The following is a 56,072-nucleotide window of genomic DNA, read 5'->3' on the forward strand; positions in this document are numbered from 1 at the left end:
CGCCGCGGCCCGGTTTGGTCCGCGGAGGGCCGCCGCCCCCGCGGGGCCCCCCGGGATACCCCACCCGCGCGATGCGGGGGGGTGTATCAATCGACGCGCTCGAATCGCCTGCCTATTCGTGCGCTTCGGTCTCCCGTACGAGCCGAAAGCCGTACGGGTGGCCGAACCGCCACCTGCGGGTGACGAGGGCCGCCCGGAACCGGCGGGCCACCCTAGGCTCGCCGCCGTGCATATGACGATCCTTCACATTTCACAGCCGGTGGACGGCGGGGTCGCCCGCGTCGTCGCCGATCTGGTCAGGGGCCAGCGGGAGGCCGGTCACCGGGTCATGGTCGCCTGCCCGCGCGGCGGGCGGCTGGCCGGGGAGGCCGCCGCGGTGGGCGCGCTGGTCCAGGACTGGCCCGCGCGGCGCTCGCCCGGCCCGGGCACCCCCGCCGAGGCCTGGCGGCTGCGCCGGATCGTCCGGGCGGCGGCGCCCGACGTGGTCCACCTGCACAGCGCCAAGGCCGGGCTGGCGGGCCGGCTCGCGGTGCGCGGCGCGGTGCCGACCGTCTTCCAGCCGCACGCCTGGTCGTTCGCCGCCGTCGACGGCGCGCTGGGCGCCGCCACCCTGCGCTGGGAGCGGTTCGCGACCCGCTGGGCGCACCGGGTGCTGTGCGTCAGCGTCCAGGAGCGGGCCGACGGTGTGGCGGCGGGGGTGCACGCCGACTGGGCGGTGGTGCCCAACGGCGTGGACGTGCGCCACTACGCGCCCGCCGACCGCCGCGCCGCCCGGATCGCGCTCGGTCTGGACCTGGACGCCCCGCTCGCGGTGTGCGTCGGGCGGCTGTGCCGGCAGAAGGGCCAGGACGTGCTGCTGGCCGCCTGGCCGGAGGTGCTGCGCCGGGTGCCGCGGGCCCGGCTGGCGCTGGTCGGCGGCGGGCCGGAGGAGCAGCGGGTGGCGGAGCTGGTCCGGCAGACCGCCGAGCCCGCCCGGATCCGGCTGGTCGGGGACGTGCCGGATCCGCGTCCGTGGCTGGCGGCGGCCGACCTGGTGGTGCTGCCCTCGCGCTGGGAGGGGATGGCGCTGGCCCCGCTGGAGGCGATGGCGGCCGCCCGTCCGGTGCTGCTGACCGATGTGCCCGGTGCCCGGGAGTGCCTGCCGCCGTCCGAGCTCGCGCGGGCGGTGGTCCCGCCCGAGGACGCGCGGGCCCTCGCCGCCCGAATGGGGGACGCGCTGTCCGATTCGATCGAATGCGAGCGACGCGGTGCCCGGTTGCGCGATCACGTGATCGGTCGGCACGACGTGCGCACCGTGGTCGAACAGGTGGACGTTCTCTACCGTCACCTGCTGGGTGCGGGACCGGCGTCGGGGCGGCGCCGGGCCCGTGTCCCGGAGCGGATCTGATCGTTTCACATGCCGTGAATGCCCGCCGTTTCCGGTGTTGTCGTATTCGCACCCTCGATTGGATGCGGAGGCGAGGCATTAAATCCGAAATACCTATTAATGGGCGGCTGGAATGAATCGGCAAGTCAACTTCCGCTCCGTACCGCCCGGTTCTGTATTGTCGGATTTTGCCTGCTTCGTTCAGATTTCATGCCGGGAATTCACGGCTGAGCTCCGTGCGACCGACTCCTTCGTGACCGGTTCCTTCGCAATCGGCCCCGCCACCGGACATCCGGAAGCCGCCAGCGGCAGCAGGCGCTGTCAGGACCGCGCCCACCGGGCCGGGACGGCAGCCCCGCGCCAGCCGGTGCCGGGGCACCGTCACCCCGGGCACACAGCAGGGGAGATCGTGCGCTGATGACCATTGACCACGACAGTGTGCCGCGCTCGGGAGGGCCCCTCTCCGGTCCCCGCCGGCCCGGTACCGGGCTGCTCGACCGGCCGGCGGGAGCGGCGCGCCCTGGGGTGGTCACGTCGCCGCGCCGGCCCCGCGGGGCGGTCCGCTCCCGGCTGGCCCTGTCGCTCGCCCTGGTCCAGGCCGACATCATCGCGCTGTGCTCCGCCGGCGGCATCGCCAACCACGCCGTCGACCCCGCCGCCCCGCTCGACCCCCTGCTCGGCGTCCCCGCCGTCCTGCCCCTGCTGCTCCTGCTCAACCTGGCCGGCGGCCTCTACCGCTCCCGGCTCACCCTCTCCGTCCTGGACGAACTGCCCGCCCTCACCGCCCGGGCCGTGGTCGCCACCGCCTTCGCCGTCACCCTGTCCGGCTGCCTCGACGGCCGCTGGCCCGACTGCGGCCCGGCCAGCCCCGCCCGGCTCACCGTCCTGCTCGGCGCCCAGCTGCTGATCGCCGCGCTCGGCCGCGCCGTCCTCTACCACCTGGTCCGGCGGATCCGCCGCAGCCGCCCCAGCCCCGTCCTGGTGCTCGGCGCCGGCCGGCTCGGCCGCCGGGTCGCCACCGCCCTGCGCGAGCACGGCGAGTACGGGATGCGCCCGGTCGGCTTCCTCGACGCCGACCCGCCGCTGCTGCCCGGCGGCACCGACCTGCCCGTCCTCGGCGGCCGCGAGGCACTGGAACGCGAAGTGCGCCGGCACGGCGTCCAGCAGGTGGTCGCCACCGCCGGCGCCGCCGACGAGGCCGAGACCGCCGCCACCCTGCGCGACGCCGCCCGGCTCGGCTGCCAGGTCTGGCTGGTGCCCGCGCTGCGCGAGTACGGCTCGCTGCCCGCCACCCCGGTCACCGGCGGCGACCACCTGTGGGGCTTCCCCTGTCTGCGGGTCGGCCGCCCCGCGCGCCGCCGCCCCGGCTGGGCCGTCAAGCGCGCCCTGGACGTCACCGCCGCCACCGTCGGCCTGCTGCTGCTCGCCCCCGTCCTGGTGCTCTGCGCGCTCGCCGTCCGCTTCGACACCGGCCCCGGCGTGCTCTTCCGCCAGCAGCGCACCGGCCTGGACGGCAGGGTCTTCACCGTCCTCAAGTTCCGCACCCTGCGCCCGAGCAACGAGCACGAGTCCGCCACCCGCTGGAACATCTCCCAGGACCACCGGATGGGCACCGTCGGCCGGCTGCTGCGCAAGAGCTCGCTGGACGAGCTGCCCCAGCTGTGGAACGTCCTGCGCGGCGACATGAGCCTGGTCGGCCCGCGTCCCGAACGGCCGTACTTCGTCATGAGGTTCGGCCAGGCCTACCCCGAGTACGCCGACCGCCACCGGGTCCCGGTCGGCCTCACCGGCCTGGCCCAGGTCAACGGTCTGCGCGGGGACACCTCCATCGAGGACCGGGCCCGCTTCGACAACCGCTACATCGAGAGCTGGAGCCTCTGGCAGGACGTCAAGATCCTGTGCCGCACGGCGGTCCTGATGCTCCACCCGGACGGGAGCTGACCCCGCGTGGCCCTGACCCTCCCCGCCCTCCACCGCCCGGTCTTACGCGGGGCCCTGCCCGCGCTCGCGCAGCGCACCAGCCCGCTGGCCGCCGCCACCGTCCTGCTGGTCTGCGTGCCCACCGGGCAGAAGGACGTCGCCGCCGCCTTCCACATCACCGCCGCCGACCTCGCCTCGCTGGCCCTGGTCGCCCTCACCGCGCTCGACCTGCTGCGCGGACGCCTGCCCGCGATCAGCCGCACCGCCTGCGCCCTGTTCGGCGCGGTCGTGGTCGCCGCCGCCGTCGCCACCGTCGGCTCGATCGACCCCGCCGCGAGCGCCACCGGCTTCGTCCGCCTCACCCAGGTGTTCGTCCTGGTCCCCGCCGCCGTCCTCTGCTCCCTGCGCGACCGCACCGACCAGCGCCTGGTCCTCGGCTCCTTCGTGCTCGCCGCACTGATCCAGGGCGCGGTCGGCGCCAAGCAGTACCTCACCCACACCGGCGCCTCCTACACCGGCCAGCCGATCCGGGCCGTCGGCACCTTCGGCGCCCTCGACATCATGGCGATGTCCAGCGTGGTCAGCTACGGGCTGCTCGCCGCCCTCGCGCTCGGCCTCGCCGAGCGCGGCCCCGACGGCAACGCCCGGCTGCGCCGCGCCATGTTCGCCGCCGCCGCATTCCTCGCCCTCCCGCTGGCCGTCTCCTTCAGCCGCGGCAGCTGGATCGCCACCGGCCTCGCCGCCACCGTGCTGCTGCTGCGCGTCGACGCCCGGCTGCTGGTGCGCGGCGCGGTCCTCGGCCTGGCCGCCGCGGTCGTCCTGGTCGGCGGCCTCGGCCTCGGCGGCTCCGGCGTCACCAAGCGGCTCAGCTCGATCGGCTCCGTCTCCGCCGCCCCCGACCAGTCCGTCTCCGACCGGTACGACCTGTGGTCCACCGCCGGACGGATCTGGCAGGACCACCCCGTGCACGGCGCCGGACCCAAGGCCTTCCAGCAACTGCGCGACAGCCACGCCCCGCTGCGGCTGTCCTCCGGCAGCGACGCCGCCGACGCCACCATCGGCTTCCAGCGCGAACCGCTGCTCTCCCCGCACAACATGTACCTCCTGGTGCTGAGCGAGCAGGGCCTGATCGGCATCACCGCCTACGCCGCGCTCTTCCTCGCCCTGCTGACCGGCTGCCTGCGCCACCGCCACGGCCCCGGGCTCGCCGCACTCGCCCTGCTCACCTGGGTGCTGGTCGACTTCCTGTACGCGGACATCGGCGGCGCCACCACCGTGCTGACCTCCGTCGTCCTCGGCCTCGCCGCCCGCGCGGCCGCCCACCGACCCGAGCGTCCCGCCACCGGCCCGGTGGCCACCGGAGCGGCCCGGTGACCACCGACCCGCCCGCCGCCGTCGTCCCCTCCCTCCCGGCCCCCCGCGGCGCCACCGGCGAGGACCCGCCCGCCGAGCCCCACCCGGCCCCCCGGCGCGGCTTCCTCGCCAAGGCCTTCGGCATCACCGCCGTCCTCAGCGCCGCCGGCTCCGGCCTCGGCCTGCTGCGTGACCTCCTGCTGGCCCGCTACTTCGGCGCCAACCAGGGCACCGACGCCTTCCTGGTCGCCTGGACCGTCCCCGAGACCGCCGCACCGCTGCTGATCGAGGACGCCATGTCCTTCCTCATGGTGCCGGCCTTCGCCCTCGCCCTGGTGCTGCGCGAGGAGGACCCGGACGCCCCCGACCCGGTCCGCCAACTGGTCCGCGCCACCCTGCCCTGGCTGCTGATCGCGCTCGGCGGCCTCGCCCTGGCCGTCGTCCTGGGCGCCCCGGAACTGGTCGACCTGCTCGCCCCCGGCCTCACCGACCCCGCCCTGGCCGTCACCTGCACCCGGATCACCGCGATCACCGTGCTGCCCTTCGGCGTGGCCGGCTACCTGGCCGCCGCGCTGCGCGCCCACCACCGCTTCCCCGCCCCGGCCGGCATCTACGTCGCCTACAACCTCGGCATCCTCGCCGTCCTGCTCTGCCTCCACGCCTACCTCGGGGTGCGCTCCGCCGCCCTCGGCGTCGCGGCCGGCAGCCTGCTGATGGCCGGTCTGCTGGTCGGCCCCTTCCTGCGCCGGCTGCGCCAGGGCCCGCCCGACACCGGCCGCGGCCGCCGCTCGCGCCGGGCCCTGGTGCTGATGCCGCTGGCCCTGCTGCCGGTGGCCGCCTTCACCCTCACCCGCCAGTCGCAGGTCTTCGTCGAGCGCTACCTCGGCTCGGCGCTGCCGCCCGGCACCATCTCGCACCTCAACTACGCCGCCAAGGTCTCCCAGCTCGCCATGACGGCGGGTCTCCTGATCTGCACCGTCACCTTCCCGCTGGTCGCCCGGGCGCTCGCCGCCGGGGACCTCACCGCCGCCCGCGACCGGGTGGAGAAGGACCTCGGCCAGGCGGCGGCCGTCGTCCTGCTCGGCACCGCCTTCCTGATGGCCTGCGCCCCCTCGGCGGTCTCGCTGCTGTTCGAACGCGGCGCCTTCGGCCCGCACGACACCGCCGCCACCGCCGACGTGATCCGGGTGTACAGCTTCGGCCTGCCCGCCCAGGCACTGACCGGCGTGATGATCCGCCCCTACTTCTCGCTGCGCCCGGTGGTCCGCCGGGCCGACGACCCGGGCAGCGAGGACGGCCGCCGCCGGCTGCTGGACTGGTACCCGGCCGCCGCGATGGTGCTCGGCCTCGGCGTCACCGTCGCCACCGGCCTGCTCGCCACACCCCGCTTCGGCGCCCTGGGGCTGGCCGCCGGCAACGCGGCCGGCATCACCGCCGCCGCCGCCCTGCTGCTGCACGGCCTGGTGCTGCGGGGCATCCCGCTGCGGCTGCGCCGGGTGCTCGGCGGCCACGGCCGGCTGGTGGCCGCCGCCGCCGGGGCCGCCGTGCTCGGCGCCGCCGTCGCCGGACCGACCGCCGACCCCCTGCTCTCGACCCTCCTCGGGGGCCTCACCGTCGTGCTGGCCTTCGCGGCCCTCGGCACCGGGCTCGGCGCCCGCGAGGTGCGCGGCCCGGTCCTCGCCGTCGCCCGGGCGCTGGGGCCCGTCCGGAACCCGCCAACCGCCGCCGAAGAAGGGAAGCGTCCCGATGGACAATGAACGGGGCACCGTCCGTTCCGCCCGGGCGGGCGTCAGCAGCGCACCGCCGCACCGGGCACGACTGCCCAGGAGCCGCCACCCGGTCGGCGAACCGCCGATCCCCGGCTCCGCCTCCCCGTGGATCCTGATGTACCACTCGGTGGCGGTCGAGACGGAGGACCCCTACCGGCTCACCGTCAGCCCCGAGCGGTTCGCCGAACAGATCGCCTGGCTGCACCGGTGCGGCCGGCGCGGCGTCTCCGTCCGCGAGCTGCTGCGGGCCCGCGCCCTCGGCCGGGACGACAGGCTGGTCGGCCTCACCTTCGACGACGGCTACGCCGACTTCGCCCGGTACGCGGTGCCGATCCTCCGGGCGTACGGCTTCACCGCCACCGCGTACGTGGTCGCCGACCTGCTCGGCCGGGACAACGACTGGGACACCGAGGGCCCGCGCAAGAAGCTGCTCACCGTCCAGGAGGTCACCGAACTCGCCGCCGCGGGCTGGGAGATCGGCTCGCACGGCCTCGGCCACCGGGCGCTGCCCGGCCTGCCCGCCGAGGCCCTCGCCGTCCAGGCCCGGGAGAGCCGACGCCTGCTGGAGGAGGCCGTCGGCGGCCCGGTCACCGGGTTCTGCTACCCGTACGGCGCCGTCGACCTGCCCGCCGCCCTGGCGGTGCGCGACGCCGGGTACGACCACGCCTGCGCCATCGCGCACTCCCCGCTCACCGGCCGCTTCGCCCTGCCCCGCTGCTACGTCGGCGACCGCGACGGCGCCTGGCGGCTGCGGGCCAAGCAGGGCCGGCACCGGCTGCGCGACGCCGTCACCGAACTGCGCCAGGCCCGCCGGGAGCCGCGGCCATGAGGGTGCTGCACATCGTCACCGGACTGGCCGCCGGCGGCGCCGAGCGCCAGCTCCACCTGCTGCTGCGACACCTGCCGGCGCACCAGCAGTGCGAGGTGCTCGCCCTGACCAACCCGGGCGCGGTCGCCGCCGCGCTGCGCTCCGACGGCGTCACCGTCCACCACCTCGGCATGCGCGGCAACCGGGACCTCGGCGCGCTGCCCCGGCTGGTCCGGCTGGTCCGGGCCGGCCACTACGACCTGGTGCACACCCACCTCTACCGGGCGCAGCTGTACGGCCGGCTGGCCGCCCGGCTGGCCGGGGTGCGCGCGGTGGTCTCCACCGAGCACTCGCTGCACGCCGGGGTGATCGAGGGCCGCCCGGTCACCCGGGGCGTCAAGGGCCTCTACCTGGCGGCCGAACGGCTCGGCAGCACCACCGTCGCGGTCTCCCGGCAGGTCGCCCAGACACTGCGTTCCTGGGGCGTCCCGCCGGCCCGGATCGAGCTGATCCCGAACGGCATCGACACCTCCCGCTACCGCCTCCCGCCCGCCGAACGGGCCGCCGCCCGCCGTCGGGTGCGGGCCGAAATCGGTCTGCCGCAGGGGAGTTGGGCGGTCGGCGGGGTGGGCCGGCTGGTGCCCGGCAAGCGCTTCGAGGTGCTGGTCGAGGCGCTTGCCGGGCTCGACCCGGCCACCCGGCTGGTGCTGGTCGGCGAGGGCCCGGAACGCGCCGCGCTGGAGCGCCGGGCCGAGGAACTCGGCGTGCGGGAGCGACTGGTGCTCACCGGCGAGCGCGACGACGTGCCCGAACTGCTGGCCGCCCTGGACGTGCTGGCCGCCCCCTCCACCGCGGAGACCTTCGGCCTCGGCGTCCTGGAGGGCCTCGCGGCCGGGCTGCCGGTGCGCCACAGCGCCTGCCCGGCGCTCGACGAACTGCCGCCCAGCGCCGCCCCGCAGGCCCGCCGCATCCCCTCCGAGCCCGCCGCCTACACCGCCGCGCTGCGCGACCTGCGGCCGCTCAGCGGGCACATCGCCGACCCGCTGCCGCACCCCCCGGCCGTCGGCCACTACGACATCGCCCGGGTCGCCGCCGACCTGGGCGCCCTCTACGACCGGCTGGCCCGCGTCTGACCGCCCGCCACCGCCGGAACCGCCGTACCAGACCCAAGGAGCAAGACCCATGACCACACCGCGCCGAAGCGCCCGTCGCCTGGTCCGCCGCTGGTGGCCGGTGGTGCTGGCGGTACCGCTGGGCGCCGCGGCCGGCGCCGGGTACGCCGTCGTCTCGCCGCCGTCGTACGCCGCCAACGCCTACGTCCTCGTGGTCGCGCAGAACCCCGGGGAAGCCGCGATCGCCACCAACTTCGCCCAGGCGTACGGCCGGCTGGCCGGTCAGCCGCAGGTGCTCGCGGTCGCGGCCGCGGAGACCGGCCACACCCGGTCCGAGCTGGAGTCCCTGGTGCACGGGACGACCTCGCCGGACGCCCCGATGATCGAGCTCACCGGTACCGGGCGGCGCCCCCAGGAGGCCGCCCGGACCGCCGACGCGGTGGCCCGCTCGCTGGTCGCCTTCGCCAACACCAGCAGCAAGGACACCAACGTCCGGCTGGTGACGCTGTCCCCGGCCGCCGCGCCGGACAGGCCGACCACGCCCTCCGGGAAGCTGGACGTCGCGGTCGGCGGCGCGGCCGGGCTGCTGCTGGGCGCCCTGGTGATGATGAACCGCCGCCGGGGCGGCGCGGGGACGCCGGAGGCCGGCGGGAGTCCCGAGATGCCGCGGGTGCTGCGGGCCGCGCGGGCATCGCAGGCGGCGCAGGCCGTGCAGGCCGCGCAGGGATCGGAGGCCCCCGCCGCCTCCGCGCCGGTGGCGGTCCCGACGACGCCGCGCCCGCGCCGAGAGGAGCCGGCCAAGGCCAGGACCGCGTCCGGTGGCGACTCCGCGCCCGGTGCCGACGCCGGTGCCGAGGCCGAAGGGGTGAAGGCCGGGAGCGTGAAGGCCGAGAGCGTGGCGGCCGGGAACGTGAAGGCCGGGAACGTGAAGGCCGGGAACGTGACGGCCGGGAGCGTGACGGCCGGGAACGTGACGGCCGGGAGCGTGACGGCCGAGAGCGTGAAGAAGGGGAGCACGAAGGCCGAGAAGAAGACCGTCGGGAAGCCCGGCAGGAAGCCCGGCGCCGGGGCCGCGGCGGCGGAGCAGCCCCCGGCCGAGGACCGGACGCCCGCGGTGGAGGAACAGCCCTCCGCCGTCGAGCAGCAGGCCCCCGCCGTCGAGGACCGGCCCGCCACCCGGGCCAAGGCGCCGGCCGGGAGCGGACGATGAGCACCGAGACCCGCAGGAGCAGCCTGCCCGCCCGGGCGACGGCGCCGGCCTGGACCACCGAGCTCCTCGGCGAGGACGACGCCCTGGACCTCCTCGCCGAGGAGTGGGACGACCTGGCCGGCCGCTGCCGGACCGCCACCTTCTTCCAGGCCGCCGACTGGCAGCGCTCCTGGTGGCGCCACTACGGCCGCCCGGGCAGCCTGCTCGTGGTGCTGGTCCGCCGGGACGGCCGGCTGGTCGGCGCGGGCGCCTTCGTGCGCCGCGGCGGACCGTTCGGCGGCCTGACCGGCCTCGGCGGCGGACTGGTCGACTACACCGACGTCCTGCTCGACGACGAGTGCGCGGACCGGGCGGCCGCCGAGTTCGCCGCCGCGCTCCCGCTCACCCGCCCCTGGCACTGGCTGGAACTGCGCGAGGTGCACCCCGAGGCGGCGGTGCAGCGGGTGTACGCGCACTGGAGCGGCAGCCGCCGCCGCTACCGGGACTCGCTCTGCCAGTACCTGCCGGCCGTCCCGATGGACCGGCTGCTCAAGCGGGTGCCCGGCAAGACCGCCCAGCGCAGCCGGGTGAAGCTCCGCAAGATCGCCGAGGCCGGGGTGACGGTCCGCTCCACCCCGGCGGCCGAGGTGCCGCAGGCGCTGGACGGGCTGCTGCGGCTGCACTTCATGCAGTGGCAGGCGCGCGGCGTCACGCCCGAGCACCGCACCGAGCGGTTCGCGAGCCACCTGACCGAGTCCACCACCGGACTGGTCGCCTCCGGCAGGGCCACCGTCCACCAGTTCCACCTGGACGGCCAGCTGGTCGCGGTGAACCTGCTGCTGCTCTGTCCGTCCTTCGGCGGCCTGTACATGTACGGGGCGCACCCGGTGCTGCGCGAGCGGCTGGACATCGCCGGGCTGCTGTTCAGCGCGGCGTTGGACGAGACGGTCGGCGCGGGCGTCCCGGTGCTCGGCCTGCTGCGCGGCCAGGAGCCGTACAAGCAGCGCTGGCGGCCGGACCAGCTGTCCAACCACCGGCTGCTGCTCGGTCCGGCGGGGGCGGCGCCGGCAGCGGCCGTCCGCGCCGGGGCGGTGCGGGCCCGGCAGGCGGCGGCGCACCAGCTGCGCACCCGCTTCCCCCGGCTCAAGGAAGCGCTGCTGGCCCGCCGCCGCAGCTGAGCGCTCAGTGCCGGGCGTGCGGCGCGCCCGTCGGCCGTCCCGTCGACTTGCCCTTCGCCGGACGGGCCGACGGGCTCGCCGTCCTGCTCGGCGCGGTGCTGCCCCCGGGCACGGCGGGCGCGGCCGGCACGGCGGGCGGGCCCGGCGCCGCGGGCACGTCCTCCGCCGGGGTGGCCGTCGGCGCCGGTGCCTCCGCCGGTGCCGGCGTCGGCGCCCCCTTCGAACCGGACATCAGCTGTTTGAACGTGGCCGCCGAGCGAGGATTGCGCTCGCACTGGAAGAAGCCGTGCGGACAGTAGTCGGTGACGGTCTGGTAGGCGGTGTCGTGGGTGCGGATCCAGTCGACCATCCGCTGCACGAACTCGGGGTTGTCGCCGTTGCGGAACAGCCCCCACTCCGGGTACGAGACCGGCTTGCCGCGCTTGGCGGCGAACTCCACCTGGTCCTGGAGGCCGTACGGCTCGCGCACGTAGTCGTCGAAGGTGCCGCCCGCCGGCTGGTCGTAGTTGTCCATGCCGATGATGTCGACCACGTCGTCACCGGGGTAGCACTTGGTCCACGGGACGGCGTCCAGGCCCCGGCTGGGGGCGAAGTCGAAGCGGAACCGCTGCCCGGGCACCGAGCGCATCACCCCGACGATCCGCCGCCAGTACGTCTTCCACGCGGCCGGGTCGGGCTTGCAGCGGTGGGTGTAGGTGGTGCCGTTCATCTCCCAGCCGAGCGTGAGCACGGTGTCCGCGCCGCCCAGCGCGACCAGCCGGCGCGCGAGCTTGAGGAAGTGCCCGTCGAAGTCCCCACGCGCCCCCTGGGCCAGCAGGTCCGCGACCTCGCCGTCCGGCACCTTCGCCTCGCTGGGCACCAGCATCGGCACCCCGAGCACCAGCAGCCGGGACGGATCGGCCTGCCGCCACTGCGACCACAGCCCGAGCACCATCGGCTCGCCCTCGATGTCGCTCCAGCCGTTGCCCGCCAGATAGGTGTGGCCGACCTGCATGTTCGCGTCGCCCAGCCACTGCGCGTACCGGCCGATCTGCGGGATGTAGTCGTCCCAGGAACCGACGAAGGCACCGAACGGCGGCTCGTGGTTCGGCCGCTGGACCGGCGGGCGGGGGGCCGCGCCGCGGGGCTCGATGGCGTCCGAGGAGAGGGTGTGCCGTTCGGTCTGGCTGAACGGCGTCCCGGCCGGGACGCTGGCCGTGGCCATCAGCAGCAGGGTGGCGGCGGCCAGCGTCAGGCGGCCGATTCGCATGGTGCTCTCCTCCGGACGTCGCGTGGGCGGGGCGCACGGTCTCGGCGTGGACGGACCGTGGCGCCCCGCTCGCCGACAGTAGGCCCGAAGGGGGACGAAAAAGCCGAATGTCACCCTAAAGTGGGCGCCGATCGAACGCCGTCTGCCGCAAAGACCGGCGACCCGCGGTCATGTATCAGCTTGGTAACGGTCCTGTCGGGCCCCCGCGGCCCGCTCCGCAACGCCCGGCGCGGCGGCCGGAACGCCGACGGCGCAGGTGGGCGGGTGGACGTGCGGGAAGGGCGCGCGGGGCCGGGCGGGCGCCCGGCGGGACACGGCGACGGCGGAACCGGGCTGACTCGCGTGCCCGGTGAAAGGTACGCTCCGGCCGTGTCCTGGAAGCCGCTGCGTGTACTGACCCCCCGCTCGATCCTGCCTGCCTCGGCGGTGGTGCTGGTCCTTGCGGCCGGAGCGGCGGCGCACGCGAACAAGCCGGTGCCGTTCGGCGACCGGGTCGCGGGACCGGGCGACGCGGGGGCGACGCCGGTGAACTCCGAGTCGCTCAGCTCGGCCGACCTCGACCTGCGGGTGGGCCCCGGCCTGGAGGCCTTCCACAAGCGGACCGGCGAGCAGGCCTGGTCCTACCGCCGCGAGGGCGCCGAGGCGCTCTACCTGGCGATGGCCGGCGACAACGCGATCGTGGTCTGGGACGACGGCATGGTCACCTCGGTGCGCCCGGGCGACCACGAGGTGCGCTGGCACCGCGCGGTGCCGGGCCTGGCCGACTGGCTGCACGGCGACGGCGAGCCCGGCGCCGACAAGCGGACCGACGCCCAGCGCAAGGCGCTCGCCAAGCAGCGGGCCGCGGCCGCGCTGCACACCGTCCAGCGGGACGGCTCGCCCTGGCTGGCCCTGGTCACCCCGAACCTGACCATGGGCCTGCGCGACGCCGACGGCGACCTGCGCTACAACGACAAGCCCTCCGGCAGCTGCGTCTACGACCCGCTGCGCGCCGTCCACACCGACTACGCCGTGCTCATCCCGCGCACCTGCAGCAACAGCAGCGGGCAGGCCGTCTCCGGCGGCATCACCGGCTACCGGCTGGACAGCAACGGCTGGTCGATGAACGCCGGTCCGACCGCCACGGTCAAGGTGCTGGACCGCAGCCGGGTGGAGATCACCGACGGCCCGATCGTCCCGCCCAAGGTGTTCGACACCAAGGCGGCCGCGCCCGAGACGGCCTGCGGCAGCGTGGACGCGCCGTTCGCGGCGGTCCGTCCGCAGGGCGGCTGCGCGGCGGACCCGTCGGTGAACCCGGCCGTGGGCGACCTGCCGGCCAACCCGGCCGCCGGCGACCCGTCGGCCACCGGTACCGCGCCGGACGCCCCGGCGGCCACCGGAGCGCCCGCGGGGGACCGGTCGGGCGCGCAGCCGCAGTAGCGGGGACGACCCGCGGACGACGGCCTTCGGCCCCGGAACCGGCGGGCGGCAGGCCGCCGGATACCCCGGGCCGGTACGCCTCCGAGGGTGACACGGGGCCCGGTAGACTTGCCGCCATGGCTATTTTCTCCGGGCAATAGCGGGCGGCGGCGCCAGGAGGGCCGCGCCGACCGCCGATGAAGTCCCCCTCACGCCAACCCGGCCCCGGGTCAGTCCTGCCCGGCCGCCCGCCCACGTCCCAGGAGCAGCTCCCAGCCATGATTTCCGCCAACGCCCTCGAACTGCGTGCCGGTGCCCGGATCCTGATCGAGTCCGCGAACTTCAAGGTCGCCGCCGGCGACCGGATCGGTCTGGTCGGTCGCAACGGCGCCGGCAAGACCACGCTCACCAAGGTGCTGGCGGGCGAGGGCCTGCCCGCCGCCGGTACCGTCACCCGTTCGGGCGAGGTCGGCTACCTCCCGCAGGACCCGCGCACCGGTGACCTGGAGGTCCTCGCCAAGGACCGCATCCTCTCCGCCCGCGGCCTCGACACCGTGCTGAAGAAGATGCGCGAGAACGAGGAGCGGATGGCCAACGGCAAGGGCGCCACCCGGGACAACGCGATGAAGAAGTACGCCCGGCTGGAGACCGAGTTCCTCACCAAGGGCGGGTACGCCGCCGAGGCCGAGGCCGCCACCATCGCCGCCGCGCTGGGCCTGCCGGACCGCATCCTCGGCCAGCCGCTGCACACTCTCTCCGGTGGTCAGCGCCGCCGGGTCGAGCTGGCCCGGATCCTCTTCTCGGACTCCGACGTGCTGCTCCTCGACGAGCCCACCAACCACCTGGACGCGGACTCGATCGTCTGGCTGCGGGACTTCCTGAAGACCTACAAGGGCGGCTTCATCGTCATCTCGCACGATGTCGACCTGGTCGAGACGGTCGTCAACAAGGTCTTCTACCTGGACGCCAACCGCTCCTGCATCGACGTCTACAACATGGGCTGGAAGCAGTACCAGCAGCAGCGCGAGGACGACGAGAAGCGCCGCAAGCGCGAGCGGGCCAACGCCGAGAAGAAGGCCGCGACCCTCAACGCCCAGGCCGACAAGATGCGGGCCAAGGCGACCAAGACGGTGGCCGCGCAGAACATGGCCCGCCGCGCCGACAAGCTGCTCTCCGGGCTGGAGCAGGTCCGGGTGAACGACAAGGTCGCCAAGCTGCGCTTCCCGGAGCCGGCCCCCTGCGGCAAGACCCCGCTGACCGCCAGCGGCCTGTCCAAGTCCTACGGCTCGCTGGAGATCTTCACCGACGTCGACCTGGCGATCGACCGCGGTTCCCGGGTCGTCGTGCTGGGCTTCAACGGCGCCGGCAAGACCACCCTGCTGCGGATGCTGGCCGGGGTGGAGCAGCCGGACACCGGCGAGGTGATCCCGGGCCACGGCCTGAAGATCGGCTACTACGCCCAGGAGCACGAGACGCTCGACCCGGACCGCAGCGTGCTGGAGAACATGCGCTCGGCCGCGCCCGACACCGACCTGGTGCAGATCCGCAAGATCCTCGGTTCCTTCCTGTTCTCCGGCGACGACGTCGACAAGCCGGCCGGGGTGCTCTCCGGCGGTGAGAAGACCCGTCTGGCGCTGGCCACCCTGGTGGTCTCCTCCGCCAACGTGCTGCTGCTCGACGAGCCCACCAACAACCTCGACCCGGCCAGCCGCGAGGAGATCCTGGGCGCGCTGCGCGAGTTCTCCGGCGCGGTCGTGCTGGTCACCCACGACGAGGGCGCGGTCGAGGCGCTCGACCCGGAGCGGATCATCCTGCTGCCGGACGGCGTGGAGGACCTCTGGAACCCGTCCTACGCCGATCTGGTCTCCTTGGCCTGACCGGAAGTAGACGCGAGATCCGCTTTTCGGATGAGAATATCTAGTCCTTTCGGCGTGTCCGGGAATGAAGTAGACCCGGATTCCGTTTAAGGACTTTCCGTCGGCCCGCCACTCGATCGTGGTCGGGCCGACGTTGCTGATCAGCCCTTTCTCGGCGAACGGCCGGATCCGCCAGGGGGCGTGCACTCTGCGTGAGCGCCCTGATGCGCTCGGATCACCACCGAAGGACCACGCATTTCCGACATCGACCTTGTCGAATGGGTGGCCAGGACGCGGTGGATGGGTGATCATGGGAATCTGACCGAGCAACGCTACGAGGAGGCACGGGTGGCCGAGACTCTGAAAAAGGGCAGCCGGGTGACCGGTGCCGCGCGTGAGAAGCTCGCGGCCGATCTCAAGAAGAAGTACGACTCCGGGGCGAGCATTCGCGCTCTCGCGGAGGAGACCGGTCGTTCGTACGGCTTTGTGCACCGGATGCTGAGCGAGTCCGGAGTGATTCTCCGGGGCCGCGGCGGTGCCACGCGGGGCAAGAACAAGGCGACTGCCGGGGCCGGTTCCTGACGGTTCGTCAGCCAGTGGCTGGATGGCGCGGCGGCAGGGTGCCGGCCGAGGAGACGACAGCTGACCGTCAGCTGGGCGTCCGCCCTCGAGCCGTGCGGGCCGGCCGCCGATCGTCATGTCCGGGGTGAGGTCCTTCCCCCATTCTTCAATACCGTTCATTTCCCTTTCGCCCTTCGCCTCGCCTCGTCCCGCATTCGCGCCTCGCGGGGTGTCGTGGAGTGCCGCAGGCCCCGTCGATCTCTCCGGGTCGGGGCCCCTGCCCAGGCGCGTCGAGTTTTGTTACTCTCCGGTAGCCAAGTCCCTCGCCACCGGAGGTCCCCGCATGACCGCCCCCGCCATCGACCCGCAGGCCCCGAGCTGGGAGCGGGACGGCGTCCGCCTGGAGATCGAGGGCGAACTCGCCGTCGTCACCCTGTGCCGACCCAAGCGGCGCAACGCCCAGTCGCCCGCGCTCTGGCGCGCCCTCACCGAGGCCGGCCGCGAGCTGCCCGGCAACGTCCGGGTGGTGCTGCTGCGCGCGGAGGGGGTCTCCTTCTCCGCCGGGCTGGACCGGGCCATGTTCACCCCCGAGGGCATCCCGGGCGAGCCCACCTTCCTCCAGCTCGCCGCCTCCACCGACCGGGAGCTGGACGACGCCATCGCCTCGTACCAGGAGGCCTTCACCTGGTGGCGCCGTCCGGACCTGATCTCCATCGCGGCGGTCCAGGGCCACGCCGTCGGCGCGGGCTTCCAGCTGGCCCTCGGCTGCGACCTGCGGGTGGTCGCCGAGGACGTCCAGTTCGCGATGAAGGAGACCTCGCTGGGCCTCGTTCCGGACCTGGCCGGCACCAAGCCGCTCACCGAGCTCGTCGGCTACGCGCGGGCACTGGAGATCTGCGCGACCGGCCGCTGGGTGGGTGCCGAGGAGGCCGCCGCGATCGGGCTGGCCAACCTCGCCGTGTCGGGCGAGGACCTGGAGGCGGCCGCCCGCGACCTCGCGGCGGCCCTGCTGGCCGCTCCGCGCGGGGCGGTGATCGAGACCAAGGCCCTGCTGCAGGGGGCCGCCGGGCGCTCCTTCGACGAGCAGCGTTCGGCCGAACGGGCGGCGCAGGCCCGCCGACTGCGGGAGCTCGCCGGGATCGGCGACTGACCGAACGGCGACGGCGCAGGGCCCGGCCCCGGGGGACTTCCCCGGGGCCGGGCCCTTTTCTCCTGTGCGGGGTCTTTCGCGCGGGTCTCCCGGGTGGGTCTCCCGGTGGGCCTCCCGCGTGGGGGACGGAATCTCTCGCGCAGGGGCGGGCGTCGGGGTGGGCTGCCGACGCTCGGGGGGCGGGGACCGTGGCGAAATGCCAGAGTTGGGGAGGTTTGCGATATAGCTGGTGCCGTACGACGGGAGAAGCGCCCATGCCTGACACTCCGACGCCCGCGACCATGCACAAGCACACCGGTGGTGGCAGCGCCCCGAACCCCGGTCCGCCGGGTGCCGGCGGCGGTGCCAAGCCGGTGGGGGAGCGCGGCCGCACCGCGCTGGCCGTCGGCGTGGTGGAGAAGATCGCCGGCATGGCGGCCCGCGAGGTCGCCGGAATCCACGCGCTCGGGTCCGGCCTGGCCCGCACCTTCGGCGCGATGCGGGACCGGGTGCCCGGCGGCAAGCCCAGCGTCGGGCGGGGCATCAAGGCCGAGGTCGGCGAGAAGCAGACCGCGATCGACATCGCCCTGGTGGTCGAGTACGGCGTGGTCATTCCCGAACTCGCCCGCCAGGTGCGGGAGAACATCGTCAACGCGGTCGAACGGATGACCGGCCTGGAGGTCGTCGAGGTCAACATCGCGGTCAACGACGTCCACCTCCCGGACGAACCGGAGTTCGAGGAGGAAGAGGAGCCGGTGGCGCCGTCCGGGCAGCGGCCGAAGCTCAAGTAGCGCGTTCGCGGCAGGCCGGGGGCGTCGGGCCCGACGGAGTAGCGGGAAACGAGGGAGTAGCGGATGAACCTGGCCATCGTCGGCCTGGTGGTGGGCATGGCCCTCGGCTTCGCCGGGTACTTCGGCGGGTTCGCGGCCTTCCTGCTGGTGGCCGTGCTCGGGCTGGTCGGCTTCGTGATCGGACGCCTGCTGGAGGGCGACATCGAGCTGGGCGACCTCGGGGACCTGCTCCGCGGCCGCGACCGGCGCCGCTGATGACGGGCCCCGTGTCGGTTCCGGTCGTGGTCTCCCGTTCCGGGTCGGGCTCGGGGCCCGGTCACGGTTCGGGTTCGGGTTCTGTTTCGGGGTCGGGGTCGGGGTCGGCTTCGGGGGCCGGGTCCGTGCCGGGGCGTCGGGGGCGGCTTCGGATCGCCGACCGGGTGTACGCCGGGATCGCGGCTCGGGCCACCCGGGAGGTGCTGGCCGAGGCCTGGCCCGCCGGGCGGGCGAAGGGGGCGCCGCCGCACGTCTCGGTGACCGTACCGGGGAGCACGGTGCGGGTCCGGGTGGCTCTTGAGCTGCCGTTCCCCTCGGACGTCGCGACGCTGGCCGGGGCGGTGCGGGCGCGGATCGCCGAGCGGGTGGCGGGGCTGACCGGGGTCAGGGTCTCGGAAGTGGTCGTCGTGGTCGAGAAGTTGGTGACGGGGGGCGCTTCGTGAGCGCGCAGGCCCCTGAGGCGGAGGGGGCGCAGGGACCGGAGGAGGTGCAGGGGGCGGCATCGGAGCTTCGGGCGGACAAGGTGCGACGGCCGCGGGCGCCCCGTACGGCTGCGGCGGCGCTGGTGGCGACGGCGGTGCTGGTGGTGGCGGGGGCGCTGCTGTACGACGTGATCGCGGTGCGGGTGGGGCAGCCGGCCCGGCGGTGGCGGGCGCAGATCGCGGACGAGCTGGCGACGCGGCACCTCGACGACCTGGCGGTCCTGGTGGGGGCCGGAGCGGTGACCCTGCTCGGCGGGTGGCTGCTGTGGCTGGCCGTCGCGCCCGGATTGCGGCGCTGGCTCGTACTGCGGCCGTACGGGGGGACGAGCGCGGCCATCGACCGGGCCGGGGTCGGGCACCTGCTGACGGACCGGGCGGCCGGACTGGACGGGATCGACCACCTGCGGATCCGGGTCGGGCGGCGGCGGATCCGGATCTCGTTGGCGGGGACGGCGGAGCCGGCGTTGGTGCAGCGGCAGTTGCGGGACGAGCTGGGACGGGTGGGGCTGGGACGGCCGATGCGGCTGGACGTGCGGGCGGCGCGGGGGACCGCGCGTGTGGTGGGGGAGGAACCGGCCGGAGGGTCGGACCCGGGTGCCGGTGACCCCGGTGCCGGTACGGGGGCCGGAACGGCCGGCGGTGCGGGGGTGGCGGGGTGAGGCGGACGGTCGTCAACCGGGTGCTGCTGGGGGTGGTGGGGGCGGTACTGCTGGGGGTCGGGGTGCTGGTGCTGGCGGGCGGGCTCGACCTGTACCGGAGGCTGGGCGTGCATCCACCGGACTGGTGGCCGCTCACCTCGCCCGACCAGCCGGTGGTCAGCGCGCGTTCGCGGGGGCAGTGGGTGGCGTCGGCGTGGTGGTGGCCGACGGTGATCGGCGGACTGACCGTGCTGGTGGCGGGGATGGTGTGGTGGCTGGTGGCGCAGCTGAGGCGTACAGGGCTGTCGAGCATCGAGGTGCCGACGCCGGGGGCGGGCGGGCTTCGACTGCGGGTCGGTGCGCGGGCACTGGAGGAGGCGTTGGAGAACCGGACGGTGGTGCTGCCGCAGGTCGAGCGGGCCGGGGTGCGGTTGGTGCGGGCGCCGAGGCATCCGCAGCTGCGCGGTGCGGTGCGGTTGCGGCCGGGCGGGGATCCGGCCGCGCTGGTGGAGCACTTCGAGGACGGGCCTCGGACGGACGCCTGCGGGAGCCTGCGGCTGGCGGCGCTGCCGGCCGATCTGCGGATCAGGGTCCTGCAGGCGGCCCCCGCCGAGCCGCGGCACGGACGTGGCCGACGGGGGCGGCGGGGGCGGAGCCGGTCGCGGGTGGAGTAGTCCAGGAACGGTCAGGGCCGAGCGATCGAGAGTGGAGGCGGGAGTCAGAGGGTGCGGAGGGCGCCGCCGTCGACGGGGATCATGACGCCGGTCAGGTAGGAGGCGGCGGGGGAGAGCAGGAACGCGGCGACCTTGCCGAACTCCTCGGGGGTGCCGTAGCGGCCCAGCGGGATGGCGGCGCTGGCCCGGGCGCGGGCGGCGTCGGGGTCGTCGGCGAGGCCGTCGAGCTCGCGGACCCGGTCGGTGTCGATCCGGGCCGGGAGCAGACCGATCACGCGGATGCCGCGGGGGCCGAGCTCGTCGGCGAGGGCCTTGGCGGCCATGGCGAGACCCGGACGCAGGCCGTTGGAGATGCCCAGACCGGGAATCGGCTGGCGGACCGAGCTGGAGAGCACGAAGGCGATCACACCGCCGTCGGTGAGCGCGGCGGCGGTGGCGCGGGCGATCCGGAGGGCACCGAGGAAGACGGACTCGAAGGCGTCGCGCCACGCGTCCTCGGGGGTGGTCTCGACGGGGCCGGCCTGGGGGCCGCCGACGCTGATCAGGATGCCGTCGAGACGACCGAAGTGGTGCCGGGCCTCGGCGATGAGGCGCTCGGGGGTGTCGGGGGAGGCGTTGTCGGCGACGAGGCCCCGGGCGGTTCCGAGAGTTTCGAGTTCGGCGACGGCGTTGTCGACGGCTTGCCGGGTGCGGCCGCTGATGAGCACCCGGGCGCCGTCGGCGGCGAGTTCGCGGGCGCCGGCGAGGCCGAGGCCCCGGGTGGCGCCGGTGACGATGTAGGCCTTGTCCTTCAGTCCGAGATCCATGGGGGACATCTTGCCCGGTCGGGGAGTGGGGACGGGTCGGGGCTGGCGTTGACGCCGGGGGGAAGGTTTACGGTCGTTGCCGGAAGTGCGGGAGGAGTGGTTCGGCGTGCGGATCGGGGAGTTGGCGGAGCGGGCGGGGACGACCACGCGGGCGTTGCGGTACTACGAGCAGTTGGGGTTGTTGCCGGCCCGGCGGGCGGGCAACGGGTACCGGGCGTACGACGAGGGGGATCTGCGGTTGCTGCGGGAGATCCGGATGTTGCAGGACTTCGGGTTCGGGCTGGAGGAGACCAGGCCGTTCGTGGAGTGCCTGCGGGCGGGGCACCCGGAGGGGGACTCCTGTCCGGCCTCTCTGGAGGTGTACCGGCGGAAGTTGGGGGAGCTGGACGAGTGCATCGCCCGGCTCCAGGACGTGCGGGCCCAGGTGGCGGGGCAGTTCGATCGGGCCGTGAGGGCGCGGGACGAGCTGGCCGCCGTTCAGGAGCCGCCTGTTTGCGAACTGGTGAAGGAGTAGACGGTGGAGATCACGGGTGTGCCGGCGGTGACGGACGAGACGTTCGCCGCTGAGGTGCTGGGGGCCGAGGGGCCGGTGCTGGTGGACTTCACGGCGGACTGGTGCCCGCCGTGCCGGATGATGGCGCCGGTGCTGGCGGACATCGCGCGGGAGGAGGGGCACCGGCTGCGGGTGGTGAGCGTGGACGTGGACCACAATCTGCGGACGCAGGCGGCGTACGGGGTGCTGTCGATGCCGACGCTGATGGTGTTCCGGGGCGGGCAGCCGGTGCGGTCGGTGGTGGGGGCGCGGGCGAAGGCGCGGCTGCTGCGGGAGCTGGACGACGTGCTCTAGGCGGCTCTGGGCGACCTGCTCTGGGCGACCTGCTCTGGGCGATGTGCGCCAGGCGACGTGCTCTAGGCGGGGACGGCGTCGAGCGGGACCTCGGCTTCGGCGGCCTGCTTGGCGCGGTCCTTGGCCTCGCGGCGGGCGAGGACCCAGACGCCGACCGGGATCATCGCGGTGAACAGCCACCACTGGATGGCGTAGGCCATGTGCGGGCCGATGTCGGAGTGGTTGGGCTCGGGGATCAGCTGGGGCTGGTCGGCCGGGGCGGGGGTGGTGCCGGTGAGTTCGAGGTAGCCGCCGAGGAGCGGGGCGCCGGTCCGCTTGGCCTGCTCGTCGGTGTTGATCAGGTTGAACTGGCGGTCGGGCAGGCCGGTGCGGTCCTTGATGCCGCTGGCGCCGTACGTCTCCTCGGCGCGCAGGCGGCCGGTGAGGGAGACATCGCCGGTGGGGGCGGCCGGGACGGGCGGGTACTCGGTGGCGCCGTCGCCGGAGGCGACCCAGCCGCGGTTGACCAGGACGGTGCCCTTGCCGTCGGCGAGCCGGAACGGGGTCACCACGAAGTAGCCGATGCTGCCGTTGGAGTCGGTCCGCTTGCGGACCACGAACTCGTGTGCCGGGTCGTACTGTCCGGTGGCGGTCGCCGCGCGCCAGGTGAGGTCCTTGGGGACCGCGAAGCCGGGGGTCGGCGACAGGGTGTCGAAGGGGACCGGCGCGGCGGTGAGGGCCTGACCGATCAGCTCGTTCCGGGCCACCCGTGCCTCGTGGCGGTGCAGCTGCCAGAAGCCCAGCTTGATCGTCGCGGGGATCAGCAGCAGCGCGACCAGCATGGTGATCAGCCACTGTCGGGTCAGCAGAAAACGGTACACATGGGAACGGTACGCCGACCTCACAAACGGCTCACGCACCGGGGTGCGGGGCGACCTCGCGCAGCAGCTGGAGGAAGGCGTCCTCGCCGACGACGGGGGTGCCGAGCTCGCGGGCCCGGCGGGCCTTGCCGCTCCAGCTGTCCGGCTCGTTGGTGACCAGCAGGCTGGTGAGGCGGCTCACCGAGGTGGCGATGTGCAGACCGGCCTCGACCGCGCGGTCCTCCAGGACCTCGCGGTCGGTGGCGGTGTCGCCGGTGACGGCCACCCGCATGCCCTGGACCAGGGGCTTGCCGTCCTCCCAGCGCCCCGGGTTGGGGTACGGGCAGGGCGGGCGCTTCTTGGCCTGGCGGTACGTGGCGCCGGTCCAGGTGCTGCGGCCCGGGGCGGCCGGCTCCTCCTCGCCGAGGTCGGTGACCGCGACGCAGTTCTGGAGCGGCAGCGGCACGCCGCCGTCGCGGGCGAGGCGCAGGCTGGGGCGGAAGGCCTCGGCGAGCACCCGGGCGTCGTCCAGGGCGTTGTGGGCGTGGCGCTGCTGGACGCCGAAGTGGGCGGCGAGCGAGGACAGCTTGCCGTTGGGCAGCGGCAGGCGCAGGTCGCGGGAGAGGACCATGGTGCACAGCCGCTGCTCGACCGGGGCGCGCAGGCCGGCCCGGGAGAACTCGCGGGAGATCATGTTCCAGTCGAAGAGCGCGTTGTGCGCGACCAGGACGCGGTCCCGCAGACGGGCGGCGAGCTCGTCGGCGATCTGCGGGAAGGTCGGGGCGGTGGCGAGCAGCTCGGCGGTGAGGCCGTGGATCCAGACCGGGCCCGGGTCCCGCTGGGGGTTGACCAGGGTGTACCAGTGGTCGACGACGTCGCCGTCCGCGTCCAGCTGGTAGACGCCCGCCGAGATGACGCGGTCCGAGCGGCCGAGACCGGTGGTCTCGACGTCGACGACCGCGAAGCCCCCGGTGGGGACGGCGGAGCGCTGCGCGGGGACCGGCGCGGTCCGCGGCACTCCGTAGGTCTCGGGCTGGATCGGTTGCATGGTCCAACAGGATAAGGGGCGGGGCGGGGGGCTCCGGCCGGAATGTTGCGACCGACCGGCCGGAATAGAGTGGTCGACGGGGGTGTCGTACACCTGGTCGAGATCTTTCAGCTAAGGAACAGCGCATGCGTGCCACCGTGATTCACGGCCCCAACGACATCCGGATCGAAGAGGTCCCGGACCCGGTGATCCAGCATCCGGCGGACGTGCTGCTCCGGGTGGTGAACGCCTGCATCTGCGGCAGCGACCTGTGGGCCTACCGCGGCGTGGCGCAGCGGGTGGCCGGGCAGCGGATCGGGCACGAGTTCCTGGGCGTGGTCGAGGAGGTCGGCGCCGAGGTGCGCGGCTTCGCCAGGGGCGACCTGGTGGTGGCGCCGTTCGTCTGGTCGGACGGGACGTGTGACTTCTGTCTCGAAGGGCTGCAGACCTCCTGTCCGCACGGCGGGTTCTGGGGGCAGGTCGGTTCGGACGGCGGCCAGGGCGAGGCGGTGCGGGTGCCGTTCGCGGACGGGACGCTGGTGAAGCTGCCGAAGGAGGCGGCGGGCGACGAGAAGCTGCTGCCCGGGCTGCTGGCGCTGTCCGACGTGATGTCGACCGGGCACCACGCGGCGGTCTCCGCGCGGGTGCGGCCGGGTGCGACGGTCGCGGTGGTCGGCGACGGCGCGGTGGGCCTGTGCGGGGTGCTGGCGGCGCACCGGCTGGGCGCGGGCCGGATCATCGCGCTGGGCCGGCACGCGGCCCGTACCGAACTGGCCCGTCGCTTCGGTGCGACGGACGTGGTGGCGGAGCGCGGCGAGGCCGCGGTCGAGGCGGTGAAGGAGCTGACCGGCGGCCAGGGCGCGCACGCGGTGCTGGAGGCGGTCGGTACCGAGGAGTCGATGCGGACGGCCATCTCGATCACCCGGGACGGCGGCGCGGTGGGCTACGTCGGGGTGCCGCACGGCGGCAGCGCGGGCGTCGACATCGGTCAGATGTTCGGCCGAAACGTCTCGCTGAACGGCGGTGTCGCCCCGGCCCGCGCGTACATCCCCGAGCTGCTGCCGGACGTGCTCTCGGGCGCCATCGAGCCGGGCCTGGTCTTCGACCGCACCGTCGGCCTGGACGGCGTTCCGGACGGCTACCGCGCAATGGACGACCGCTCGGCCCTGAAGGTGCGGATCGCGTTCTGAGACCTCGGCCTCCCGGCACCCGGCCCGTGCCGCCCCTTCGGGGTGTGGCACGGGCCGGTGTCGTTTCCCGGGGCCGCTCCCGGTGTCGTTCCCGGGGGAGGGCGCGGGCGGCGGCCGGGTGTCGGGTGTCGGGTGTCGCGGGCTGGGGGGCGGTCCGGTGCGGCGAAGTCGCTGAGATGGACTGCTTTTCGGCCAATCGGATGGTGCGAGGGGGTGAACGCTCGACTGATCGCGGTCAACCCCTTCCGGGGCGGGCAGGACGCTCCTAGCATTGCGCGGCGCCAGACATGTGACGCCCCTCACGTTCGATCGATCCCCCCGTGTGACAAATACGCCGAAGGAGTGAGGAGACAGCGTGGATTCGCCGCCGCTCACCACCGCCGCCACGGAAGCCCAACTCATCGACGACAGCGAGGAGTTCCGAACCCTGCGGCGCTCGTTCCGGAGCTTCGCCTTCCCGGTCACCATCGGTTTCGTGCTCTGGTACCTGCTCTACGTCCTGCTCTCCTGCTACGCGCCGGGACTGATGCGCACCAAGGTCCTCGGGCACGTCAACGTGGCCCTGGTGCTCGGGCTGCTCCAGTTCGTGACCACCTTCGCGATCGCCGCCTGGTACGCCCGCTACGCGGACCGGCGGATCGACCCGTCCGCCGCGGCGATCCGCGAGGCGCACGGCGCCGTCGTCCACGCACCCCGGGAGCCCGCCGAATGACTTCGCTCGCCAGCTCCGCCACCGAGCACCGCGGTCTGACGATGGCCCTGTTCGGCGTCTTCGTCCTGGCCACCCTCGGCATCACCGTCTGGGCCGGGCGGCAGACCAGGAGCGCCTCCGACTTCTACGCCGGCGGCCGCGGCTTCACCGGCTTCCAGAACGGCCTGGCCATCTCCGGCGACTACATGTCCGCCGCGTCCTTCCTCGGCATCGCCGGGACCATCGCGCTCACCGGCTACGACGGCTTCCTCTACTCGATCGGCTTCCTGGTCGCCTGGCTGGTCGCGCTGCTGCTGATCGCCGAACCGCTGCGCAACTCCGGTCGCTTCACGATGGCGGACGTCCTCGCGTTCCGGATGCGCCAGCGCCCGGTGCGCACCGCGGCGGGCGTCTCCACCATCGTGGTGTCGATCTTCTACCTGCTCGCCCAGATGGTCGGCGCCGGCACCCTGGTCGCGCTGCTGCTGGGCGCGGAGGGGAACGCCGCCAAGCGCTGGACCATCGTCGGGGTCGGCGCGCTGATGATCATCTATGTGGTGATCGGAGGGATGAAGGGCACCACCTGGGTGCAGATCGTCAAGGCGGTGCTGCTGATCGCCGGCGCCGCGCTGATGACCGTCCTGGTACTGGCCAAGTACCACTTCAACCCCTCCGAACTGCTCGGCGCGGCGGCGAGCGCGAGCGGCAAGGGCGAGGCCTTCCTCCAACCAGGGCAGAAGTACGGCAGCGGCACCGCCAAGCTCGACTTCATCAGCCTGGGCATCGCGCTGGTCCTCGGCACCGCCGGCCTGCCGCACATCCTGGTCCGCTTCTACACCGTTCCCACCGCCAAGGCGGCCCGGAAGTCGGTGCTCTGGGCGATCGGCATCATCGGCGTCTTCTACCTGATGACCCTGGCGCTCGGCTTCGGCGCCGCCGCGCTGGTCGGCTCCAAGGCGATCAAGGCGGCGAACGCGGCGGGCAACACCGCGGCGCCCCAGCTGGCCGAGGCGCTCGGCGGAGGCGCCGGGACCACCGGCGGCGCGATCCTGCTCGCGGTGATCTCCGCGGTCGCCTTCGCCACCATCCTGGCCGTGGTCGCCGGGCTCACGCTCGCCTCCTCGGCCTCCTTCGCGCACGACCTCTACGCCAACGTGATCCGGCGCGGGAAGGCGAGCGAGAAGGAGGAGGTGCGCTCGGCGAAGTGGGCCGCGGTCGCGATCGGGGCCGTCGCGATCGTGCTCAGCCTCTTCGCGGACAAGCTCAACACCGCCGCCCTGGTCGCCCTGGCCTTCGCGGTCGCCGCCTCGGCGAACCTGCCCACCCTGCTCTACTCGCTGTTCTGGAAGCGCTTCACCACCGTCGGCGCGGTCAGCTCGGTCTACGCCGGACTGATCACCTCGGTGACGCTGGTGGTCTTCTCCCCGGTGGTCTCCGGCGCGAAGACCTCGCTCTTCCCGCACTCCGACTTCCACTGGTTCCCGCTGGAGAACCCCGGCCTGGTCTCCATCCCGGTCGGCTTCCTGGCCGGCTGGCTCGGCACGCTGCTGTCCAGGGAACAGTCCGACCCGGCGAAGTACGCTGAACTGGAGGTGCGCTCGCTGACCGGGCTGGGCGCCCACTGATCGTTCCGCGATGACTATGCTGGCCCGGCCCGCCGTGACGGTGGCCGGGCCGGCCGCATCTCGGGGAAGGACGCACGTGCTGCTCGACACCTTCGGACGACAGGCCGTCGACCTGCGGGTCTCCCTCACGGACCGGTGCAACCTGCGCTGCACCTACTGCATGCCGGAGGAGGGCCTGCAGTGGCTCGCCAAGCCGGACCTGCTCACCGACGAGGAGATCGTGCGGCTCGTCACCGTCGCCGTGCGCGACCTGGGCGTGCGCGAGGTCCGCTTCACCGGCGGCGAGCCGCTGCTGCGCCCCGGGCTGGTCGCCGTCGTCGCCGCCTGCTCGGAGCTGGAACCGCGCCCGGAACTCTCACTGACCACCAACGGCATCGGGCTGGCCCGCACCGCGACGGCGCTGCGCGAGGCCGGCCTCGACCGGGTCAACGTCTCGCTGGACACCCTCGACCCCGAGGTCTTCCACACCCTCACCCGCCGCCACCGCCACCAGGACGTGCTGGACGGGCTGGCCGCCGCCGAGGCCGCCGGGCTCGCGCCGGTGAAGCTGAACGCGGTACTGATGCGCGGGGTCAACGACCACGAGGCGGCCGACCTGCTGGCCTGGTGCCTGGAGCGGGGCTACGAGCTGCGCTTCATCGAGCAGATGCCGCTGGACGCCCAGCACGGCTGGGACCGCGCGTCGATGGTCACCGCGACGGAGATCCTCGACCTGCTGCGGGCCCGCTTCGCGCTCACCCCGGAGCCGTCCGAGCGCCGGGGCGCGGCACCCGCCGAGCGCTGGCTGGTGGACGGCGGCCCCGGCCGGGTGGGCGTGATCGCCTCGGTCACCCGTCCGTTCTGCCGGGTCTGCGACCGCACCCGGCTGACCGCCGACGGCCAGGTGCGCAACTGCCTGTTCGCGACCGGCGAGACCGACCTGCGCACCGCGCTGCGCTCGGGCGCGGACGACGCCGAACTGGCCGCGCTGTGGCGGGCGGCGATGTGGGGGAAGAAGGCCGGGGCCGGGATCGACGACCCGGAGTTCCTCCAGCCCGAGCGGCCGATGTCCGCGATCGGCGGCTAGACGGCCCCTCGGCGGCGGACCGCTTTCCGGACCGGTCCGCCCTCCGGGCCGACTCGCCGGAGCCCCGGACGGGTTGCTACGCAGCCCCGCCGGAACTCTCGACGGCCTCGGGGGTCCAGTCGGCGAAGGCGACGACCTCCTTGAGGAAGCCGCGCACCCCGAGGAACTGGGAGAGGTGCTCGCGGTGCTCGTCGCAGGCGAGCCAGGTCTTGCGGCGGTCCGGGGTGTGCAGCTTGGGGTTGTTCCACACCAGCACCCAGCCGGCGTCCGCCCGGCAGCCCTTGGCGGAGCAGATCGGCGTCTGCGGGGTGTCCATCGGGCCGTCCTCAACGATTGGCGGGTGACGTCTGCACCGCCAGTCTGTCACGCCCGCTCGGGCCGACCGGATCCGGGCATGGCGACGCCGGGCAGCCACGGGGGGAGCCGCCCGGCGTCGGTCCGTCGCTCCGACGGGGGATGCGGAGCGCGTACGCAGTATGTCACGCCACCACCCTCGGATGGGGAGGTCTTGCATGATTAATCTGAGCTTCTTTTGAGCTTTCGACGAGCTGAACGAGGGCGAAGTGGCGTGAAACGGACGGTCAGTCCACGTCCTGTGAAGGATCGGTGGGAGCGGCCTTTGCCTCACCTGTACCGGCCTTCGCACCAGCCCCACCCGCCCCACCGGGGCCGAGCATCAGCGGGGTGTCGAGCGGGAAGTCGAAGGTGCTCGGCAGCCCCGGGGCCCGCTCCCGGCCCGCGTTGGCGATCAGCACCGCGAAGTACGGCAGCAGGACGGCCCCCGCCAGGGCGGCGAACGCCAGCACCCGCTGGACGTCCCACAGCACCACGGCGAGCAGCACGCAGGCCGTGCGGACCAGCATCGAGATGACGTAGCGGCGCTGGCGTCCCCGGACGTCCTCGGTGAGGCTGCTGCGCGCCCCCGTGATCCGGAAGACCTGCCCGTCGTCGGCGCTCTTGCCCATGTGTCCTACCGCCCTCGTCGCGCACCCGCGCGCCTGGCCGCGCGGCCTCCTCACGGTACGCCCGGGCACGGGTGGGGACGAGACCGGGTGGGCCGGACCCACCCGGTCGGGTACGCGAAGGGCCTGTCCGGCGGAGCGGACAGGCCCAACGGTCGCGGGCGCCGGCGCGGGGCGCGGCCCGGCGGGCTACGAGCGTCGGGAGAGGTACCGCGGGGGCACGGCGTCGGTGAGCCAGACGCCGTTCTCACTGAGCCGGAACTCGTGGCCGGCCGCCGTCATCGCCGCCGCGTTCACGGTCAGCACCACCGGACGGCCGTGCCGGGCGCCGACCCCGGTCGCCGTCCCGGTGTCCGCCGAGAGGTGGACGTCCTGGCGGGCCATCGGGCGCAGGCCCTCGCGGAAGATCGCCGCCAGGTGCCGGTCGGCGGTGCCGTGGTAGAGCACCGGCGGTGGCACGGCGGCGGCCAGACCGAGGTCGACCGCCACCGTGTGGCCCTGATTGGCGCGGATCGAGAGACCGTCCGGCGAGTAGCCGAAGCGGCGCTTGTTGTTGGTCGCCACGACGTGGTCCAGCTCGGCCCGGGTGAGCGGCCTGCCCCGGGCGGCGAGCGCGTCGAGCAGCTCGTCGACCCGGACCCAGCCGGCCCCGTCCAGCGTGACCCCCACCAGCCCGGGTTCGTGCCGCAGGATGCGCGACAGCATCTTGCTCGATCTGACCAGGCGCTTCTTGTCCATCATGTCTCTCGTATCCCCCGTTGGTCAGCGGCTAGGACGCCCGGCTGACCGAACTCATGTTGAAGTCCGTGACACGCACGGGTGGCATCGCGGTGCGGGTGACGTTGTCGCTCCACTCGCGGGGCAGGCAGCGTTCGGTGCGGCCCACCTCGGTGATCCGGTTCAGCAGGTCCACCGGGGATTCGTTGAACCGGAAGTTGTTGACCTCGCCGACGACCTCGCCGTTCTCCACCAGGTAGACGCCGTCCCGGGTGAGCCCGGTGAGCAGCAGCGTCGCCGGGTCCACCTCGCGGATGTACCAGAGGCAGGTGAGCAGCAGGCCGCGCTCGGTGCGGGCGATCATCTCGTCCAGGGTCGGCGCCGACTCCTGGTCGGCCGTCTCCAGGACGAGGTTGTCGATCGCCGGGCGCAGCGGCAGGCCGGTGAGGGCCGCCGCGTGACGGCTGGTGATCAGGTCGTTCAGCACGCCGTCGCGGATCCACTCGGTGGCGGCGACCGGCTGGCCGTTGTCGAAGACCGAGTAGTCCCCGCCGGTGGAGTGGGTGAGCACGAACGGCGCGGCCTCCAGGTGGGGCTCGTGCGGGTCGGAGCGCAGCGTCAGCGGCAGGCCGCTGAGCTTGTCGCCGATCCGGGTGCCCCCGCCGGGCTTGGAGAAGACCGTCCGGCCCTCCTGGGCGTCCCGGCCGCCGGAGGACCAGTTGAGGACGATCAGCAGGTCGGCCACGGCCGAGGGCGGCAGCAGCGCCTCGTACCGCCCGGCCGGCAGGTCCACCTTGCGGGCGCCCCAGCCGAGCCGCCTGGTCAGCTCGGTGTGCAGGGCGGCGACGTCGATGTCGGCGAAGTCCCGGGTGGACGCGCCCACCCAGGCGGAGCTGGACAGGTCGGCGGTCTTGGCGTTGATCTCGACCATGCCGGTGGGCTGGTCGTGGCGCAGCCGCAGGCCGGTGGAGCTGCCCAGGTAGCTGGAGGTCATCTCGTGCCGGGCGAAGCCGTACAGCAGTTCGCCCCGGGCGGCGGCGCGGGCGAAGGCCTCGCCGAGGGCCGGGCCGAAGGCGTCGAACACCTCGACGGAGGTCAGCGCGGGCGGCTCGGTGAAGTCCGGCGAGGACGGCCGGTCGGCGATCAGCGGCTGCGCGTCCTCGGCCGGTCCGGCCGCGCGGGCGGCCTCCTCGGCGGCCCGCACCAGCTCCTCCACCTCCTGCTCGGTGACGGCCTCGCGGGAGACCACGCCGGAGGCGGTGCCCTCGGCGCCGGCCACGGTGGCGATCACGGTGAGGCGGCGGCCGCGAGTGACGCCGTTGGTGGTCAGCGCGTTGCCCGCCCAGCGTAGATTGGCAGTGGACTCCTCGTCGGCGATCACCACGCAGCCGTCGGCGCGGGAGAAGCCGAGCGCCAGCTCGACGAGTTCGTGGGGCTGCTTCGCGGTCATCAGTGACCCGCCTCCTGCTGGGTGTTGAGCACGTTGACGTTGCGGAACAGCGCCGACGGGCAGCCGTGGCTGACCGCCGCGATCTGACCGGGCTGCGCCTTGCCGCAGTTGAAGGCGCCGCCGAGGAAGTAGGTCTGCGGGCCGCCGACCGCCGCCATCGAGCCCCAGAAGTCGGTGGTGGTGGCCTGGTAGGCGAAGTCCTTCACCTGGCCCGCGAGTTCGCCGTTCTTGATGGCGTAGGCGCGTTGCCCGGTGAACTGGAAGTTGTACCGCTGCTGGTCGATCGACCACGAGCGGTCGCCCACGATGTACAGGCCGTTCTCCACCCCGGCGAACAGGCCCTCGGTGTCCGGGCCGTCGGCGGCCGGCTGCAGCGAGACGTTGGCCATCCGCTGCACCGGGACGTGCGCCGGGGAATCGGCGAAGGCGCAGCCGTTGGAGCGCTCGAAGCCCTTCAGCTCGGCGATGCGGCGGTCGAGCTGGTAGCCGACCAGGACACCGTCCTTGATGAGGTCCCAGGACTGGGTGGCCACGCCCTCGTCGTCGTAGCCGATGGTGGACAGCCCGTGCTCGGCGGTGCGGTCGCCGGTGACGTGCATCAGCTCGGAGCCGTACTTGAGCGAGCCGAGCTGGTCGAAGGTGGCGAAGGAGGTGCCGGCGTAGGCGGCCTCGTAGCCGAGCGCGCGGTCCAGCTCGGTGGCGTGGCCGATCGACTCGTGGATGGTCAGCCAGAGGTTCGTCGGGTCGATGACCAGGTCGTAGCGGCCCGCCTCGACGCTCGGGGCCCGCATCTTCTCGGCCAGCAGGACGGGCAGTTCGGCGAGCTCGGCGTCCCAGTCCCAGCCGGTGCCGGCTCCGGCGCCGGAGCCGGTGAGGCCGCGTCCGTCGGGGGACGACCCCCGGGCCCCCACGATGAACTCGTAGCCGCGGCCGACCGGCGGGGCCAGGGTCGTCATCGAGTCGAAGGCGCCGGTGCGCTCGTCGACCGAGGTGGCCTCCAGGTCGGAGTGCACCCGGATCCGCTGCTGGGTGGTCACCGTGCCCGCGGTGTCCGCGTAGAACTTGTTCTCCTGGACGGTCCGCAGGGCCGCCTGGACGTGCGAGACGCCCTCGGCGGCCAGCAGCCGGGAGCTGCGCTCGGCGAGCAGGGCGGTCTTCTCGGCGTCCGGCACCTCGAAGGGGTTGACCTCGTACGCGGAGACCCAGGTGACGTCCCGGTGGACCGGCTCGTCGGCCAGCTCGACCCGCTCGGTGGAGCCGGCCGCCCGGCTGATCCCGCCGGAGAGCCGGGCCACCGCGACGGCCTGCTCGGCGACCCGGGCCGCCGCGTCGGGGGTGAGGTCGACGCCGGCGGCGAAGCCCCAGGCGCCGTCCAGCACCACCCGGACGGCGAAACCGAGCTGCACGCTGTCGGAGGTGCCGGCCGGACGCGCGTCGCGCAGCCGCCAGGAGGCACTGCGGATCCGCTCCAGGCGGAAGTCGGCGTGGCTCGCGCCCAGTTCGCGGGCCCGGGCGAGGGCGGCGTCCGCGAGCGGCCGCAGCGGCAGGGCGAGGAACAGCGGGTCGACGGCGCGCCCGTGCGGGGCGCCGGAGCGATCGGCCGGAGGGATCGGAGGCAATCGTGCTCCCAGGTCGCGGAGGGTGGCGGTGCGGCGCCACAGGGGCGCCCGCACCGCATCATTTCCCGTCCACAGGGTTTCCGGCCAGCGCATTTCCACCGGTGCGCCGCGGTTCGGCCGGGACGGTCCGGCCGCCGGGGCCCGTCCTCCCGGCGCGCCCGTCCGCCCTTCCGGCGCGCCCTTCCGGCGTGCCCTCCCGGCGCGCCCGCGCGAGCCGTCAGCCGACGGTCTCCCACCAGCCGTCCAGCTCCGGCGGGTTGTCGACGTCGACCCGCTCGCCGGGGCGCGGCACGACCAGCGGGACGGCCTGCTCCTTGGCGGCCTTCACCAGTCGCTCGATCGGCTCCGCCCACGGGTGCAGGCCCAGGTTGAAGGTGCACCAGTGGACGGGCACCAGCAGGCCGGCGGCCAGGTCCCGGTGCGCGAGGACGGCGTCCTCGGGGGTCATGTGGATGTCCGCCCAGGCGGCGTCGTAGGCGCCGATCTGGACCAGTGCGGCGTCGAACGGGCCGTGCTGGCCGCCGATCCGGGCGTAGCCCTCGAAGTAGCCGGAGTCGCCGGTGTAGAAGACCTTGCGGTTCGGGCCGGCGACCACCCAGGAGCCCCACAGGGTGGTGTTGCGGGTCAGCCCGCGGCCGGAGAAGTGGTGCGCCGCGGTGAGGGTGAGCACCAGGTCGCCCAGGGTGCAGGTCTCGTCCCAGTCCAGTTCGATGATCCGGTGCTCGGGGACGCCCCAGCGGCGCAGGTGGGCACCGATGCCGAGCGGCACCGCGAAGGGCGCGGACTGGCTGCGCACCAGGCGCTTGACCGTCGCCATGTCCAGGTGGTCGTAGTGGTCGTGCGAGATCAGCACCGCGTCGACCTGCGGCAGCTCCTCCAGTTCCACCGGCACCGGGTGCAGCCGCTTGGGGCCGACGTGCGCGGCGGGGGAGCAGCGGTCGCTCCAGATCGGGTCGAGCAGCACCCGGAAGCCCTCGATCTCCACCAGGGCGGAGGCGTGCCCGTACCAGGTGACCTCCACGCCCTCGGCGGCCGGCCCGGGCGGGGAGACGGGGCGGACGGTCGGCACCGGACGGGCGGGGACGCGGCCGGCCCGCTCGAACAGCATCCGGCGGGCGGCGGCGCCGTCGAAGCCGGGGGCGCCGGCCGTGCGGGCGAGGGTGGAGGGCGCGTTGTGGAAGACGCCGTCGCGGTACTGCGGGGAGTTGCGCACCCGTTCCTCGCGCTCGCCGTCCGGCCGTCGCCCGAACGCGGCCGGCAGGTCGCGCAGCGCCCAGGCGGCCGTGCCCAGGCCGGCCGCCAGGGCGGTGAGGGCCAGCAGTCGTCCGCGTCGGTGGGTGCTCCCGGGCCGTGCCATGGTCATCCGCTCTGCCTTCGTCGCTCGCCGGGATGGTCGGGGATCGGTACGGCCGCTCCCGGGCCGGACCGCACCACGGGGGCAACGGGTGCGCCCGTCCGTGTTGTTCCCGTACAGTCGCCCCGATCCGGGCAGCGCCGGGGCCTGGGAGATGTCCGCCGCCGGGACGGTACGAGCGGGCACGGATTGTCGGATTGCGACAGATCCGCCGGGGAGGCGCTGTGGGAGCCCGATGCGCCGCCGCCGCCGACCGCCCGATAGCGTCACACTGCGTACGCATTCCGACGTACGTGCTCACACACGGAGAGAGGTGGATCGTTGAGCCGCTCGGTTCTCGTCACCGGAGGAAACCGGGGCATCGGCCTCGCGATCGCCCAGGCCTTCGCCGAAGCGGGCGACAAGGTGGCCATCACCAGCCGCTCGGGTGAGGTGCCCGAAGCGCTGGCCAAGTACGACGTCCTCGCGGTCCGCTGCGACATCACGGACGCCGCGCAGGTCGACGCCGCCTTCACCGAGATCGAGCAGAAGCACGGTGCGGTCGAGGTGCTGGTCGCCAACGCGGGCATCACCAACGACACCCTGCTGCTGCGCATGTCCGAGGAGGACTTCACCTCCGTCGTCGACACCAACCTGACCGGCACCTTCCGGGTGGTCAAGCGCGCCTCCAAGCTGATGATGCGTGCCCGGAAGGGCCGTGTCGTGCTGATCTCGTCCGTGGTGGGCCTGTCCGGCTCCCCGGGCCAGGCCAACTACGCCGCCTCCAAGGCCGGCCTGGTCGGCTTCGCCCGGTCGCTGGCGCGCGAGCTCGGCCCGCGCAACATCACCGTCAACGTGGTCGCCCCCGGCTTCGTCGACACCGACATGACCGCCGTGCTCAGTGACGAGCGCCGCGCGGAGATCGTCTCGGGCGTGCCGCTGGGCCGCTACGCGGCGCCCGCCGAGGTCGCCTCCACCGTGCGGTTCCTCGGGTCGGACGAGGCCGCGTACATCACTGGAGCCGTCATTCCCGTCGACGGCGGATTGGGCATGGGTCACTGATCATGAGCGGAATCCTCGAAGGCAAGCGGATCCTGATCACCGGTGTGCTGATGGAGTCCTCCATCGCCTTCCACACCGCCAGGCTCGCGCAGGAGCAGGGCGCGGAGATCATCCTCACCGCCTTCCCGCGCCCGAGCCTGACCGAGCGGATCGCCAAGAAGCTGCCGCACCCGGTCAAGGTGCTGGAGCTGGACGTCTCCAACCCGGAGCAGCTGGCCGGCATCGCCGACCAGGTCCGCGAGCACCTGCCGACCCTGGACGGCATCGTCCACTCGATCGGCTTCGCGCCGCAGGACGCGCTGGGCGGCAGCTTCCTGGACACCCCGTGGGAGTCCGTGGCCACCGCGATGCACGTCTCCGCGTACTCGCTGAAGTCGCTGACCACGGCGCTGCTGCCGCTGATGCAGGACGGCGGCTCGGTGGTCGGCCTGACCTTCGACGCGCAGTTCGCCTGGCCGCAGTACGACTGGATGGGCCCGGCCAAGGCCGCCCTGGAGTCGACCAACCGCTACCTGGCGCGTTACCTGGGCGAGCGGGACATCCGCTGCAACCTGATCTCGGCCGGTCCGATCGGCTCGATGGCCGCCAAGTCCATCCCGGGCTTCGGCGACCTGGCCGACACCTGGAACCACCGCTCCCCGCTGAAGTGGGACCTGAGCGACCCGGAGCCGGCCGGCCGCGGCATCGTCGCGCTGCTGTCGGACTGGTTCCCGAAGACCACCGGCGAGATCATCCACGTCGACGGCGGTCTGCACGCCATCGGCGCCTGACGCTCCGCCCGTACGCCGCTGCCCGGCCCTCCCTCGCGGGGGTGCCGGGCAGCGGCGTTTCGTGCTTCGTTCGGCCGGGGTTCTTCGTTCGGCCGGGGTTCTTCGTTCGGCCGGGCTTCTCGGGAAGGGGGCTTTCGGGAGGGACCTCCTGAGCGTGGCTTCCTGAGCGTGGCCTTCCGGGAGGGGCCTTCCGGGAGTGGCCTCCTGGGACGGGGCGGCCGGGGTGTCGGGCCGGTGGGCGGTCAGGCCTCGGTCGGGGCGCAGCCACCGGGGGCGGCGCGGCCGGCCTCGACGGCGGCGCGCTCGACGTCACCGGCCCGGATCGCCTCCAGGATGGCCTGGTGGCCGATGTAGCGCTCCGCGATCAGCTCGGGGCCGATGTCGTGCCGCAGGAGCTCGCGGGTGGCCTCGCCGAGGTCGGCGTAGACGGCGAGCAGGACGTCGTTGTGGGCGGCGGCCACCACGGCCTGGTGGAAGGCGGCGTCGGCCTGGACGAAGTCCTCGGCGCCGCCGGAGTGCCAGGCGGCCTCCCGGCGGGCCAGCGCGCCGTCCAGCAGCTCCAGGTCGTGCGCGGTGCGGCGGCGGGCGGCGAGGGCCGCCGCCGAGGTCTCCAGCGCCGAACGGAGCTCGGCGACCTGGCCCTGGTCGGCGTCGGCGAAGCGGCGGTGCATCACTCCGGCCAGCTCGCTGGTGGCCAGCACGTACGTGCCGGAGCCCTGCCTGATGTCGAGCAGTCCGTTGTGGGCGAGGGCGCGGACGGCCTCGCGGACGGTGTTGCGGGCGACGCCGAGCTGCTCGACCAGGGCGGCCTCGGTGGGGATGCGCGAGCCGACCGGCCACTCCCCGGACGTGATCTGGGCACGCAGCTGTGCGATCACCTGGTCGGACAGCGGGGTGCGCCTCGGCGAGGACAGCGCCACGGGGGACTCCTTGACGGCTACGGCTCGGATGGGGCCTGGGTGGGAAGTGGCCGGACGATGAACGGTCGGCACATCATGCCAATTCCAAGGTGCATCAATTCATCCCATCATTCTATGATGCTGTCCATGCCCGCAGCAGACACCACCGCTTCCGCCCGGACCGAGAGCCGGACACCGACCGCCGAGCAGCCCGCCGCCTCCGGCTCGGCCAAGTACCTGGGCTGGCTGTTCGCCGTCGCGATCGCCGCCGCCGCCTTCAACCTGCGCCCCGTGGTCACCAGCCTCGGGCCGCTGCTCAAGCAGGTCCGCGACGACCTCGGGATGAACCCGACGCTCGCCGGGCTGCTCACCGCCGTCCCGTCGCTGTGCTTCGGGCTGTTCGGCTTCGCCGCGCCCGCGGCGGCCCGTCGGATCGGTCCGATCGCGGTCGTCACGGCGGGCATGGGCGCCATCACGGCGGGCGTGCTGGCCCGCTCGTTCGCCGGGGGCACTGCCGTGTTCCTGCTGCTCACCGCCCTCGCCCTGGCCGGGGTGGCGGTCTCCAACGTGCTGCTGCCGGTGGTGATCAAGCGGTACTTCCCGGACAAGGTCGGGCCGATGATCGGCCTCTACTCGATGGCGCTGTCCGCCGGCACCGCGCTGGCCGCGGCCGTCACCGTGCCGCTGACCAAGTCGCTCGGCGGCGACTGGCGCTACGGCCTGGGTGTCTGGGCCGTCCTGGGAGCGCTCGCCCTGGTGCTCTGGCTGCTGGTGCTGATCGCCAAGCGGGAGCGCGGCGAGCGGGCCGCCGGCGCAGCCGCCCCCGTCCGGCTGCCGATCACCCGCAGCCGGACCGCCTGGGCACTGGCCGGGTACTTCGGCCTCCAGGCCACCGGCGCGTACGTGGTCATGGGCTGGATGTCGCAGATCTTCCAGGACGCCGGCATCGGCGAGGGCACCACCGGGGTGCTGCTCGCGGTCACCATGGTGATCGGCGTGCCGGTCTCCTTCGTGCTGCCCAACCTGGCCGCACGGCGCGGCGACCAGCGGCTGTTCGTGGTCGTGCTGGCCTGCTGCGGCATCGCCGGGTACGCCGGGCTGGCACTCGCCCCGGCCGGGGGCGCCTGGCTCTGGGCGGTCCTGCTGGGCCTGTCCAACTGCGCCTTCCCGCTGGTGCTGACCATGATCGGACTGCGGGCCCGGTCGGCGGGCGGGGTCGCGCAACTCTCCGCCTTCGCCCAGGGCATCGGATACCTGGTGTCCATCCCGGGCCCGATCCTGGTCGGCTGGCTCTACGGGGCCACCGGTGAGTGGTACTGGCCGCTGGGCTTCCTGTCGCTGCTGCTGGTTCCGCAGATGCTGTTCGGCCTGCGCGCCGCGCGGGCCCGGCACATCGAGGACGAGGCGGTGCGCCCGGCGGAGCGGGCCGAGGCCTGACAGCCTGACACCGAGCGGTCGGACGCGGCGGCCGGACGCGGCGGTGGAGCCCGGGGCCCGGGCCCAGGGCCCGACGGCCAAGGTCAAGGCCCGGCCAAGGGGGTGGGGCCAGCGGACGGCGGGCGTGTTCGGGATGGGAGAATTCCGGACATGCCCGTTCTCGATCCCAATCCCACCGACGGCCGCAAGCAGCTCGGCCGCATCGCCCTCGCCTTCTCCGCCATCGTGGTGCTGGTGGCGCTCATCGCCACCGTCGCGGCCTCGATCGGCTGACGGACGCCTCTGCGCCCCTGCGCCCGTACTCCACCCGACGCTCCGGTGAACGGGACACGGTGACACTCGTCGTCCCTCGGAGTGGCGGCGTCCGGGAGCATCGCGCCGCCGGGCCGCTTTTCTGCCAAGCTTGCTGGGTATGAGCGCCGACACGCCCCGCAGGATCATCGTTCTCCGCCATGCCAAGGCCGACTGGCCGAACGGCGTGGACGACCACGACCGGCCGCTGGCCGACCGGGGCCGTCACCAGGCCCCGGACGCCGGCCGCTGGCTGGTCGACTCCGGCATCAACCCCGACTACGTGGTCTGCTCCACCGCGCTGCGCACCCGAGAGACCTGGAAGCTGGCGGTGCACGAGCTGCCGCAGCGGCCCCTCAAGACCGTCTACGAGGAACGGGTCTACGAGGCGAGCCCCGGCGAGATCATCGCCGTGCTCCAGGAGACCCCGGAGGAGTACTCGGACGTGGTGCTGGTCGGTCACAACCCGGGTGTGCTGGGTCTGACCCAGGTGCTGGCCGGGGACGCGGGCGACCGGGACGCGCTGGAGCGGCTGCGGCTCGGTGGCTTCCCGACGGCGGCGATCGCGGTGCTCAGTTTCAGCGGCTCCTGGAAGGGCGTCGAGCCGGGCGTGGCCGAGCTGGTCTCGTACCACACGCCGCAGGACTGACCCCGGGAACACAGGTGAGGGGCGCGCGGATGCGATCCGCGCGCCCCTCGTCTGTGTCCGCAGGCCGTACCGGTCCGTGTCCGCGGGCCGGGCGCCCTCCTCGGGCTGTTCCTCGGGCCTCACTCCACCGGCCGTTGCCGGGCCGGCTCCTAATCGGTCTCGGTCGGGGTGCCGTGCAGCGCGTCGGCTGCCTCGACCTCCTCACGGGTGATGCCCAGCAGGTACAGCACGGTGTCCAGGAACGGCACGTTCACCGCGGTGTCGGCGGCCTCGCGCACCACCGGCTTGGCGTTGAACGCCACCCCGAGGCCGGCCGCGTTCAGCATGTCCAGGTCGTTGGCGCCGTCGCCGATCGCCACCGTCTGCTCCAGCGGCACCTTCGCCTGCTCGGCGAAGCGGGCCAGCCAACGGGCCTTGCCCGCCCGGTCCACGATCTCGCCGACCACCCGGCCGGTGAACCTGCCGTCCACCACCTCCAGGGTGTTCGCGGCCGCGAAGTCCAGGCCCAGCTGCTCCACCAGGTGGTCGGTGACCTGGGTGAAGCCGCCGGACACCACCGCGACCTGGTAGCCGAGGCGCTGGAGCGTACGGATCAGGGTGCGCGCCCCCGGTGTGAAACGGACCTCGGCGCGGACCTTCTCGGTCACCGAGGCGTCCAGTCCGGCCAGCAGCGCCACCCGGGCCCGCAGCGACTCGGCGAAATCCAGCTCGCCGCGCATCGCCGCCGCCGTCACCTCGGCGACCTCCTCCTCGCAGCCCGCGTGGGCGGCGAACAGCTCGATCACCTCGTCCTGGATGAGCGTGGAGTCGACGTCCATGACCACCAGGCGCTTCGCCCGGCGCTCCAGCCCGGCGGCGACCACCGCGACGTCCACCCGCTGGGTGGCCGCCTCCTGGGCCAGCGCGGCCCGCAGCTCGTCGGTGGCCACACCGGAGACGGCCAGCTCGACCGCCGTCACCGGATACTTGGCGAGCCGGAAGACACGGTCGATGTTGCCCCCCGAGGCGGTGATCCGGGAGGTGAGCGCGGAGACGGCGGCGGCGGTCAGCGGATTGCCGAGCACCGTGACGTGCGAACGGCCCTCACGGCGCGGCCGGTTGTCACCGATGCCGGAGAGGATCTCGGCCTGGAGCTTCTGCTCGTCGGCCCAGCGGTGGACGGTGGCCCGCAGCCCACCCTCGGCGGCGGGTACGGGGGGCGGGGTGACCAGCGCGCAGAGCGTGATGCGGCCACGGGTCACGACCTGCTCGATGTCGATGACGTCGACGCCGAAGCCGGCCAGCGTCGCGAAGAGGCCGGCAGTGATGCCGGGGCGGTCCTTGCCGAACACCTTGACGAGCAGGGTGCGCTCGTCCGCGGTCCGGTGCTGGGCGGCGGGGAGGGGCTCAGCGGCCAGGGGCGATGCGTTCATGGTGCCTCCCACGCTACCGGGCGCCCGACGGCCCGGGGGCACCCGTCCCACCTCGCGGGACGGCGCGGTCCGGGGTCGGTAGCAGCCTGGTCACAGTCGCCCGGGCCGACTTTCACCGGCGGTCGGCGGGCTGGAATGATTCCCCCCGTCAGTCAGAGAAACATCGCAGCCCCGGCCGGGGGCCACAATTCGGGGGAACCGAGAGAGCGGGGCAGGCGAGCAGTGCCGCAACTCGTCATTGAGATCAACGGACAGCAGCGGACTCTGGAGCCCGGGCGGTCCTACACCATCGGGCGCAACCCTCAGTCGGACTTCCCGTTCGAGGACGCCAGGGTCTCCTGGCAGCACGGGACCATGAGCTTCAACGGCAGCGGTTGGCAGCTGGACGACCACGGCAGCACCAACGGAACGTACGTGGCCGGGGCCCGCACCCTGCAGGCCCAGCTGTTCCCCGGTGCCGTGGTCAACCTGGGCAACCCGGAGAACGGCCCCCGGCTCGGCTTCTCCGCACCCGTGCACGCCGCCGCTCCGCAGGCGGCGGCTCCACAGGCCACCCCGATGCACGAGGCCGCCACCAGCCGAGGCCCGGTGCCCACGCCCCAGCAGCCCGCCCCGCAGCAGGGCTGGCCGCAGCAGGACCCGTACCAGCAGCCGCAGCAGCAGGCCTGGCCCGGGCAGCCGCAGGCCCAGTCGCCGTTCCCGCAGCAGCAGTACGCGCCGCCGCAGGCCCAGTCGGCCCCGCAGCAGCCCCAGCCCCAGCACGGTGGCTTCCCGCAGCAGCAGGACTTCCCGGCCCCGCCGCAGCACGGTGGCGGCGGGCCGCAGCCGACCATCATCCGCAACCTGACGTCCTCGATGCGCACCGCCCGGATCGGTCGTGCGCTCGACAACGACATCGTGGTGTCCGACCTCCAGGTCTCCCGCCACCACGCCGAGCTGCGTCAGCTCCCGGACGGCCGCTACGAGATCGTCGACCTCGGCAGCCACAACGGCATCTTCCTCAACGGCCAGCGGGTGCAGCGTCAGCTGATGGGCCCGCAGGACCGGCTGACCGTCGGCCACTCCAGCTTCGTCCTGGTCGGCGACCAGCTGCAGGAGTTCGTCGACACCGGCGCGGTCTCCTTCTCCGCCCGCCACCTGACCGTCGAGGTCGACCACAAGGGCGGCAAGAAGGTCCTGCTCGACGACGTCAGCTTCGGCGTCCCGGAGAAGTCCCTGGTCGCGGTCATCGGCCCGTCCGGCTCCGGCAAGTCCACGCTGCTGCGCGCCCTCACCGGCTACCGCCCGGCCGACCGCGGCGAGGTCCTGTACGACGGCCGCAACCTCTACAAGCAGTTCGCCGAGCTCCGCTCGCGCATCGGCCTGGTGCCGCAGTCCGAGATCCTGCACCGCGAGCTCACCGTCCGGAAGGGCCTCAAGTACGCCGCCCAGCTGCGCTTCCCCGGCGACACCGAGGCGCGCGAGCGCGACGCCCGGATCGACGAGGTGCTGTACGAGCTGCGCCTGGACAAGCGTGCCGACAACAAGATCACCGCGCTCTCCGGCGGCCAGCAGAAGCGTGTCTCGGTCGCCCTGGAGCTGCTCACCAAGCCCTCGCTGATCTTCCTGGACGAGCCCACCTCGGGCCTCGACCCGGGCATGGACCGCGAGGTCATGCAGATGCTGCGCGGCCTCGCCGACGACGGCCGCACCATCCTGGTCGTCACCCACTCGGTGGCCGAACTCGCACTCTGCGACCGGCTGCTCGTGATGGCGCCGGGCGGCTCGGTGGCCTACTTCGGCCCGCCGGACGAGGCGCTGCACTTCTTCGGGTACGAGACCTGGGCGGACGTCTTCCAGGCCTTCGAGAACTACCCGGACCACGACTGGGCCGGCCGCTACCGCGGCTCGGTGCACTACCAGCAGTACTCCGCGCCCACCGTGGAGGCGGGCGAGGTGCAGCACGTCCAGGTCGCCCAGGAGGCCGTCAAGCCGCCGAAGCCGCAGAGCTGGGGCTCGCAGCTGTGGACGCTGATGCGCCGCTACATGTCGGTGCTCGCCTCGGACCGCGGCTTCCTCGCGCTGTCCGTGCTGCTGCCCGCCGTCATCGGCGCGGTCAGCGTGCTGATCCCCAACGAACCGGGGCTCGCACCCAACCCCAAGACACAGCTCCACCTCAACAGCGGCGCCGCGACGATCATGCTGATCCTGGCGATCGGCGCCTGCTTCTCCGGGGCGGCCAACTCGGTCCGCGAGTTGATCAAGGAGCGGGCGATCTACGAGCGGGAACGAGCCACCGGGCTCTCCCGCTCGGCGTACATGATGTCCAAGATCATCGTGCTGGGCTTCTTCAGCGTGATCCAGGGCGCCATCATCTCCGCCGTCGGCTTCCTGCCGCGCAAGCTCCCCGAGCACGGCCTGATCGTCAAGAACCTGCCGATCATCGAGATGACCATCGGCATGATCCTGCTGAGCTTCGCCGCGATGATGTTCGGCCTGATGATCTCCGCGCTGGTGAAGACCGCCGAGAAGACCATGCCGCTGCTGGTCATGTTCGCCATCGTCCAGGTCGTCTTCACCGGCTGCCTCTTCCAGATCTTCAGCAAGCCCGGACTGGAGCAGGTCGCCTGGCTGATGCCGGCCCGCTGGGGCACCGGCATCGTGTCCACCACGCTCGACCTGTCCGTGCTCATGGGCCCCTGGAACAAGGACTTCCAGAACCCCAACTACGACCCGCTCTGGAAGCACAGCGTCGCCCAGTGGGCGATCGACGCGGGTGTGCTGATCGTCATCTCCGTCGCCATCGGCGTCCTCGTGACGCGGCTCCAGCGTCGGCACGAGCCCGAGGTCATGCAGAAGGGCTGACCCCTTCTCCGACTCTCCGGCGGCAGGCCGAGGGGCGGCTCTCCCAGCAGGGAGGGCCGCCTCTCGGCGTTCCGGGCGCTTTCATGAGGCTCCGGGCGGGCCCTGCGGCCTAGGTCCCCGGACCCGGGCCCGGGGCGGCCGCGGACGGACGCGGCGGTCGCCGGGGCGGCGGTAGTTTGGCGGTATGTCCAGCACCACCGGAGACCACCGGACCCACCGGGGCCCGCTGCCCGCCTGCGAACCCTGCCTGTCCGGGATCGAGGCCGTCAGCCAGGCACTGCTCGCCATGAGCCGGCACCTGGAGGTCCGTGAGGTGCTGCGCCGCATCACCGCCTCCGCCAGGGGACTGCTCGGCGCCGAGTACGCGGCCCTGGGCGTGCCCGACGACCACGGGGGCTTCGCCCAGTTCGTGGTCGACGGTGTCACCGACGAGCAGTGGCGGGCGATCGGCCCGCTGCCCCGACAGCACGGTGTACTCGCCGTGATGCTGCACGAGACCGGCCCCACCCGGCTGGCGGACGTCCGCAAGGCACCCACCTTCGAAGGATGGCCCGCAGCCCACCCCGATATGGACGCCTTTCTGGGCATGCCGATCCTGGACACCGACGCGGCCGAGGACGAGCCGCAGGTGATGGGCGTCATCTTCCTCGCCAACAAGCGTGGCGGCGGCCTCTTCACCGATCACGACGAGGAACTCCTGCGGATCCTCGCCGCGCACGCGGCCCTCGCACTGTCCAACGCCCGACTGTACGAGCGCAGCCGCGAGCTCACGCTGGCCGGCGAGCGTGCCCGGATCGCCCACGACCTGCACGACGCCGTCTCGCAGAAGCTCTTCTCGCTCCGGCTCACGGCCAAGGCGGCCGCCAAGCTCGTCGACCGCGACCCCGTCCGGGCACGTGCCGAGCTCGCCGAGGTCGCCCGTCTCGCCGCCGAGGCAGCCGACGAACTGCGCGCCGTCGTCGTGGAGCTGCGTCCCGCAGCCCTGGAGGAGGACGGGCTCAGCGCCACTCTCGCCTCCCAGGTGCAGGTCCTGGACCGGGCGCACACCGCCGACGTCGCCTTCGCCGCCGACGGGGTCCGGGCGCTGCCGCCTGCCCAGGAGGCCGCACTGCTGAGAGTCGCCCAGGAGGCGCTGCACAACGCGCTGCGCCACTCCGGCGCCCGCAGGGTCACCGTCACCCTGGCAGGGACGCCTGCGCGCGGTGCGGTGCTGCGCGTGCACGACGACGGGCGCGGCTTCGATCCGGAGTCCGTCAGGCGAGCAGGCCGTCACCTCGGCCTGGCCTCTATGCGCGACCGCGCGGCCGCCGTCGGCGGCACACTCACCCTGGAATCGGCCCCCGGCCGGGGGACGCTCGTAGAGATGGAGGTCCCCGGTGCCTGAGAGCACACCGTCGATCCGAGTCCTGTTGGTCGACGACCACCAGGTGGTTCGGCGCGGGCTGCGCACTTTCCTGGAGGTCCAGGACGACATCGAGGTGGTCGGGGAGGCCGCCGATGGGGCGGAGGGTATTGACCGGGCCCGTGAGCTCGACCCCGATGTCGTCCTGATGGACCTCAAGATGCCCGGCGTCGACGGCATCGAGGCGCTGCGCACGCTCAAGGGCGAGGGCAGCCGCGCCCGGATCCTGATCGTCACCAGCTTCACCGAGCACCGCACGATGGTTCCCGCGCTGCGGGCCGGTGCGGCCGGTTACGTGTACAAGGACGTGGACCCGGAGGCGCTGGCCGGGGCGATTCGGTCGGTGCACGCCGGTCACGTTCTGCTCCAGCCCGAACTGGCCGAGGCACTGCTCGCCGACGACGGCCCGCGCGTTCCGCAGGGTCGAGGTGGCACGCTCACCGAGCGCGAGCGCGAAGTGCTCGGACACATCGCCGATGGCCGCTCCAACCGGGAGATCGCCCGCAGTCTGCACCTCTCGGAGAAGACGGTGAAGACCCATGTGTCCAACATCCTGATGAAGTTGGACCTGAGCGACCGCACCCAGGCGGCACTCTGGGCCGTTCGTCACGGCGAGGCCCGAGAGGGGTAGCGCGCCGGGGGCGCGACGTAGTGGCGCAGGCGCCGTGCCGATCGGCAGGTTTTCGGCCAGGCAGGGCGTCAAACGGTGGTCCAGCATGTGCCGTTCGGCAGGGTTGGTCCGAATTCAGGTGATCCATCGCCATTCGGCTGTGCCAGGCTGATCGCCGACACCGATCCCGAGGGAGGGCCGGATGAACGCGATGCGCAATCAGTGCGGGCCTGTCGTGCTGGCTCATGAGCTTGAGGTGACATGCCACCTGTTCGACGAGCCTCCGATGTCCGGGCCTGGGTCGCAGTCAACTGTCGAGGACGGGGGCCGAGGGCGGGCGCCAGGACGCCCCTTGTCCGGGTGTCAGGTGGCGAGGGCAGGGAATCGTGCAGCAGAGGACGTCGAGCGCAGAGCGAGGTTGGCCCGGGAGACAGCCCGAGACCGGGAGGCCTACGGGCCGGAGCTGCTGAGACGTCGACTGCAGATGCGGCGTTGGCAGTTCAACCTGGCACGGGAACGTGAACTGATCCCCGAGCCGGACCTCGACAACGGCACCTGGTCGGCGCTCGTCGAGGTACAGCTGAAGGCCCGCACCGAGGAGATCATCCTCGCGCTCGGCGCCGTGCCGCCCGTGGGGGCGGCCAAGGCGGCCACGGTGTTGGGCCACACCACAGGTCTGCTGGTGATCGCCGAGGACATCAGGCGGCTCGCCGCCGCGGGAGAGCTACGCCCCTGCGGCGGATACCGGGGCTGGCCGACCTACAGCCGGGAGGCCTTGGCCGCCGTCCCGTATGCCGTGGTGCAGCAGACTGTCACGGAGCGCATGCACAAGGCTGCGGCCACGGCACGGGCCGCGGCTGAGGCGCTGGAACGGAGACTCGCGGAGAGCTACTCGGCGGAGGAGGCAGCCGAAGTCCTGGGGTGGCCCCGGTGCCGGCTGGTGGCCACGACGGCGCAGGGAGGCCTGGCCGCCGGGCCCGACGGCAGATACCAGCGCGCCGAGGCGATCGCGCTCGCCACCGCCGACTCCGCGGCCCAGCACCTCTCAGCGATCGTCTCGCTCGTCCACGAGGGCGTTGTAGGCGGCGACCTGGGCGCGCCGGGCGGTGCGCCGCAGCGGGGCCAGGGCGGATTGGCGGGCCGCCATCTCGGAGGCGCTGACGGCAGCGCCGTGGCCGCCGGAGGCGATGGAGAGGAGGGCGGACACCTGGCGGGCCGACTCCAGGACACGGACAGCCCGGGGCGGGTACCCGGGAGCGAGCAGCTCGCTGTGGCCACGGCGGCGGTAGGCATCCAGGGCGCGCAAGGCCTCAGGTCCGGCGCCGGCCACGTCGAGGCGGGCGAGCATGACGGTCGCCTCCCGCAGCCCGTCGGCCAGTTCACGTTCGGCCTCGTGGAGCGACGGCACGTCCGCCGGAGGTGTGTCGTTGACCTCGGAACAACGCCACAGCACGGTGGCCGAGCGGTCGCCGGCCGGGCCGTACACCTCCACCTCCGGCACCAGCCCGAGTGGTGCACCGACGGCCAGGACGGCCTCGCCCGCACTCATGGCCTGCTCGTTGAAGGCCTTCGGACCGGTCAGCCCGAGCGGATGCCCGGCTGAGGGCAGCGCGAGACGCAGACCCTTCACGCCGAGCACCCGCAGCCGCCCCAGCGCCCAGGTCAGCCCGTGCTGCTCGCCGGGCTCGTCGCCGGGCAGTCCGGTGACCCGGTGGATCTCGTCCCGGCCCAGGACGGCCGTGGCGGCGTCGTCCGGCGGCACGAGGCCCGCCAGCAAGGCGTTGCCCCATGCGGTGAGCCGCCCCGAACGGGGCTCTTCGTACGGATTGTCGGCAGGAGTCACGAGCATCCGGCCAGCCTACGGAATCGGCGGTCATCCGCGTGGCGTAGGTTTGCCCATGCGTGTGCGGCGCACCCACCCCGTGCCCACCGGCTGCCGGAGTAGGCTCGCCGCCCGCACCGACGGCCGAGAATCTTGTTTTTTGGGGAAGGCGTAGGCATGAGCGACGTGCTGGAGCTGGTGGACGTATCCGTGGTCCGGGAGGGGCGCGCGCTGGTCGACCAGGTCTCGTGGTCCATCTCCGAGGGCGAGCGTTGGGTCATCCTGGGCCCGAACGGCGCCGGCAAGACCACGCTGTTGCAGATCGCCTCCTCGTACCTGTTCCCGACCTCGGGCAAGGTCACGGTGCTGGGTGAGAAGCTCGGCGAGATCGACGTCTTCGAGCTGCGTTCCCGGATCGGCCTGGCCGGCGCCGCCATGTTCGACAAGCTGCCGGCCGAGCAGACCGTGCTCCAGACCGTCCTCACCGCCGCGTACGGCATGACGGTCAGCTGGCAGGAGACCTACGAGCAGTCGGACGAGGTCCGCGCCCTCGCCCTGCTCGACCGCCTCGGCATGGCCAATCTCACCGACCGCAAGTTCGGCACCCTCTCCGAGGGCGAGCGCAAGCGCACCCTGATCGCCCGCGCCCTGATGACCGACCCCGAGCTGCTGCTGCTCGACGAGCCTGCCGCGGGCCTCGACCTCGGTGGCCGCGAGGACCTGGTCCGCCGGCTCGGCGCGCTCGCCCAGGACGAGTTCGCCCCGGCCATGGCGATGGTCACCCACCACGTCGAGGAGATCGCGCCGGGCTTCACCCACGTCCTGATGATCCGACAGGGGAAGGTGCTCACGGCCGGCCCGATCGACACCGAGCTGACCGCCCGTAATCTCTCCAAGTGCTTCGGCCTGCCGCTCACCCTGGAGCGGCACGGAGACCGCTGGTCGGCCCAGGGTCTGCCGCTGGGCTGAGGCCCCTTCGTCCGCTCATCCGGAAGGCCGTCGGAAACCGGTCGCACGCGCGACCGGTTTCCGCCCCTCGACCTGCGGGAACTGTCCGCTTCGAAGGCCTTCGCTCCCTAGGATGGACGTGTGGACAGCTGGATCTGGTGGCTCCTGGCCGCCGCAGGGCTCGGCATACCGTTGGTGCTCACCGCGATGCCGGAGTTCGCCATGTTCGCGGTCGGGGCGCTGGCCGCCGCCGTCGTGGCCGCGCTGGGCGGGGGAGTGGTCGCCGAGACCCTGACCTTCGTCGTCGTCTCGGTCGCACTGGTGGTCTTCGTCCGCCCGATCGCCTACCGGCAGCTTCAGAAGGGCCCGCAGGTCAAGATGGGCATCGAGGCGCTCCAGGGCGCCACCGCGGTCGTCGCGGAAACCGTCGACGGGGAGGGCGGGCGGATCAAGTTGAACGGTGAGATCTGGTCGGCCCGTGCGCTTCACCCGGGCCAGGTGTACCAGCCTGGACAGCAGGTCGACGTCGTCGAAATCCAGGGCGCGACCGCCCTGGTCGTCTAGGGGAGAGTCCGTGGAACCCGTCCTTATCGTTTTGGTCGTCCTGGTCGTGGTGGCCTTCATCGCGCTGATCAAGACGATCCAGGTCATCCCGCAGGCCAGCGCCGCGATCGTGGAGCGCTTCGGCCGCTACACCCGGACGCTCAACGCAGGGCTGAACATCGTCGTCCCGTTCATCGACCGCGTCCGCAACCGGATCGACCTGCGCGAACAGGTCGTGCCGTTCCCGCCGCAGCCGGTGATCACCCAGGACAACCTGGTCGTCAACATCGACACCGTCATCTACTACCAGGTGACCGACCCCCGCGCCGCGACGTACGAGGTCGCCAGCTACATCCAGGCGATCGAGCAGCTGACCGTCACCACGCTGCGCAACATCATCGGCTCGATGGACCTGGAGTCCACGCTGACCTCGCGAGAGGTCATCAACGCTGGCCTGCGCGGTGTCCTGGACGAGGCCACCGGCAAGTGGGGCATCCGGGTCAACCGTGTCGAGCTGAAGGCGATCGAGCCGCCGACCTCCATCCAGGACTCGATGGAGAAGCAGATGCGCGCCGACCGGGACAAGCGCGCCGCGATCCTCACCGCCGAGGGCCAGCGCCAGGCCCAGATCCTCAAGGCCGAGGGTGAGAAGCAGGCCGAGGTGCTCAAGGCGGAGGGTGAGGCGCAGGCCGCGGTCCTGCGCGCGGACGGTGAGGCGGCCGCGATCCGGACGGTCTTCGAGGCCATCCACGACGGCGACGCCGACCAGAAGCTGCTGGCCTACCAGTACCTCCAGACCCTGCCCGAGCTGGCCAAGGGCGACTCCAACAAGCTCTGGATCATCCCCAGCGAGGTCGGCGACGCACTCAAGGGCCTCGGCGGGGCCTTCACCGGCCTGACCGGCAACGGCGGGGTGAACGGCGGCGCGGTCGCGGCGCCCAGTGTCCCGCAGACGATCCCGGCCGCCACCCAGGTGCCGTTGGACCCGGCGTCCGGCCCGCGGCCGGTGGACACCGAGAAGGGCGCCGCCCGTCCCCGGGTGGACCCGGTCCGGGAGTACCCGAAGATCGACCCGGAGTGATCGGTCGAACCGTGCTTCGCCGAGGGCCCGCTGCCGAGAGGTGGCGGGCCCTCGGCCTTTCACGGTGCCGAAGCGTACGTACCGGGCACTGTGGCGTGCGTCCCGAATCGTGGGCGGGTCTGGTCGGCCTGCAGGGCCGTCCGGCATGATCCCCTCGGACAGGACCGAGAGGAGAGGTGACCCATGACGCTCTGGGAGTCGATCGCCGTCCTGGTGGCCGGCGTCGGCGCCGGGATGATCAACGTGATCGTCGGCTCCGGCACGCTGATCACCTTCCCGGTCCTGCTCGCCGTGGGCATCCCACCGGTCACCGCCAATGTCTCCAACTCCTTCGGCCTGGTCCCCGGCTCGCTCAGCGGGGTGATCGGGTACCGCCGCGAGCTGGCCGACCAGGGGCGCCGCGTGCTGCGCATGGGCACCGCCTCCCTGCTCGGCGGGCTGCTCGGCGCGCTGCTGCTGATCAAGCTTCCGAGCGGGGCCTTCGACGCGATCGTCCCGGCGCTGATCCTGCTGGCGCTCGTCCTGGTGGTGATCCAGCCCCGGGTGGCCAAGGCCGTCGCCGCCCGCCGCCGCCCCGGCGGCGATCCGGACGGCAGCCCGGTACTGCTGGTCGGGGTGTTCCTGACCGGCATCTACGGCGGCTACTTCGGTGCCGCGCAGGGCGTGCTGCTGATGGCGCTGATGGGCATGCTGCTCCAGGAGGACCTCCAGCGGATCAACGCGGTGAAGAACGCCCTGGCGCTGATCGTGAACGCGGTCGCCGCGCTCTTCTTCCTCTTCACCTCGACCGTGAACTGGGCCGCCGCTGGTCTGATCGCGGCGGGTTCGCTGGTCGGAGGCCTGCTCGGGGCCAAGGTCGGCCGTCGTCTCCCGCCGACCGCGCTGCGCGTTGTCATCGTGGTGGTCGGCCTCGTGGCCGTCACCAAGCTGTTGTTGAGTTGAACGACCGTCAGACCGTATGCAGGTCGGAGGAGTACGCCATGGCCCTGGAGATGCGTGAGAGCTGCGAGCGCTGCGCGGTGTCGCTGACCGCGGACGGCCGCGCCTCGATATGTTCCTACGAGTGCACCTTCTGCCCGGACTGCACCGAGGCCATGGCCGTCACCTGCCCCAACTGCGGCGGCGAACTGGTGGCCCGTCCGCGCCGGAAGGCCGCCTGACACCGGTTCCCGGGCGCCTGAACGGCCCGGAATCCCGGTTCCGGAGCTCCCCGGCCCCGGAGCGACGACCCACCGGACGACCCACCAGGAGTGCGGCGATGAGCAGCAGGGCGCGGCTGAACGAGGACGAGATCACGGCAGCCCTGGCGGCGCTGCCCCAATGGAAGCGGGAGGGCGACAGCATCGCCCGTACCGCCGACGCGCCGGACTTCCCGGCGGCGATCCGGGTGGTCGTCTCCGTCGCCGAGCAGGCAGAGGCGCTCGACCACCACCCCGACATCGACATCCGCTGGCGAACCCTGCGCTTCCTCCTGTCCACCCACAGCGCCGGCGGCCTCACCGGGCTGGACTTCACCCTCGCCGCCCGGATCGACGAGGCCCTGCGCGTCGAGTCGGCGGCCTGACGCGGCACGGCCGAGGAGCCCGGGCCCGTCCGACCGAGGGCCCGGGCCGCCTCTCCGGGCAGGCGTGAGATGCTGACTGCCGCATCGGCAGGCAGATGGCTCGGGAGGGACGGAACGGATGGCGCAGGAGCCCTTCGGAGACGCCCACCCCCAACAGCCGTGGCCGTCCGAGGGCCACTCGGACTGGCAGAACGGCGGGCACAGCGGGCACGGCGGGTACGCCGAGCAGGAGCAGACGCCGGAGCAGCCATCGCAGTGGCAGCCGCAGCAGCAGGCGGGTTACGGCTCGGCCGAGTACGGGCAGCAGCCGCAGCTCGGCCAAGGCGTCTACGGGCACACCGGCTACGAGACCAGCTACGACACCGGCTACGGCCAGGCCGGTCATGACCAGGCCGGCTATGACCAGAGCGGTTACGACCACAGTGGATACGGTCGGACCGGCTATGTCGAGGGCGGCTACGTCCAGGGCCAGGATCAGGGCCACTACGGCGTTCAGGAGCAGTACCAGCCGTATCCGCAGTACCCGGACCACGCGCAGCCGCATCAGGCCGCCACACCGTACGCCGCCCCGCGGCAGCCCGCCGGGGAGGGCTTGTACGTCCCGGCCGGGGCGGAGTACTCGGCGGACGGCTACGTGCACCTCGAAGAGGCCGGGCAGGTGCCCGTGACCGTCCCGGAACAGCCCGCGGAGACTTCTACGACGCAGGCCCCCGAGTCGCAGGCCGAGCCCGCCTCGCCGTCGCGGGCCTCCGCGCGCCGAGGTGCCGGCCGGGGCTCCGGTGCCCGTGCCGGCGCGGGCACCGGCGCGGCCTCTTCGCTCTCCGCCAAGGCACGGAAGGCCGCCGACGCAGTGCTGGCAGGGGATCACGTGCCCAGCCGCAAGGCCCTGCTGGTGCGGACCGGTGCCGGGGTGGCCGCGCTGGGAGTACTGGTGGCGGCGGGGCTGATGGTCGGGACCGAGGGCGGTGGCAGCGCGGCGGCGAGCAGCGGCGGTGAGCCGGGCTTCGCGGTGGCGCACACCAGGGCCTGGGCCGCGCAGCCTGCCGTGGCCGGTCCGGCCGGGGGCGACGACACGCTGATCGGCAGCTGGCTGCTGGCCGACGCGGTGGTCCGGGCCGACGGCTCCGGTGTCCGCGCGTACGACCGGGCGGGCGGCAAGCCGACCTGGTCGGTGGAGCCGCCGGCCGCCGGGGCCGTCCCGTGCGGGCTGTCGGCGGGAGTGAACCAGGCAGGCCTGGGCGCGGCGCTGTTCCGTCCGCAGGCCGATCCGAAGAGTCCCTGCACGCTGGTGTCCGCCGTGGACACCAAGACCGGCAGGACCGCGTGGACCAAGACCCTCTCGGACACGAAGGGCGCCTACTCGGCGCGGGTCGGTGTCACCGAGGACAAGGTGGTGGCCGTCGGCGACGACCGGGCGCTGGCCTGGGAGTCGGCCGACGGGAAGGACGTCTGGCAGTACACCGGCCAGGGCAAGTTCTGCACCCTGTCCGGCGGCGTCAGCGGAAGGACCGTGCTCGTCGCCTCCTCCTGCGCCGATTCGACCCCCGCCGACCAGGCCGTCGCGCTGAACATCGCGGACGGCAAGGTCGGCTGGTGGCGGGGCCTGAACAACCAGCCGAAGACGGTGACGGTGCTGTCCGCCGAGCCGTCCGTGGTCCTCACGACCGGCGGGAAGCCCGAGGACGACCGGGTGTTCGCCTGGGGCGCGGGCGGCGACCCGGCCGCCGAGATCCCGGTGGCCGTCGACGGCGGTCGGCTGGACGTCGCCCACGGTACGTTTTCGGCCACTCCTGGCGTCTACTTCGAGGGCCGGACGATGGTCACCACCCTGGAACCGCCGAACGGCGGCGGGCCGGTGGCCGCGGTCGGCTACGACCTGGACACCGGCAAGCAGCGCTGGAAGGTGCCGAGCGCCGCGAAGGGCGCCGTCCGGGCGGTCGGCATCGACGGCGGATCGCTGGTGCTCGCCGCCGACGAACGCCGTGACCAGCCCGCCCGTCTCAGCAGGTTCCCGCTGGCGGGCGGTCAGGAGGCGACCGGCGGCAACTTCCCGGCCGGCACCGGTTCACTGCTGATCTCCGGACGAGTGCTGATCGGCGGCGGACAGGTGGTCGTGGTGCCCGAGCACTCGACCAACTACGGCACGGCGGCGGGGTACCAGGCGAAGGACTGAGGCCTTCCGCCCCGCACCACGCCGGCGCGCCGCCCCACCCGCCGCCGTCCGAGCACTGAGGGTGTCCTCAGGTCGAGAACGTCGAGAGTGCTCCCGTTCCCCGGAACCACCTCCCGCGAGCAGTCTCCCGCGAACCGTCTCCCGGCAATCGCCTCACGCCGCGGAGACGGGCCGGCCCGGTACGGCCGGCAGCCAGTCGGCGAGGTCCCGGACCTCCGAGCTGCGCAGACCGAGCGCCAGCATCAGACTGGCCTGCGGCGTCGGCTCGAACGGCCGCCGCAGCAGCTTCATCCCGGCCTGCTCCGGTGTGCGGTCCGCCTTGTGCTGGTTGTCCTCCGCGCACGCGGCGACGGTGTTCATCCAGCTGTCGGCACCACCGCGCGACCTGGGCTGGAGGTGGTCCACCGTGGTGGCCCGCCGGCCGCAGTACGCGCAGAGGTGCTGGTCCCGGGCCAGGACACCCCGCCGTGACCACGGAGCCTGTTGTCGGAACGGCACCCGTACGTACCGTTGCAGTCTGATCACCCGTGGCACCGGGACGGCCACGCCCGTCCCCCGGATCGAGCGCAGCGGATGCGCCTGCTCCACCACCGCCTTGTCCTGGAGCACCAGGACGACGGCGCGCTGGAGCGACACCGTCGTCAGGGGCTCGTAGCTCGCGTTCAGAACCAGCGTGTTGCGCACTCGGCACACCCTTCCCGCGGGCGTGCCACGGCGGCACGACCGTCTCCACACACGTCACTGCCGCCGCACGGCGATGGAACCACTCTGAATGGGCCCACAGCCGTCGAACAACGGAATTTCCGGTATCGGGGGAGGGACCGGGAGAGCGGGCCGCCCAGCTCGATGGGGTGCCTCGGGGAAACTCGCTGGCCGGAACCGCGTAGGCTCTATCAGGCTGGAGTCGTACCGACCCGGAGCCCGACCGAACCGGGCCAGCACTGGGCGGACGCCCGATCGAAGGAGAAGCGTGACCGTGACGGACATCGTCGACGAGCTGCAGTGGCGTGGGCTGATCGCCCTGTCCACTGACGAGGACGCACTGCGCAAGGCGTTCGCGGACGGCCCGGTCACGTTCTATTGCGGCTTCGATCCGACGGCCCCCAGCCTGCACCTCGGCAACCTGGTGCAGATCCTCACCATGCGCCGCATCCAGCAGGCGGGGAACCTCCCGCTCGGCCTGGTCGGCGGTGCCACGGGCCTGATCGGCGACCCGAAGCCCACCGCCGAGCGCGTGCTCAACGACCCCGAGACGGTGGCCGGCTGGGTCGAGCGCCTGCGCGGCCAGATCTCGCGCTTCCTCGACTTCGAGGGCCCCTACGCGGCGCGCATGGTCAACAACCTGGACTGGACGTCCGGGATGTCGGCGATCAGCCTGCTGCGCGACGTGGGCAAGTACTTCCGGGTCAACAACATGATCGCCAAGGAGGCCGTCGCCCGGCGGCTCAACTCCGACGCGGGCATCAGCTACACCGAGTTCAGCTACCAGATCCTCCAGGGCATGGACTACCTGGAGCTGAACCGCCGCTACGGCTGCGCCCTGCAGACCGGCGGCAGCGACCAGTGGGGCAACCTGACCGCCGGCACGGATCTGATCCGCAAGGCCGACGGCAAGTCCGTCCACGCGCTGGCCACGCCGCTGATCGTCAAGGCCGACGGCACCAAGTTCGGCAAGACCGAGTCCGGTACGGTCTGGCTCGACCCCGAGCTGACCACCCCGTACGCCTTCTACCAGTTCTGGCTGAACGCGGACGATCGGGACGTCCCCAACTTCCTGCGGATCTTCAGCTTCCGCTCGAAGGAGGAGATCGAGGAACTGGAGCGCGAGACCACCGAGCGCCCCGCCGCCCGTCTCGCCCAGCGCGCCCTCGCCGAGGAGCTCACCACGCTGGTGCACGGCGCAGAGCAGTACGAGCGCGCGGTCGCCGCGTCAAAGGCGCTGTTCGGCCAGGGCGACCTCGCTGATCTGGAGGCCCCGACCCTGGCCGCCGCCCTGGCCGAGGTCCCGAAGGCCGAGGTGTCCGAGCTGCAGACGGTGGTCGACCTGCTGGTCGCCGTCGGTCTGTCGCCGAGCCGCTCGGCCGCCCGCCGGACGATCAAGGAAGGCGGTGCCTACCTCAACAACGTCAAGGTGACGGATGAGGAGGCCGTGCCGACCGAGGCCGACCTGCTGCACGGCCGCTGGCTCGTGCTGCGGCGCGGAAAGCGCAACCTGGCGGCGGCGGAGCTGGTCGCTGCCGGCTGACCGGCCGACGGACTGGTCGACAGACCGGCCGGTTGAAGCTTGGCTGAAAACACACCTGCTCTGAGCTGCGTCTTTGAGCCCCGAGGGCCGGATCTGGACAGATCCGGCCCTCGACGTTTGACGATGTCCTCCAGGTGGCCTAGTGTTGAACGAGTCGCTGGAGCGGCCATCCCACTCAGCAAGACCCACTCTCACTCTGATCCCCATGAAAATGGGCTTCTTGGCATTCCCGCCGACCGAGTGAGCGTGAATTTCGGGTAGCACTCGGAATGAGCTAATGTGGGGGACGTCGCGAAAAGCGGAACCGGCCAGTTCGGGAAATTGGATGAATGAAACTCCGGAAAACGGAGCGGAAAACATCTGATAAGCTGGAAACACGAAAGAACGAAGCCCGGAGGGTCCGCTGGAAGGCGGTCCGAA

At 73.1% G+C, this 56,072-nt stretch carries 53 protein-coding genes; 39 read left to right on the plus strand and 14 right to left on the minus strand.

Annotated features, from left to right (window positions below):
- The first annotated feature begins 232 nt into the window (after window positions 1-232).
- The 8 genes from ACFVHV_RS23420 (at window position 233) to ACFVHV_RS23455 (ending at window position 10,695) form a co-directional block, all read left to right on the plus strand.
- Complete coding sequence (locus tag ACFVHV_RS23420) at window positions 233-1,387, plus strand: glycosyltransferase (protein ID WP_380353155.1); 1,155 nt, start codon at window positions 233-235, stop codon at window positions 1,385-1,387.
- 396 nt (window positions 1,388-1,783) lie between these two features.
- Window positions 1,784-3,307, plus strand: a complete 1,524-nt coding sequence (locus tag ACFVHV_RS23425; protein ID WP_380353157.1) for a sugar transferase — start codon at window positions 1,784-1,786, stop codon at window positions 3,305-3,307.
- Between the two features lie 6 nt (window positions 3,308-3,313).
- On the plus strand, window positions 3,314-4,660 hold the full coding sequence (locus ACFVHV_RS23430; protein WP_380353159.1) for an O-antigen ligase family protein: 1,347 nt from the start codon (window positions 3,314-3,316) through the stop codon (window positions 4,658-4,660).
- Window positions 4,657-6,396 carry a lipid II flippase MurJ gene (locus ACFVHV_RS23435; RefSeq protein ID WP_380353161.1) on the plus strand — a complete coding sequence of 580 codons (1,740 nt, stop codon included), beginning with the start codon at window positions 4,657-4,659 and terminating at the stop codon, window positions 6,394-6,396. Before ACFVHV_RS23430 ends, ACFVHV_RS23435 begins: the two co-directional genes overlap by 4 nt.
- The gene (locus ACFVHV_RS23440) at window positions 6,386-7,237 is read left to right on the plus strand and encodes a polysaccharide deacetylase family protein (protein WP_380353163.1); all 852 of its coding nucleotides are present in this window, start codon (window positions 6,386-6,388) and stop codon (window positions 7,235-7,237) included. Before ACFVHV_RS23435 ends, ACFVHV_RS23440 begins: the two co-directional genes overlap by 11 nt.
- Entirely contained in the window at window positions 7,234-8,349 is a 1,116-nt protein-coding gene (locus ACFVHV_RS23445) for a glycosyltransferase (RefSeq protein WP_359903338.1), read from the plus strand. Before ACFVHV_RS23440 ends, ACFVHV_RS23445 begins: the two co-directional genes overlap by 4 nt.
- Window positions 8,350-8,398: 49 nt before the next feature.
- The gene (locus ACFVHV_RS23450; RefSeq protein WP_380353164.1) at window positions 8,399-9,538 is read left to right on the plus strand and encodes a Wzz/FepE/Etk N-terminal domain-containing protein; all 1,140 of its coding nucleotides are present in this window, start codon (window positions 8,399-8,401) and stop codon (window positions 9,536-9,538) included.
- Window positions 9,535-10,695, plus strand: coding sequence for a GNAT family N-acetyltransferase (locus ACFVHV_RS23455; RefSeq protein ID WP_359903332.1), 1,161 nt, complete (start codon window positions 9,535-9,537; stop codon window positions 10,693-10,695). The genes ACFVHV_RS23450 and ACFVHV_RS23455 overlap by 4 nt, the downstream gene beginning before the upstream one ends.
- A 4-nt stretch (window positions 10,696-10,699) precedes the next feature.
- On the opposite strand, the gene ACFVHV_RS23460 is transcribed toward ACFVHV_RS23455, so the two are convergent.
- Window positions 10,700-11,944, minus strand: coding sequence for a glycoside hydrolase family 26 protein (locus ACFVHV_RS23460; protein ID WP_380353166.1), 1,245 nt, complete (start codon window positions 11,942-11,944; stop codon window positions 10,700-10,702).
- Window positions 11,945-12,313: 369 nt separating this feature from the next.
- Here ACFVHV_RS23460 and ACFVHV_RS23465 point away from each other — a divergent pair, with 369 nt between their 5' ends.
- From ACFVHV_RS23465 to ACFVHV_RS23505, 9 genes are all read left to right on the plus strand, one after another.
- Window positions 12,314-13,363 (plus strand): hypothetical protein, encoded by a 1,050-nt coding sequence (locus ACFVHV_RS23465; RefSeq protein WP_380353168.1) that lies wholly within the window; start codon window positions 12,314-12,316, stop codon window positions 13,361-13,363.
- Between the two features lie 257 nt (window positions 13,364-13,620).
- On the plus strand, window positions 13,621-15,219 hold the full coding sequence (locus ACFVHV_RS23470; protein ID WP_359903323.1) for an ABC-F family ATP-binding cassette domain-containing protein: 1,599 nt from the start codon (window positions 13,621-13,623) through the stop codon (window positions 15,217-15,219).
- A 327-nt stretch (window positions 15,220-15,546) separates the two neighbouring features.
- Entirely contained in the window at window positions 15,547-15,780 is a 234-nt protein-coding gene (locus ACFVHV_RS23475; protein ID WP_030059940.1) for a helix-turn-helix domain-containing protein, read from the plus strand.
- A 322-nt stretch (window positions 15,781-16,102) separates the two neighbouring features.
- Window positions 16,103-16,909 carry an enoyl-CoA hydratase/isomerase family protein gene (locus ACFVHV_RS23480; protein WP_359903320.1) on the plus strand — a complete coding sequence of 269 codons (807 nt, stop codon included), beginning with the start codon at window positions 16,103-16,105 and terminating at the stop codon, window positions 16,907-16,909.
- Window positions 16,910-17,190: 281 nt separating this feature from the next.
- On the plus strand, window positions 17,191-17,679 hold the full coding sequence (locus tag ACFVHV_RS23485) for an Asp23/Gls24 family envelope stress response protein (RefSeq protein ID WP_359903459.1): 489 nt from the start codon (window positions 17,191-17,193) through the stop codon (window positions 17,677-17,679).
- 63 nt (window positions 17,680-17,742) lie between these two features.
- The gene (locus tag ACFVHV_RS23490) at window positions 17,743-17,934 is read left to right on the plus strand and encodes a hypothetical protein (RefSeq protein ID WP_359903317.1); all 192 of its coding nucleotides are present in this window, start codon (window positions 17,743-17,745) and stop codon (window positions 17,932-17,934) included.
- Window positions 17,935-18,059: 125 nt separating this feature from the next.
- Entirely contained in the window at window positions 18,060-18,377 is a 318-nt protein-coding gene (locus tag ACFVHV_RS23495) for a hypothetical protein (protein WP_359903314.1), read from the plus strand.
- A complete protein-coding gene (locus ACFVHV_RS23500) occupies window positions 18,374-19,075 on the plus strand; it encodes a DUF6286 domain-containing protein (protein ID WP_380353170.1) in 702 nt (233 codons plus the stop codon). Before ACFVHV_RS23495 ends, ACFVHV_RS23500 begins: the two co-directional genes overlap by 4 nt.
- A complete protein-coding gene (locus ACFVHV_RS23505) occupies window positions 19,072-19,728 on the plus strand; it encodes an alkaline shock response membrane anchor protein AmaP (RefSeq protein WP_359903308.1) in 657 nt (218 codons plus the stop codon). The genes ACFVHV_RS23500 and ACFVHV_RS23505 overlap by 4 nt, the downstream gene beginning before the upstream one ends.
- Window positions 19,729-19,772: 44 nt before the next feature.
- On the opposite strand, the gene ACFVHV_RS23510 is transcribed toward ACFVHV_RS23505, so the two are convergent.
- On the minus strand, window positions 19,773-20,534 hold the full coding sequence (locus tag ACFVHV_RS23510; protein ID WP_380353172.1) for an SDR family oxidoreductase: 762 nt from the start codon (window positions 20,532-20,534) through the stop codon (window positions 19,773-19,775).
- Window positions 20,535-20,640: 106 nt separating this feature from the next.
- On the opposite strand from ACFVHV_RS23510, the gene ACFVHV_RS23515 reads away from it, so the two are divergent.
- Both ACFVHV_RS23515 and trxA read left to right on the plus strand, forming a co-directional pair.
- A complete protein-coding gene (locus ACFVHV_RS23515) occupies window positions 20,641-21,048 on the plus strand; it encodes a MerR family transcriptional regulator (protein WP_359903456.1) in 408 nt (135 codons plus the stop codon).
- Window positions 21,049-21,051: 3 nt separating this feature from the next.
- Window positions 21,052-21,381: a thioredoxin gene (gene trxA / locus ACFVHV_RS23520; RefSeq protein ID WP_380353174.1), complete on the plus strand. Its 330-nt coding sequence runs from the start codon at window positions 21,052-21,054 to the stop codon at window positions 21,379-21,381.
- A 62-nt stretch (window positions 21,382-21,443) separates the two neighbouring features.
- Here the strand turns inward: trxA and ACFVHV_RS23525 are convergent, their stop codons facing one another.
- A complete protein-coding gene (locus ACFVHV_RS23525) occupies window positions 21,444-22,241 on the minus strand; it encodes an SURF1 family protein (RefSeq protein ID WP_359903299.1) in 798 nt (265 codons plus the stop codon).
- A gap of 31 nt (window positions 22,242-22,272) precedes the next feature.
- Entirely contained in the window at window positions 22,273-23,268 is a 996-nt protein-coding gene (locus ACFVHV_RS23530; RefSeq protein WP_359903296.1) for a DEDDh family exonuclease, read from the minus strand.
- A gap of 125 nt (window positions 23,269-23,393) precedes the next feature.
- Here ACFVHV_RS23530 and ACFVHV_RS23535 point away from each other — a divergent pair, with 125 nt between their 5' ends.
- The 4 genes from ACFVHV_RS23535 to moaA all read left to right on the plus strand — a co-directional run bounded on the left by ACFVHV_RS23535 (window position 23,394) and on the right by moaA (window position 27,819).
- Window positions 23,394-24,437, plus strand: coding sequence for a zinc-dependent alcohol dehydrogenase family protein (locus ACFVHV_RS23535; RefSeq protein WP_359903293.1), 1,044 nt, complete (start codon window positions 23,394-23,396; stop codon window positions 24,435-24,437).
- A gap of 355 nt (window positions 24,438-24,792) precedes the next feature.
- Window positions 24,793-25,149: a DUF485 domain-containing protein gene (locus ACFVHV_RS23540; RefSeq protein ID WP_359911500.1), complete on the plus strand. Its 357-nt coding sequence runs from the start codon at window positions 24,793-24,795 to the stop codon at window positions 25,147-25,149.
- Window positions 25,146-26,753, plus strand: a complete 1,608-nt coding sequence (locus tag ACFVHV_RS23545) for a cation acetate symporter (protein ID WP_380353176.1) — start codon at window positions 25,146-25,148, stop codon at window positions 26,751-26,753. Before ACFVHV_RS23540 ends, ACFVHV_RS23545 begins: the two co-directional genes overlap by 4 nt.
- A 76-nt stretch (window positions 26,754-26,829) precedes the next feature.
- Window positions 26,830-27,819 carry a GTP 3',8-cyclase MoaA gene (gene moaA / locus ACFVHV_RS23550; protein WP_380353195.1) on the plus strand — a complete coding sequence of 330 codons (990 nt, stop codon included), beginning with the start codon at window positions 26,830-26,832 and terminating at the stop codon, window positions 27,817-27,819.
- A gap of 76 nt (window positions 27,820-27,895) precedes the next feature.
- Here moaA and ACFVHV_RS23555 read toward each other — a convergent pair whose 3' ends face one another.
- The 6 genes from ACFVHV_RS23555 to ACFVHV_RS23580 all read right to left on the minus strand — a co-directional run bounded on the left by ACFVHV_RS23555 (window position 27,896) and on the right by ACFVHV_RS23580 (window position 33,930).
- The gene (locus ACFVHV_RS23555) at window positions 27,896-28,135 is read right to left on the minus strand and encodes a hypothetical protein (RefSeq protein WP_359911494.1); all 240 of its coding nucleotides are present in this window, start codon (window positions 28,133-28,135) and stop codon (window positions 27,896-27,898) included.
- 265 nt (window positions 28,136-28,400) lie between these two features.
- Window positions 28,401-28,784 (minus strand): DUF3099 domain-containing protein, encoded by a 384-nt coding sequence (locus tag ACFVHV_RS23560; RefSeq protein WP_359911491.1) that lies wholly within the window; start codon window positions 28,782-28,784, stop codon window positions 28,401-28,403.
- A gap of 186 nt (window positions 28,785-28,970) precedes the next feature.
- Complete coding sequence (locus tag ACFVHV_RS23565; RefSeq protein WP_380353197.1) at window positions 28,971-29,519, minus strand: RNA 2'-phosphotransferase; 549 nt, start codon at window positions 29,517-29,519, stop codon at window positions 28,971-28,973.
- Between the two features lie 31 nt (window positions 29,520-29,550).
- Window positions 29,551-30,948, minus strand: coding sequence for a metallopeptidase TldD-related protein (locus ACFVHV_RS23570; protein WP_380353178.1), 1,398 nt, complete (start codon window positions 30,946-30,948; stop codon window positions 29,551-29,553).
- Window positions 30,948-32,558 carry a TldD/PmbA family protein gene (locus ACFVHV_RS23575; protein WP_380353199.1) on the minus strand — a complete coding sequence of 537 codons (1,611 nt, stop codon included), beginning with the start codon at window positions 32,556-32,558 and terminating at the stop codon, window positions 30,948-30,950. The genes ACFVHV_RS23570 and ACFVHV_RS23575 overlap by 1 nt, the downstream gene beginning before the upstream one ends.
- A gap of 226 nt (window positions 32,559-32,784) precedes the next feature.
- Window positions 32,785-33,930, minus strand: a complete 1,146-nt coding sequence (locus tag ACFVHV_RS23580; RefSeq protein WP_359911486.1) for an MBL fold metallo-hydrolase — start codon at window positions 33,928-33,930, stop codon at window positions 32,785-32,787.
- A gap of 312 nt (window positions 33,931-34,242) precedes the next feature.
- Here ACFVHV_RS23580 and fabG point away from each other — a divergent pair, with 312 nt between their 5' ends.
- Both fabG and fabI read left to right on the plus strand, forming a co-directional pair.
- Entirely contained in the window at window positions 34,243-34,962 is a 720-nt protein-coding gene (gene fabG, locus ACFVHV_RS23585; RefSeq protein WP_359911485.1) for a 3-oxoacyl-[acyl-carrier-protein] reductase, read from the plus strand.
- Window positions 34,963-34,964: 2 nt separating this feature from the next.
- Complete coding sequence (gene fabI, locus ACFVHV_RS23590) at window positions 34,965-35,732, plus strand: enoyl-ACP reductase FabI (RefSeq protein WP_359911482.1); 768 nt, start codon at window positions 34,965-34,967, stop codon at window positions 35,730-35,732.
- Window positions 35,733-35,974: 242 nt separating this feature from the next.
- On the opposite strand, the gene ACFVHV_RS23595 is transcribed toward fabI, so the two are convergent.
- Entirely contained in the window at window positions 35,975-36,652 is a 678-nt protein-coding gene (locus ACFVHV_RS23595) for a FadR/GntR family transcriptional regulator (protein ID WP_380353180.1), read from the minus strand.
- Window positions 36,653-36,769: 117 nt separating this feature from the next.
- On the opposite strand from ACFVHV_RS23595, the gene ACFVHV_RS23600 reads away from it, so the two are divergent.
- The 3 genes from ACFVHV_RS23600 (at window position 36,770) to ACFVHV_RS23610 (ending at window position 39,008) form a co-directional block, all read left to right on the plus strand.
- On the plus strand, window positions 36,770-38,068 hold the full coding sequence (locus ACFVHV_RS23600) for a CynX/NimT family MFS transporter (RefSeq protein WP_380353181.1): 1,299 nt from the start codon (window positions 36,770-36,772) through the stop codon (window positions 38,066-38,068).
- 150 nt (window positions 38,069-38,218) lie between these two features.
- On the plus strand, window positions 38,219-38,341 hold the full coding sequence (locus ACFVHV_RS23605) for an SGM_5486 family transporter-associated protein (RefSeq protein WP_359911473.1): 123 nt from the start codon (window positions 38,219-38,221) through the stop codon (window positions 38,339-38,341).
- Window positions 38,342-38,480: 139 nt separating this feature from the next.
- The gene (locus tag ACFVHV_RS23610; RefSeq protein ID WP_359911470.1) at window positions 38,481-39,008 is read left to right on the plus strand and encodes a histidine phosphatase family protein; all 528 of its coding nucleotides are present in this window, start codon (window positions 38,481-38,483) and stop codon (window positions 39,006-39,008) included.
- A 149-nt stretch (window positions 39,009-39,157) separates the two neighbouring features.
- On the opposite strand, the gene serB is transcribed toward ACFVHV_RS23610, so the two are convergent.
- Entirely contained in the window at window positions 39,158-40,420 is a 1,263-nt protein-coding gene (serB, locus tag ACFVHV_RS23615; RefSeq protein ID WP_380353183.1) for a phosphoserine phosphatase SerB, read from the minus strand.
- Between the two features lie 222 nt (window positions 40,421-40,642).
- Between serB and ACFVHV_RS23620 the strand changes: the two genes are divergently transcribed.
- From ACFVHV_RS23620 to ACFVHV_RS23630, 3 genes are all read left to right on the plus strand, one after another.
- Window positions 40,643-43,264, plus strand: a complete 2,622-nt coding sequence (locus ACFVHV_RS23620; RefSeq protein ID WP_380353185.1) for an FHA domain-containing protein — start codon at window positions 40,643-40,645, stop codon at window positions 43,262-43,264.
- 286 nt (window positions 43,265-43,550) lie between these two features.
- A complete protein-coding gene (locus ACFVHV_RS23625) occupies window positions 43,551-44,648 on the plus strand; it encodes a GAF domain-containing sensor histidine kinase (RefSeq protein WP_380353200.1) in 1,098 nt (365 codons plus the stop codon).
- Window positions 44,641-45,297, plus strand: a complete 657-nt coding sequence (locus ACFVHV_RS23630) for a response regulator (RefSeq protein ID WP_380353187.1) — start codon at window positions 44,641-44,643, stop codon at window positions 45,295-45,297. The genes ACFVHV_RS23625 and ACFVHV_RS23630 overlap by 8 nt, the downstream gene beginning before the upstream one ends.
- A 1,024-nt stretch (window positions 45,298-46,321) precedes the next feature.
- Here ACFVHV_RS23630 and ACFVHV_RS23635 read toward each other — a convergent pair.
- Window positions 46,322-47,125 (minus strand): hypothetical protein, encoded by an 804-nt coding sequence (locus ACFVHV_RS23635; RefSeq protein ID WP_359911458.1) that lies wholly within the window; start codon window positions 47,123-47,125, stop codon window positions 46,322-46,324.
- Between the two features lie 150 nt (window positions 47,126-47,275).
- Here ACFVHV_RS23635 and ACFVHV_RS23640 point away from each other — a divergent pair, with 150 nt between their 5' ends.
- From ACFVHV_RS23640 to ACFVHV_RS23670, 7 genes are all read left to right on the plus strand, one after another.
- Window positions 47,276-48,067 (plus strand): ABC transporter ATP-binding protein, encoded by a 792-nt coding sequence (locus ACFVHV_RS23640; RefSeq protein WP_359911455.1) that lies wholly within the window; start codon window positions 47,276-47,278, stop codon window positions 48,065-48,067.
- 120 nt (window positions 48,068-48,187) lie between these two features.
- Window positions 48,188-48,610 (plus strand): NfeD family protein, encoded by a 423-nt coding sequence (locus tag ACFVHV_RS23645; protein WP_359911452.1) that lies wholly within the window; start codon window positions 48,188-48,190, stop codon window positions 48,608-48,610.
- 10 nt (window positions 48,611-48,620) lie between these two features.
- The gene (locus ACFVHV_RS23650; protein ID WP_359911449.1) at window positions 48,621-49,670 is read left to right on the plus strand and encodes an SPFH domain-containing protein; all 1,050 of its coding nucleotides are present in this window, start codon (window positions 48,621-48,623) and stop codon (window positions 49,668-49,670) included.
- A gap of 183 nt (window positions 49,671-49,853) precedes the next feature.
- Window positions 49,854-50,612 (plus strand): sulfite exporter TauE/SafE family protein, encoded by a 759-nt coding sequence (locus ACFVHV_RS23655; RefSeq protein ID WP_359911446.1) that lies wholly within the window; start codon window positions 49,854-49,856, stop codon window positions 50,610-50,612.
- 38 nt (window positions 50,613-50,650) lie between these two features.
- Window positions 50,651-50,830, plus strand: coding sequence for a DUF1272 domain-containing protein (locus ACFVHV_RS23660; protein WP_380353190.1), 180 nt, complete (start codon window positions 50,651-50,653; stop codon window positions 50,828-50,830).
- A gap of 98 nt (window positions 50,831-50,928) precedes the next feature.
- The gene (locus ACFVHV_RS23665) at window positions 50,929-51,234 is read left to right on the plus strand and encodes a 4a-hydroxytetrahydrobiopterin dehydratase (RefSeq protein ID WP_359911440.1); all 306 of its coding nucleotides are present in this window, start codon (window positions 50,929-50,931) and stop codon (window positions 51,232-51,234) included.
- Window positions 51,235-51,352: 118 nt separating this feature from the next.
- Window positions 51,353-53,407 (plus strand): PQQ-binding-like beta-propeller repeat protein, encoded by a 2,055-nt coding sequence (locus ACFVHV_RS23670; RefSeq protein ID WP_380353192.1) that lies wholly within the window; start codon window positions 51,353-51,355, stop codon window positions 53,405-53,407.
- A gap of 153 nt (window positions 53,408-53,560) precedes the next feature.
- Here the strand turns inward: ACFVHV_RS23670 and ACFVHV_RS23675 are convergent, their stop codons facing one another.
- Window positions 53,561-54,091, minus strand: a complete 531-nt coding sequence (locus ACFVHV_RS23675; protein WP_359911434.1) for an HNH endonuclease — start codon at window positions 54,089-54,091, stop codon at window positions 53,561-53,563.
- Window positions 54,092-54,383: 292 nt separating this feature from the next.
- On the opposite strand from ACFVHV_RS23675, the gene tyrS reads away from it, so the two are divergent.
- Window positions 54,384-55,652: a tyrosine--tRNA ligase gene (gene tyrS, locus ACFVHV_RS23680; RefSeq protein WP_359911503.1), complete on the plus strand. Its 1,269-nt coding sequence runs from the start codon at window positions 54,384-54,386 to the stop codon at window positions 55,650-55,652.
- Window positions 55,653-56,072 lie beyond the last annotated feature (420 nt).

It is taken from the genome of Kitasatospora sp. NPDC127116, assembly GCF_042677365.1.
In the GTDB taxonomy this organism is placed as follows: Bacteria; Actinomycetota; Actinomycetes; order Streptomycetales; family Streptomycetaceae; genus Kitasatospora; species Kitasatospora lactacystinica.

What these genes read in the sequence shown, in the direction of transcription:
- ACFVHV_RS23460 (WP_380353166.1), bottom strand. Translation starts at nt 11,944, where the DNA reads ATGCGAATCGGCCGCCTGACGCTGGCCGCCGCCACCCTGCTGCTGATG.
- ACFVHV_RS23665 (WP_359911440.1), top strand. Translation starts at nt 50,929, where the DNA reads ATGAGCAGCAGGGCGCGGCTGAACGAGGACGAGATCACGGCAGCCCTG.
- serB (WP_380353183.1), bottom strand. Translation starts at nt 40,420, where the DNA reads ATGAACGCATCGCCCCTGGCCGCTGAGCCCCTCCCCGCCGCCCAGCAC.
- ACFVHV_RS23555 (WP_359911494.1), bottom strand. Translation starts at nt 28,135, where the DNA reads ATGGACACCCCGCAGACGCCGATCTGCTCCGCCAAGGGCTGCCGGGCG.
- ACFVHV_RS23455 (WP_359903332.1), top strand. Translation starts at nt 9,535, where the DNA reads ATGAGCACCGAGACCCGCAGGAGCAGCCTGCCCGCCCGGGCGACGGCG.
- ACFVHV_RS23485 (WP_359903459.1), top strand. Translation starts at nt 17,191, where the DNA reads ATGCACAAGCACACCGGTGGTGGCAGCGCCCCGAACCCCGGTCCGCCG.
- ACFVHV_RS23625 (WP_380353200.1), top strand. Translation starts at nt 43,551, where the DNA reads ATGAGCCGGCACCTGGAGGTCCGTGAGGTGCTGCGCCGCATCACCGCC.
- fabI (WP_359911482.1), top strand. Translation starts at nt 34,965, where the DNA reads ATGAGCGGAATCCTCGAAGGCAAGCGGATCCTGATCACCGGTGTGCTG.
- ACFVHV_RS23510 (WP_380353172.1), bottom strand. Translation starts at nt 20,534, where the DNA reads ATGGATCTCGGACTGAAGGACAAGGCCTACATCGTCACCGGCGCCACC.
- ACFVHV_RS23600 (WP_380353181.1), top strand. Translation starts at nt 36,770, where the DNA reads ATGCTGTCCATGCCCGCAGCAGACACCACCGCTTCCGCCCGGACCGAG.
- ACFVHV_RS23640 (WP_359911455.1), top strand. Translation starts at nt 47,276, where the DNA reads ATGAGCGACGTGCTGGAGCTGGTGGACGTATCCGTGGTCCGGGAGGGG.
- ACFVHV_RS23420 (WP_380353155.1), top strand. Translation starts at nt 233, where the DNA reads ATGACGATCCTTCACATTTCACAGCCGGTGGACGGCGGGGTCGCCCGC.
- ACFVHV_RS23425 (WP_380353157.1), top strand. Translation starts at nt 1,784, where the DNA reads ATGACCATTGACCACGACAGTGTGCCGCGCTCGGGAGGGCCCCTCTCC.
- ACFVHV_RS23635 (WP_359911458.1), bottom strand. Translation starts at nt 47,125, where the DNA reads ATGCTCGTGACTCCTGCCGACAATCCGTACGAAGAGCCCCGTTCGGGG.
- ACFVHV_RS23655 (WP_359911446.1), top strand. Translation starts at nt 49,854, where the DNA reads ATGACGCTCTGGGAGTCGATCGCCGTCCTGGTGGCCGGCGTCGGCGCC.
- ACFVHV_RS23670 (WP_380353192.1), top strand. Translation starts at nt 51,353, where the DNA reads ATGGCGCAGGAGCCCTTCGGAGACGCCCACCCCCAACAGCCGTGGCCG.
- ACFVHV_RS23660 (WP_380353190.1), top strand. Translation starts at nt 50,651, where the DNA reads ATGGCCCTGGAGATGCGTGAGAGCTGCGAGCGCTGCGCGGTGTCGCTG.
- ACFVHV_RS23580 (WP_359911486.1), bottom strand. Translation starts at nt 33,930, where the DNA reads ATGACCATGGCACGGCCCGGGAGCACCCACCGACGCGGACGACTGCTG.
- ACFVHV_RS23535 (WP_359903293.1), top strand. Translation starts at nt 23,394, where the DNA reads ATGCGTGCCACCGTGATTCACGGCCCCAACGACATCCGGATCGAAGAG.
- ACFVHV_RS23610 (WP_359911470.1), top strand. Translation starts at nt 38,481, where the DNA reads ATGAGCGCCGACACGCCCCGCAGGATCATCGTTCTCCGCCATGCCAAG.
- ACFVHV_RS23445 (WP_359903338.1), top strand. Translation starts at nt 7,234, where the DNA reads ATGAGGGTGCTGCACATCGTCACCGGACTGGCCGCCGGCGGCGCCGAG.
- ACFVHV_RS23545 (WP_380353176.1), top strand. Translation starts at nt 25,146, where the DNA reads ATGACTTCGCTCGCCAGCTCCGCCACCGAGCACCGCGGTCTGACGATG.
- ACFVHV_RS23480 (WP_359903320.1), top strand. Translation starts at nt 16,103, where the DNA reads ATGACCGCCCCCGCCATCGACCCGCAGGCCCCGAGCTGGGAGCGGGAC.
- ACFVHV_RS23470 (WP_359903323.1), top strand. Translation starts at nt 13,621, where the DNA reads ATGATTTCCGCCAACGCCCTCGAACTGCGTGCCGGTGCCCGGATCCTG.
- ACFVHV_RS23490 (WP_359903317.1), top strand. Translation starts at nt 17,743, where the DNA reads ATGAACCTGGCCATCGTCGGCCTGGTGGTGGGCATGGCCCTCGGCTTC.
- ACFVHV_RS23450 (WP_380353164.1), top strand. Translation starts at nt 8,399, where the DNA reads ATGACCACACCGCGCCGAAGCGCCCGTCGCCTGGTCCGCCGCTGGTGG.
- ACFVHV_RS23440 (WP_380353163.1), top strand. Translation starts at nt 6,386, where the DNA reads ATGGACAATGAACGGGGCACCGTCCGTTCCGCCCGGGCGGGCGTCAGC.
- ACFVHV_RS23560 (WP_359911491.1), bottom strand. Translation starts at nt 28,784, where the DNA reads ATGGGCAAGAGCGCCGACGACGGGCAGGTCTTCCGGATCACGGGGGCG.
- ACFVHV_RS23605 (WP_359911473.1), top strand. Translation starts at nt 38,219, where the DNA reads ATGCCCGTTCTCGATCCCAATCCCACCGACGGCCGCAAGCAGCTCGGC.
- ACFVHV_RS23565 (WP_380353197.1), bottom strand. Translation starts at nt 29,519, where the DNA reads ATGGACAAGAAGCGCCTGGTCAGATCGAGCAAGATGCTGTCGCGCATC.
- ACFVHV_RS23530 (WP_359903296.1), bottom strand. Translation starts at nt 23,268, where the DNA reads ATGCAACCGATCCAGCCCGAGACCTACGGAGTGCCGCGGACCGCGCCG.
- ACFVHV_RS23570 (WP_380353178.1), bottom strand. Translation starts at nt 30,948, where the DNA reads ATGACCGCGAAGCAGCCCCACGAACTCGTCGAGCTGGCGCTCGGCTTC.